At 67.0% G+C, this 55,410-nt stretch carries 51 protein-coding genes (2 of these 51 only partly in view); 22 read left to right on the top strand and 29 right to left on the bottom strand.

The features are described 5' to 3' along the window. From ISP14_RS00495 to ISP14_RS00470, 6 genes are all read right to left on the bottom strand, one after another. A protein-coding gene (locus tag ISP14_RS00495; RefSeq protein WP_404535056.1) for an efflux transporter outer membrane subunit crosses the window boundary here: on the bottom strand, positions 1-1,079 show its 5' portion. It extends 394 nt beyond the left edge of the window; only the first 1,079 of its 1,473 coding nucleotides appear in the window; it begins with the start codon at positions 1,077-1,079; the stop codon falls past the left edge of the window. Beyond that, a complete protein-coding gene (locus ISP14_RS00490; protein WP_404535054.1) occupies positions 1,076-4,360 on the bottom strand; it encodes an efflux RND transporter permease subunit in 3,285 nt (1,094 codons plus the stop codon). Before ISP14_RS00490 ends, ISP14_RS00495 begins: the two co-directional genes overlap by 4 nt. 208 nt (positions 4,361-4,568) lie before the next feature. Further along, on the bottom strand, positions 4,569-7,676 hold the full coding sequence (locus ISP14_RS00485) for an efflux RND transporter permease subunit (protein WP_404535052.1): 3,108 nt from the start codon (positions 7,674-7,676) through the stop codon (positions 4,569-4,571). Positions 7,677-7,963: 287 nt separating this feature from the next. After that, positions 7,964-9,166 carry an efflux RND transporter periplasmic adaptor subunit gene (locus ISP14_RS00480; RefSeq protein WP_404535050.1) on the bottom strand — a complete coding sequence of 401 codons (1,203 nt, stop codon included), beginning with the start codon at positions 9,164-9,166 and terminating at the stop codon, positions 7,964-7,966. 345 nt (positions 9,167-9,511) lie between these two features. Next, a complete protein-coding gene (locus ISP14_RS00475; RefSeq protein WP_404535047.1) occupies positions 9,512-10,378 on the bottom strand; it encodes an aldo/keto reductase in 867 nt (288 codons plus the stop codon). A 100-nt stretch (positions 10,379-10,478) separates the two neighbouring features. Next, positions 10,479-11,354, bottom strand: a complete 876-nt coding sequence (locus ISP14_RS00470; RefSeq protein WP_404535045.1) for a DMT family transporter — start codon at positions 11,352-11,354, stop codon at positions 10,479-10,481. A 133-nt stretch (positions 11,355-11,487) separates the two neighbouring features. Between ISP14_RS00470 and ISP14_RS00465 the strand changes: the two genes are divergently transcribed. The 3 genes from ISP14_RS00465 (at position 11,488) to ISP14_RS00455 (ending at position 15,652) form a co-directional block, all read left to right on the top strand. Beyond that, the gene (locus ISP14_RS00465) at positions 11,488-12,660 is read left to right on the top strand and encodes an acyl-CoA dehydrogenase family protein (RefSeq protein WP_404535043.1); all 1,173 of its coding nucleotides are present in this window, start codon (positions 11,488-11,490) and stop codon (positions 12,658-12,660) included. Between the two features lie 180 nt (positions 12,661-12,840). Then, positions 12,841-13,344, top strand: a complete 504-nt coding sequence (locus tag ISP14_RS00460) for a nucleotidyltransferase family protein (RefSeq protein ID WP_404535041.1) — start codon at positions 12,841-12,843, stop codon at positions 13,342-13,344. Positions 13,345-13,384: 40 nt separating this feature from the next. Then, the gene (locus ISP14_RS00455; RefSeq protein WP_404535039.1) at positions 13,385-15,652 is read left to right on the top strand and encodes a thiamine pyrophosphate-dependent enzyme; all 2,268 of its coding nucleotides are present in this window, start codon (positions 13,385-13,387) and stop codon (positions 15,650-15,652) included. Positions 15,653-15,683: 31 nt separating this feature from the next. Here the strand turns inward: ISP14_RS00455 and ISP14_RS00450 are convergent, their stop codons facing one another. Continuing rightward, the gene (locus ISP14_RS00450; protein WP_404535037.1) at positions 15,684-16,616 is read right to left on the bottom strand and encodes a LysR substrate-binding domain-containing protein; all 933 of its coding nucleotides are present in this window, start codon (positions 16,614-16,616) and stop codon (positions 15,684-15,686) included. A gap of 146 nt (positions 16,617-16,762) precedes the next feature. On the opposite strand from ISP14_RS00450, the gene ISP14_RS00445 reads away from it, so the two are divergent. From ISP14_RS00445 to ISP14_RS00435, 3 genes are read left to right on the top strand one after another with little or no spacing between them, the layout of a single operon-like run. Beyond that, positions 16,763-17,686 (top strand): alpha/beta hydrolase, encoded by a 924-nt coding sequence (locus ISP14_RS00445; protein ID WP_404535035.1) that lies wholly within the window; start codon positions 16,763-16,765, stop codon positions 17,684-17,686. Positions 17,687-17,708: 22 nt separating this feature from the next. After that, the gene (locus ISP14_RS00440) at positions 17,709-18,623 is read left to right on the top strand and encodes an alpha/beta hydrolase (protein ID WP_404535033.1); all 915 of its coding nucleotides are present in this window, start codon (positions 17,709-17,711) and stop codon (positions 18,621-18,623) included. A 28-nt stretch (positions 18,624-18,651) separates the two neighbouring features. Then, entirely contained in the window at positions 18,652-19,296 is a 645-nt protein-coding gene (locus ISP14_RS00435) for an SDR family oxidoreductase (protein WP_404535031.1), read from the top strand. Between the two features lie 28 nt (positions 19,297-19,324). Here the strand turns inward: ISP14_RS00435 and ISP14_RS00430 are convergent, their stop codons facing one another. Next, positions 19,325-19,867, bottom strand: coding sequence for a DUF924 family protein (locus ISP14_RS00430; RefSeq protein ID WP_404535028.1), 543 nt, complete (start codon positions 19,865-19,867; stop codon positions 19,325-19,327). Positions 19,868-19,986: 119 nt separating this feature from the next. Between ISP14_RS00430 and ISP14_RS00425 the strand changes: the two genes are divergently transcribed. After that, complete coding sequence (locus ISP14_RS00425) at positions 19,987-21,927, top strand: M61 family metallopeptidase (protein WP_404535026.1); 1,941 nt, start codon at positions 19,987-19,989, stop codon at positions 21,925-21,927. A 100-nt stretch (positions 21,928-22,027) separates the two neighbouring features. Here ISP14_RS00425 and ISP14_RS00420 read toward each other — a convergent pair whose 3' ends face one another. The 3 genes from ISP14_RS00420 to ISP14_RS00410 all read right to left on the bottom strand — a co-directional run bounded on the left by ISP14_RS00420 (position 22,028) and on the right by ISP14_RS00410 (position 23,100). Further along, positions 22,028-22,354, bottom strand: coding sequence for an EF-hand domain-containing protein (locus tag ISP14_RS00420; RefSeq protein ID WP_404535024.1), 327 nt, complete (start codon positions 22,352-22,354; stop codon positions 22,028-22,030). Positions 22,355-22,442: 88 nt separating this feature from the next. After that, a complete protein-coding gene (locus ISP14_RS00415) occupies positions 22,443-22,682 on the bottom strand; it encodes a helix-turn-helix transcriptional regulator (RefSeq protein WP_404535022.1) in 240 nt (79 codons plus the stop codon). Next, entirely contained in the window at positions 22,672-23,100 is a 429-nt protein-coding gene (locus ISP14_RS00410; RefSeq protein WP_404535021.1) for a DUF2178 domain-containing protein, read from the bottom strand. Before ISP14_RS00410 ends, ISP14_RS00415 begins: the two co-directional genes overlap by 11 nt. A 62-nt stretch (positions 23,101-23,162) precedes the next feature. On the opposite strand from ISP14_RS00410, the gene ISP14_RS00405 reads away from it, so the two are divergent. Together ISP14_RS00405 and ISP14_RS00400 are read left to right on the top strand one after the other, a co-directional pair. Beyond that, positions 23,163-23,567 carry a class I SAM-dependent methyltransferase gene (locus ISP14_RS00405; RefSeq protein ID WP_404535019.1) on the top strand — a complete coding sequence of 135 codons (405 nt, stop codon included), beginning with the start codon at positions 23,163-23,165 and terminating at the stop codon, positions 23,565-23,567. Next, a complete protein-coding gene (locus ISP14_RS00400) occupies positions 23,549-23,911 on the top strand; it encodes a YciI family protein (RefSeq protein WP_404535017.1) in 363 nt (120 codons plus the stop codon). Before ISP14_RS00405 ends, ISP14_RS00400 begins: the two co-directional genes overlap by 19 nt. A 16-nt stretch (positions 23,912-23,927) precedes the next feature. Here ISP14_RS00400 and ISP14_RS00395 read toward each other — a convergent pair whose 3' ends face one another. Both ISP14_RS00395 and ISP14_RS00390 read right to left on the bottom strand, forming a co-directional pair. Continuing rightward, positions 23,928-24,257, bottom strand: a complete 330-nt coding sequence (locus ISP14_RS00395; protein ID WP_404535015.1) for an ArsR/SmtB family transcription factor — start codon at positions 24,255-24,257, stop codon at positions 23,928-23,930. Between the two features lie 7 nt (positions 24,258-24,264). Next, positions 24,265-24,732: an SRPBCC family protein gene (locus ISP14_RS00390; RefSeq protein ID WP_404535013.1), complete on the bottom strand. Its 468-nt coding sequence runs from the start codon at positions 24,730-24,732 to the stop codon at positions 24,265-24,267. 313 nt (positions 24,733-25,045) lie between these two features. On the opposite strand from ISP14_RS00390, the gene ISP14_RS00385 reads away from it, so the two are divergent. From ISP14_RS00385 to ISP14_RS00355, 7 genes are all read left to right on the top strand, one after another. After that, the gene (locus ISP14_RS00385) at positions 25,046-26,263 is read left to right on the top strand and encodes a multidrug effflux MFS transporter (RefSeq protein ID WP_404535011.1); all 1,218 of its coding nucleotides are present in this window, start codon (positions 25,046-25,048) and stop codon (positions 26,261-26,263) included. Between the two features lie 40 nt (positions 26,264-26,303). Then, the gene (locus tag ISP14_RS00380; protein WP_404535008.1) at positions 26,304-27,254 is read left to right on the top strand and encodes an ABC transporter ATP-binding protein; all 951 of its coding nucleotides are present in this window, start codon (positions 26,304-26,306) and stop codon (positions 27,252-27,254) included. Then, positions 27,251-28,012 (top strand): ABC transporter permease, encoded by a 762-nt coding sequence (locus tag ISP14_RS00375; RefSeq protein ID WP_404535005.1) that lies wholly within the window; start codon positions 27,251-27,253, stop codon positions 28,010-28,012. Before ISP14_RS00380 ends, ISP14_RS00375 begins: the two co-directional genes overlap by 4 nt. A 78-nt stretch (positions 28,013-28,090) precedes the next feature. Next, positions 28,091-28,939: a DUF3014 domain-containing protein gene (locus ISP14_RS00370; RefSeq protein ID WP_404535003.1), complete on the top strand. Its 849-nt coding sequence runs from the start codon at positions 28,091-28,093 to the stop codon at positions 28,937-28,939. Between the two features lie 441 nt (positions 28,940-29,380). After that, positions 29,381-29,944, top strand: a complete 564-nt coding sequence (gene thpR, locus ISP14_RS00365; RefSeq protein ID WP_404535001.1) for an RNA 2',3'-cyclic phosphodiesterase — start codon at positions 29,381-29,383, stop codon at positions 29,942-29,944. Positions 29,945-30,029: 85 nt separating this feature from the next. Next, positions 30,030-30,803: a class I SAM-dependent methyltransferase gene (locus ISP14_RS00360; RefSeq protein WP_404534999.1), complete on the top strand. Its 774-nt coding sequence runs from the start codon at positions 30,030-30,032 to the stop codon at positions 30,801-30,803. Between the two features lie 148 nt (positions 30,804-30,951). Beyond that, positions 30,952-32,511: a protein adenylyltransferase SelO gene (locus ISP14_RS00355; RefSeq protein WP_404534997.1), complete on the top strand. Its 1,560-nt coding sequence runs from the start codon at positions 30,952-30,954 to the stop codon at positions 32,509-32,511. 19 nt (positions 32,512-32,530) lie between these two features. On the opposite strand, the gene ISP14_RS00350 is transcribed toward ISP14_RS00355, so the two are convergent. From ISP14_RS00350 to ISP14_RS00325, 6 genes are all read right to left on the bottom strand, one after another. Further along, positions 32,531-33,268, bottom strand: coding sequence for a class I SAM-dependent methyltransferase (locus ISP14_RS00350; RefSeq protein WP_404534995.1), 738 nt, complete (start codon positions 33,266-33,268; stop codon positions 32,531-32,533). A gap of 147 nt (positions 33,269-33,415) precedes the next feature. Continuing rightward, on the bottom strand, positions 33,416-33,820 hold the full coding sequence (locus ISP14_RS00345) for a GFA family protein (protein ID WP_404534993.1): 405 nt from the start codon (positions 33,818-33,820) through the stop codon (positions 33,416-33,418). Positions 33,821-34,029: 209 nt separating this feature from the next. Continuing rightward, positions 34,030-37,494, bottom strand: a complete 3,465-nt coding sequence (gene mfd / locus ISP14_RS00340; RefSeq protein ID WP_404534991.1) for a transcription-repair coupling factor — start codon at positions 37,492-37,494, stop codon at positions 34,030-34,032. 118 nt (positions 37,495-37,612) lie between these two features. Further along, positions 37,613-38,215: a GNAT family N-acetyltransferase gene (locus tag ISP14_RS00335; protein ID WP_404534987.1), complete on the bottom strand. Its 603-nt coding sequence runs from the start codon at positions 38,213-38,215 to the stop codon at positions 37,613-37,615. A gap of 100 nt (positions 38,216-38,315) precedes the next feature. Next, positions 38,316-38,861 (bottom strand): tRNA (N6-threonylcarbamoyladenosine(37)-N6)-methyltransferase TrmO, encoded by a 546-nt coding sequence (tsaA, locus tag ISP14_RS00330; RefSeq protein WP_404534985.1) that lies wholly within the window; start codon positions 38,859-38,861, stop codon positions 38,316-38,318. A 78-nt stretch (positions 38,862-38,939) separates the two neighbouring features. Continuing rightward, positions 38,940-39,353, bottom strand: coding sequence for a winged helix-turn-helix transcriptional regulator (locus ISP14_RS00325; protein WP_404534982.1), 414 nt, complete (start codon positions 39,351-39,353; stop codon positions 38,940-38,942). Positions 39,354-39,457: 104 nt separating this feature from the next. On the opposite strand from ISP14_RS00325, the gene ISP14_RS00320 reads away from it, so the two are divergent. Next, positions 39,458-40,123 carry a hypothetical protein gene (locus tag ISP14_RS00320; protein WP_404534980.1) on the top strand — a complete coding sequence of 222 codons (666 nt, stop codon included), beginning with the start codon at positions 39,458-39,460 and terminating at the stop codon, positions 40,121-40,123. Between the two features lie 57 nt (positions 40,124-40,180). On the opposite strand, the gene ISP14_RS00315 is transcribed toward ISP14_RS00320, so the two are convergent. Both ISP14_RS00315 and ISP14_RS00310 read right to left on the bottom strand, forming a co-directional pair. Continuing rightward, positions 40,181-40,690, bottom strand: coding sequence for a Slp family lipoprotein (locus tag ISP14_RS00315; protein ID WP_404534978.1), 510 nt, complete (start codon positions 40,688-40,690; stop codon positions 40,181-40,183). 109 nt (positions 40,691-40,799) lie between these two features. Then, a complete protein-coding gene (locus tag ISP14_RS00310; RefSeq protein WP_404534975.1) occupies positions 40,800-41,726 on the bottom strand; it encodes a 23S rRNA (adenine(2030)-N(6))-methyltransferase RlmJ in 927 nt (308 codons plus the stop codon). A gap of 109 nt (positions 41,727-41,835) precedes the next feature. Between ISP14_RS00310 and ISP14_RS00305 the strand changes: the two genes are divergently transcribed. The 4 genes from ISP14_RS00305 to ISP14_RS00290 all read left to right on the top strand — a co-directional run bounded on the left by ISP14_RS00305 (position 41,836) and on the right by ISP14_RS00290 (position 45,872). Then, the gene (locus ISP14_RS00305) at positions 41,836-42,183 is read left to right on the top strand and encodes a hypothetical protein (protein ID WP_404534973.1); all 348 of its coding nucleotides are present in this window, start codon (positions 41,836-41,838) and stop codon (positions 42,181-42,183) included. Positions 42,184-42,294: 111 nt separating this feature from the next. Next, the gene (locus tag ISP14_RS00300; protein ID WP_404534970.1) at positions 42,295-44,007 is read left to right on the top strand and encodes a copper resistance system multicopper oxidase; all 1,713 of its coding nucleotides are present in this window, start codon (positions 42,295-42,297) and stop codon (positions 44,005-44,007) included. Next, positions 44,004-45,239 (top strand): copper resistance protein B, encoded by a 1,236-nt coding sequence (locus tag ISP14_RS00295; RefSeq protein WP_404534967.1) that lies wholly within the window; start codon positions 44,004-44,006, stop codon positions 45,237-45,239. Before ISP14_RS00300 ends, ISP14_RS00295 begins: the two co-directional genes overlap by 4 nt. A 12-nt stretch (positions 45,240-45,251) precedes the next feature. Beyond that, a complete protein-coding gene (locus tag ISP14_RS00290; RefSeq protein ID WP_404534963.1) occupies positions 45,252-45,872 on the top strand; it encodes a c-type cytochrome in 621 nt (206 codons plus the stop codon). A 49-nt stretch (positions 45,873-45,921) separates the two neighbouring features. Here ISP14_RS00290 and ISP14_RS00285 read toward each other — a convergent pair whose 3' ends face one another. Beyond that, positions 45,922-46,563, bottom strand: a complete 642-nt coding sequence (locus ISP14_RS00285) for an NAD(P)-dependent oxidoreductase (RefSeq protein WP_404534961.1) — start codon at positions 46,561-46,563, stop codon at positions 45,922-45,924. Positions 46,564-46,676: 113 nt separating this feature from the next. Here ISP14_RS00285 and ISP14_RS00280 point away from each other — a divergent pair, with 113 nt between their 5' ends. Beyond that, complete coding sequence (locus ISP14_RS00280; protein WP_404534959.1) at positions 46,677-47,576, top strand: LysR family transcriptional regulator; 900 nt, start codon at positions 46,677-46,679, stop codon at positions 47,574-47,576. A gap of 589 nt (positions 47,577-48,165) precedes the next feature. Here ISP14_RS00280 and ISP14_RS00275 read toward each other — a convergent pair. The 7 genes from ISP14_RS00275 to ISP14_RS00245 all read right to left on the bottom strand — a co-directional run. Continuing rightward, on the bottom strand, positions 48,166-48,960 hold the full coding sequence (locus ISP14_RS00275) for a hypothetical protein (protein ID WP_404534956.1): 795 nt from the start codon (positions 48,958-48,960) through the stop codon (positions 48,166-48,168). 195 nt (positions 48,961-49,155) lie between these two features. Next, the gene (locus ISP14_RS00270) at positions 49,156-50,085 is read right to left on the bottom strand and encodes a DMT family transporter (protein ID WP_404534954.1); all 930 of its coding nucleotides are present in this window, start codon (positions 50,083-50,085) and stop codon (positions 49,156-49,158) included. A 48-nt stretch (positions 50,086-50,133) separates the two neighbouring features. Continuing rightward, positions 50,134-52,254 carry an AsmA family protein gene (locus ISP14_RS00265; protein WP_404534951.1) on the bottom strand — a complete coding sequence of 707 codons (2,121 nt, stop codon included), beginning with the start codon at positions 52,252-52,254 and terminating at the stop codon, positions 50,134-50,136. A 98-nt stretch (positions 52,255-52,352) separates the two neighbouring features. Then, on the bottom strand, positions 52,353-53,171 hold the full coding sequence (locus tag ISP14_RS00260; protein ID WP_404534949.1) for a siderophore-interacting protein: 819 nt from the start codon (positions 53,169-53,171) through the stop codon (positions 52,353-52,355). A gap of 78 nt (positions 53,172-53,249) precedes the next feature. Then, positions 53,250-53,897: a PadR family transcriptional regulator gene (locus ISP14_RS00255; protein ID WP_404534946.1), complete on the bottom strand. Its 648-nt coding sequence runs from the start codon at positions 53,895-53,897 to the stop codon at positions 53,250-53,252. Positions 53,898-53,993: 96 nt separating this feature from the next. Then, the gene (locus tag ISP14_RS00250) at positions 53,994-54,572 is read right to left on the bottom strand and encodes a class I SAM-dependent methyltransferase (RefSeq protein ID WP_404534944.1); all 579 of its coding nucleotides are present in this window, start codon (positions 54,570-54,572) and stop codon (positions 53,994-53,996) included. Positions 54,573-54,753: 181 nt separating this feature from the next. Next, on the bottom strand, positions 54,754-55,410 hold the 3' portion of the coding sequence (locus ISP14_RS00245; RefSeq protein WP_404534942.1) for a peptidylprolyl isomerase. Its footprint extends 276 nt past the window's final position; 657 of the gene's 933 nt are visible here — the last part of the coding sequence; its start codon lies off the right edge, out of view; the stop codon is at positions 54,754-54,756.

Genomic DNA, 55,410 nt, shown 5'->3' with positions numbered 1-55,410 from the left:
AACAAGGTTTCGCCGACGTCGGCGCCCAGCGACCAGACGTGGTTGGCGACATGCAGCAGGCCAGCCAGCGGCGACTGCGAGAAGCCGTCCGCCGCCGACAGCGTGAGGCTGGGATAGTAAGCCGCCACGGCGACGCCGATCGCGGCGTTCTCGGAGGCCATCTGGCGCTCGGCGACGGCGATGTCGGGACGGCGTTGCAGCAGGGTCGAAGGTACGCCCACTGGCAGCTCGGGCAGGGTCGGCAGCGCGCTGCTGTGTGGAATCTGCAGATCCTCCGGATTCTTGCCGACCAGCACGGCGATGGCGTGGACGTATTGCGCGCGGGCGATACCCAGCGCGAGCAGGCTGGACTGTGCGTTCTCCAGCTGGGTGCGCGCGCTGATCAGGTCCGACGGCGGCACGGTGCCGGCTGCGTCCTGGTTGCTCACCACGCGCAGGGATTCCTTGAGGGCGTCCACGGTCTGCTGCACGAGATCGATGTTGGCGTCGGTCACCCGCAGTTCGATCACCGCGCTGGCCAGCGCGGTCTGTTCGGACAAGGTGGCATTGGCCAGGGTGGCCGCGCCGGCTTGCGCGGTGGCCTTGTTCTCTTCGAGGGTGCGGCGCACCTTGCCCCACAGGTCGGGCGCCCAGCTCACGTTGCCTTCCAGCGAACCGGAGGTGCTTATCGGGTGCAGGTGTTCCACCCCGCTGCCGGCGTTGCCGGCGGCCGAGCGCTGCTTGCTGGCCGAGCCGCTGATGCCGATGGTGGGGAACAGCGCGCTGCGCGCCACCTGCACCTGGGCCAGCGCCGCCTGATAGTTGGCGTAGCTCTGGCGCACGGTCTGGTTGGATACCGACACCTGCGGTTCCAGCTCGTCCAGCAGCGGATCGCCGAACATCGCCCACCAATCGCCCTTGGGCGCCTCGGCAGCCGGCGCGGCCGCAGTCCAGCCGGGCAGGGGCTGGTACTGCGCGGGCATCGCCACTGCCGGACGGTGGTAATCCGGGCCGACCATGCAGCCGCCGAGCAGTAAGGCCAGCGCGATGGCCAGCGGCGCGCGGGAAAAGGTCATGCGGGAAAGCAGCTTGGTGTTCATGCGCTTGCGTCCGATCGGTTCCACGGCAGCGTGGTGGACCACGTGGCGAGCCTGGCGCGCACGCGGTCGAAGTAGAGATAGATCACCGGTGTGGTGTACAGGGTGAAGACCTGGCTGAGGATCAGCCCGCCCGCCACGGTGATGCCCAGCGGCTGGCGCAGCGAGGCGCCCTGGCCGATACCGATGGCCAGCGGGATGGCGCCCAGCACGGCGGCGGCGGTGGTCATCATGATCGGGCGCAGGCGCACCACGGCGGCGTCGTGGATCGCCGTGCGCGGATCGTAGCCTTCGTCGCGCTGCAGGTGGATGGCGACGTCGATCATCATGATCGCGTTCTTCTTGACGATGCCGATCAGCAGGATGATGCCGATCATCGCGATCACCGAGAACGGTGTGCCGAAGATCAGCAGCGCCAGCGTGGCGCCGATGCCGGCGGAGGGCAGGGTGGAGAGGATGGTGACCGGGTGCACGGTGTTTTCGTAGAGCATGCCGAGCACGATGTAGACCGCCGCCAGCGCGGCGAGGATCAGCAGCGGCATGGTGGACATCGACTGCGAATAGACCTGCGCCGCGCCGGCGCTGGCGCCGTGGATGGAGGCCGGCATGTGGATGTCCCGCCCGGCCTGGTCGATCGCCAGCAACGCCTTGCTCAGCGAGCCGCCGGGGGGCAGGTTGAACGAGATGGTCGCGGCGACCAGGCCGCTCTGGTGGCTGACCTGGGTGGGCGTGTGGTCGCTGACGTAGCTGGCCAGCGCCGGGAACGGCACCATGGTCTCGCTGGCCGTGCTATCCGCGCTGCCGCTGGACGCGCCGCCGCGCGAATTGGCGATGGCGTTGGTGAGCAGGTTGGCTTCGGCGTTGGCGTTGTTCGCGTTGGTGTTCGCCGTGGTCGTGGTGGTGGCTGCCGCTTTCACCAGGTTGCCGGACATCTGCGTCTGCTGGGTCCCGCTGGCGACGCCGGCCGCGCCGCTGAAGCGCATGCGGTCGAGCATCTGCGGGTACTGCCAGTACGGCGGCGCCACTTCCATCACCACGTAGTACTGGTTGAGCTCGTTGTACACGGTGGAAACGGTGCGCTGGCCGAAGGCGTCATACAGCACGTTGTCGAGCTGGGTCGGCGTGAAGCCGTAGCGCTTCATCGTGGCGCGGTCGAAGCGGATGTCGATCTGCAGGCCGTGCTGTTGCAGGTCGGAATTCACGCTGGTGAGCTGGCCCTGGTACTTGCCCAGCGCGTCCACCAGCCGGGGCACCCATTGGTAAAGCTGGTCGGCGTCGTCGCCGGTCAGCGTGTACTGGTATTCGGCGGCGGACTGGCGTCCGCCGATGTGCAGGTCTTGGGCGGCCTGCAGGAACAGGCGCGCACCGGTGATGCGGTTGAGCTTGGGGCGCAGGCGTTCGACCACCTGCGCGGCAGAGATCTTGCGCTCGGCCAGCGGCTTCAGTTCCACGAACACGTTGGCGGTATTCAAGGTGCGGCCGCCGGTGAAGCCGGCCACCGAGGCCACCGCGGGATCCTTTTGCACGATGGCTTGCAGCTGCGCCAGTTTCTGCTCCATCGCCTGGAAGGAGATGCTCTGGTCAGCGATGACCTGGCCCATCAGGATGCCGTTGTCTTGTTCGGGGAAGAAGGTCGATGGCACCAGCTTGAACAGCACGACGTTCAGCGCGACCAGGCCGACCAGGGTCAGGCCGACCAGCAGCGCGTGGTCGAGCACGGCGGTGAGCGAGCGCGAGTAGGCCTGCTTGAAGCGCTCGAACTGCCGTTCGTACCACAGCGCCCAGCGTGCCTTGGAATGCAGTGCCTTGCGGTTGAGTACGTAGGCGGCTAGCGTCGGCGTGACGGTCAGCGAGATCACCAGCGAGAGCAGGATGGCGACCGACAGCGTCACCGCGAACTCGTGGAACAGCAGACCGATCACCCCGGGCATCAGCAGGATGGGCAGGAACACCGCGATCAGCGACAAGCTCATCGAGATCACCGTGAAGCTGACCTCGGTGCTGCCGCGCATCGCCGCCTCGCGCACGTCCATACCCGCTTCCACGTGACGCACGATGTTTTCCAGCACCACTACCGCGTCGTCCACCACGAAGCCGGTGCCGATGGTCAGCGCCATCAGCGACAGGTTGTCGATGCTGTAGCCCATCAGATACATCGGCCCGAACGTACCGACGATGGACAGCGGCAGCGCCACCGCCGGAATCAGGATCGCCCGCGGCGACTGCAGGAACACGAACACCACGCCGATCACCAGCAGTACCGCGATGAACAAGGTGCGTTCGGTGTCGCTCACCGCGCCGCGTACCGAGACCGAGCGATCCAGCGCGATGCTGGCGTGGACGCCTGCCGGCAGGGCCGCCTCGATGGATGGCAGCACGTTCTGGATTTCGCCCACCGTCTTGACGATGTTGCCGCCGGGCCGCGGGAACACGATGACGAGCACTGCCGGCTTGCCGTCGTAGAGGCCCATGTTGCGGATGTTCTCCGCCGAGTCCTGCACGTCGGCGACGTCGCGCAGCAAGACCGGCGCGCCGTTGCGGTAGGCCACCACCAGGTCGCGGTAGGGTGCGGCCTTGCTGATCTGGTCGTTGGAGGTGATTTCGTAGCGCAGGCCGTTTTGGTCGATGTGGCCCTTGGCGCTGTTCGCGTTGGCGGCGCTGATCGCCGCGCGTACGTCTTCCAGGCCGATGCCGTAGCTGTTGAGCTTGTCCGGCTCGAGCTCCACGCGCACCGAGGGCAGGGCGCTGCCGCCCAGGGTGATCTGGCCCACGCCGTCGATCTGCGACAGCTGCTGCTGGATCACCGAGTCGGCCGAGTCGTAGAGCTGGGCGCGGGTCAGCGTGTCCGAGGTCAGCGCCAGGATCATGATCGGCGAATCGGCCGGGTTGTACTCGCGATAAGTGGGGTTGCCGCGCAGCGTGGAGGGCAGGTCCGCGCGCGCGGCCTGGATTGCCGCCTGCACGTCGCGCGCGGCGCCGTTGATGTCGCGGTCCAGCCCGAACTGGATGACCACGCTGGCGGTGCCGACCGAACTGGTCGAGGTCATCTCGTTGACGTCGGCGATGGTGCCGAGGCGGCGTTCCAGCGGCGCAGTCACGGTGGAGGCCATGATCTCGGGGCTGGCGCCGGCCATGCTGGCCTGCACGACCACCACTGGGTAAGTCACGTTCGGCAGCGGCGCCACTGGCAGATGAACGTAGGCCAGCAAGCCGGACAACAGGATGGCGACCGCCAGCAAGGTGGTCGCCACCGGGCGCCGGATGAACAGGCCAGGGATGCTCATGTGCGGTCACCCTGGTTACTCCCTCTCCCCTCCGGGGAGAGGGGCGGGGTGAGGGGGCGATCTCGCGCAGATGCATGTTCAGCGCGCGGGCGTATTGGCCGCACGCTTGCGACAAAGCCATGGAGTGCGTGGCCAGTCCGGCCCCTCACCCCAGCCCTCTCCCCGGAGGGGAGAGGGAGCAGGTCGTGGCGAGAGGGCGAGGGCGCGATCACGCTTCACCACCTTCTGCTTCCGGCGTGGGCGCGGGACGCAGGCGTTGCGCCAGCCGGTCGAAGAACAGGTAGATCACCGGCGTGGTGAACAGCGTCAGCAACTGGCTGAGCGCGAGGCCGCCGATGATGGACAGGCCCAGTGGCCGGCGCAGCTCCGAACCGATGCCGGTGCCCAGCAGCATCGGCAGCGCGCCGAGCATCGCCGCCAGCGTGGTCATCAGGATCGGGCGGAAGCGCAGCAGCGAGGCTTCGAAGATGGCTTCAGCCGGCGGCTTGCCGTGGGTGCGCTCGGCTTCGAGCGCGAAGTCCACGATCATGATCGCGTTCTTCTTCACGATGCCGATCAGCAGCACGATGCCGATGATGCCGATCACGTCCAGGTCGGCGCGAGCGACCATCAGCGCCAGCAGCGCGCCGATGCCGGCCGAGGGCAGGGTGGAAAGGATGGTCACCGGATGGATGAAGCTCTCGTATAGCACGCCGAGCACGATGTAGACGGCTACCAGTGCGGCGATCAGCAGGTACACCTCGCTGGACAGCGAATCCTGGAACGCTTGCGCCGCGCCCTGGAACGAGGACTCGATCGAAGACGGCAGGTGCACCGCGGCCTCGGCCTGGGTGATCTCATCCACCGCAGTGCTCAGCGAGGCGCCCTGGGCCAGGTTGAACGAGATGGTGGTGGACGGGAACTGGGCCAGGTGGCTGATCACCAGCGGTGACTTGCTGACCTGGATTTTGGCGATGGCACTCAGCGGCACCTGGCCGCTGCTGCTGGTCTGGCTGGGCAGGTACAGGTTGCCCAGCGATTGCAGCGTGGGCAGGCTTTCCGGCTTGGCGACCAGAATCACGCGGTACTGGCTGGACTGATCGAAGATGGTCGAGACGATGCGCTGGCCCAGCGCGTCGTACAGCGCGTTGTCGATGGTCGCCGCGGTGATGCCGTAGCGCGCCGCCAGCTGGCGGTTCACTTCGACGTTCACGCTGAGGCCGTCGTTGTCGAGATCGCTGGTGACGTCGGCGATGGACTGGATGCCCTTCATGCGCGCGATCAGCGCCGGCACGTACTGCTGCAGCGCCGCCTGGCTCGGCCCGCGTAGCACGAACTGGTACTGGTTCGGCGATACCGTGGTGTCCAGCGTCAGGTTCTGCTCCGGCTGCAGGAACAGCTTGATGCCGGGCACGCCGGCGGTTTCCTGCTGGATGCGGCGGGCGATCTGCCGGGCGGTGCCCGAGCGTTCGCCAAGCGGCTTCAGGTTGATCAGGAAGCGGCCGTTGTTGAGCGTGATGTTGGTACCGTCGATGCCGACATAAGACGTGAGGCTGGCGACGTCTGGGTCCTTCAGGACAGCCTCCGCCAGCGCCTGCTGGCGGTCCACCATGGTGTCGTAGGAGACGGAGTTGTCGGCGGTGCTGATGCCTTGCAGCACGCCCACGTCCTGCACCGGGAACAGGCCCTTGGGGATCACCACGTAGAGCACGATGGTCAACGCCAGCGTGGCGAGGAACACCAGCAGCGTGGCGGTCTGGTGCTTCATCACCACGGCGAGGCCGCGGCGGTAGGCGTCCAGCAGCTTGTCGAACAGCCGCTCGCTGATCTGCTCGAAGCGGCTGGGGTGGCGTTCCTTCTGCGCACGCAGGATGCGCGCGCACATCATCGGCACCAGCGTCAGCGATACCACCGCGGACAACATGATGGTGACGGCGAGGGTGACCGCGAACTCGCTGAACAGGCGGCCGATCACGCCGCCCATGAACAGCAGCGGGATCAGCACCGCGATCAGCGACACGGTCAGCGACACGATGGTGAAGCCGATCTGGCCGGCGCCTTCCAGTGCGGCTTCCAGCGGCGTCCTGCCTTCTTCCAGGTAGCGCACGATGTTCTCGATCATCACGATCGAGTCGTCCACCACGAAGCCGGTGGCGATGATCAGCGCCATCAGCGAGAGGTTGTCGATCGAGTAGCCAAGCTTGTACATCACCGCCAGCGTGCCGATCAGCGACACCGGCACGGAGATGCTGGGGATGATGGTGGCGGGCAGGTTGCGCAGGAACACGAAGATCACCAGCACCACCAGGGCGATCGCCAGCACCAGCTCGAACGTGGCATCGGACACCGAGGAGCGGATCACGCCGGTGCTGTCGTTGACGACGCTGATCTTCATGCCGGCTGGCAAGGTGGCTTCCAGCGCGGGCAGTTCCTGCGTGATGTGGTCCACCGTGGCGATCACGTTGGCGCCCGGCTGGCGCTGCACGTTGAGCACGATGGCCTGTGTCTTGTCGTACCAGGCGCCCAGTTCCTTGTTCTGCGCGGCCTGCGTCACGTGGGCGACGTCGCGCAGGAACACCGGCGCGCCGTTCTGGTAGGCGACCACCGTGTCCAGGTAGCCCTGCGGGTTCTGGATCTGGTCGTTGCCGTTGATCGTGTAATCCAGCTTCGGGCCGTCGAAATTGCCCTTGGGCTGGCTGACGTTGACGTTAGCGATCAGCGAGCGCAGGTCGTCGATGTTGAGGCCGTAGGCGGCGAGCTTGTGCGGGTCTGCTTCCACGCGGACCGCCGGCACGTTGCCGCCGGCGGCGGTGACCAGGCCCACGCCGGGCACTTCGGAGATCTTGGTGGCGAGGCGGTTGTTGGCGGCGTCCTGCAGTTGCGGCAGCGACATCGAGTCCGAGGTCACCGCCAGCGTGAGGATGGGCTGGTCGGCCGGGTTCACCTTGGCGTAGGTCGGCGGGGCCGGCAGGCCGCTGGGCAGCAAGCTGTTGGCGGCGTTGATCGCCTCCTGCACGTTCTGCTCAGCCACGTCGAGGTTGAGCGAGAGATCGAACTGCAAGGTGATGACCGAGGCGCCGGCGGAGCTGCTCGAGGTCATCTGCTGCACGCCGGGGATCTCGCCCAGCTGCACTTCCAGCGGCGCGGTCACCGTGGTCGCCATCACCGTGGGGCTGGCGCCGGGGTAGAAGGTCTGCACCTGGATCGTCGGGTAGTCCACGTCCGGCAGCGAGGACACCGGCAGGAAGCGCACCGCGACCAGGCCCACCAGCACCATGGCGATCATCAGCAGCGCCGTCGCCACCGGACGGAGCACGAACGGTCGTGAAATATTCATCGCTTGCGCGCCCGCCGCCTAGAGCCTGTTCAATGTCTCCACATGGCCCGCGCCGGGATCGGTTTGCGCGCAGGCCAAGGAAGAACGAAGGAGTGGACGTCCGTCCACGACTGAGTGATGACGCAGGGGTGCGGGCAAACAGACCCAGCCCTTCGGGTTGCCTTGCCGTGGCCGCCATGCGGCAGCGCGCGGCTTGACCTGCCAGCCAGGCAGGCACTGCGCCACGCGCCACCACCTGACGGCCACGGCAAGGCAACGCGGGCTATGTGGAGACATTGAACAGGCTCTCACGAGGCCGAACTGTCGGCGGATGCGTGTTTCTTCTTCCAGCCGGAATGCTGCTTGCCCGTCGTCGACGCCGCCGATGCCGGTGCGTTGCCCGTCCCGGCCGCTTGCGCGCCGGCGAGCTTGATCGTCGCGCCATCGCTGAGGCGGTCGGTGCCGTCGGTGACCACGGTCTGGCCGGCGGCGAGGCCGGACAGGATCACGGTGTTCTTGCCGTCGCTGGGGCCGAGGGCGACTTTGTGCACGGAGACGGTGTCATCGGCATTGACCAGGTAGACGTAGTCGCCCGGTGCGCCGTTCTGCACGGCGGGAGTCGGCACCAGCACCGCGTTCTTCTGCGTGTCCACCAGCAGCTGCACGTTGACGAACTCGTTGGGGAACAGCGTCTCGTCGTCGTTGGGCACCGTGGCGCGCAGCGGCACCGTGCCGGTGCCGGTGGCCATCTGGTTGCCGATCGCATACACCGTGCCGCTGGCGAGCTGCCTGCTGTTGTCGCTGTCGTAGATCGCCACCGGCAGTTTGGCGCCGGTGCCGAGGCGCTGCAGCACCCGCGACAGCGCGTTCTGCGGCACCGAGAACTGCACCGTGGTCGGCTTCATCGTGGTGATGGTCACGATGCCGGGCGAGCTGGACGCGGTGACATAGTTGCCGGGATCGACCAGGCGCAGGCCGACGCGGCCAGCGACGGGGGCGGTGATATGGCAATAGGAGATGTTCAGCGCGGCCTGCGCGATGCTGGCCTGGTCGGCCTTCACCGCCGCCTCGTCCTGCTGCACGGTGAACTGCTGGTCGATGAAGGTCTGCTCGGCAATCGATTTCTGCTGGTGCAGCTGCGTGTAGCGGGCCAGATCGGCGCGGGCCAGGTTCAGGCTGGCCTGGTCTTTGGCGAGCTGCGCCTCGGCCTGCTGCTTGTTGATCTCGTACTGGCGCGGGTCGATCTGGGCGAGGAACTGGCCTTTGGCGACATCCTGGCCTTCCTGGTAGCCCACGGCGGTGAGGTAGCCGCTCAGCTGCGGCAACACGTTGACCGTGGCGACCGGGGTGACGGTGCCCAATTCATTCAGGTTTTCCGGCATCTCGCCGAGGGTGGCGGTGGCCGTGCCCACCACCTGCGCGGCAACGCCGCCACGTGTTTTCTTGCCGCCGAGCAGGTGGAACAGGATCAGCGCGACCACCACCACGATGACGGCCGCGACGATCAGCACGCGGGATTTCGGGCGGTGGGGCGGGGCGGAACTCGATACACCGGCATTCATATGCCATCTCCAAGCGATTCATTCCGTCGTTCACACGACGAACCGGCCCCGTCTCATCTTGCGATGTCCGCAGCGATCGGAGCAAAAGTCTGGCCGTCTTGAACGACTCACTTCCGGCGAGGTTGACCTGCCGGCGGATAAGGCCAACGACAGGAAGCGTGCCGTGGGGTTTCGATGCAGCATCTTGCGCCCGTCGTGCGGACGCCATGCTGCAGCCGGATGACACAACCCGTGTCACGGGAGGGTGATGGCAACGGCGGGTTGCGCGTCTTCGGATGCCGGCCCGGCTTCCGGCTACGGCACCGGATGGCCTTTGCTGGCCGTCCAGATCGCGTACCAGTCTTCCGCATCCAGCTGCAGTTCCACCGCGTCGATCGCTTCGCGCAAGCCGGCGATGCGGCCGCTGCCGGTGATCGGATGCGGCCGCGACGGATGGCGCAGGACCCAGGCGAAGGCCAGGGTGGTGAGGCTGGTGCCGAGGCGCGCGGCGATGGTTTCCATTTCCGCGCGCACGCGCACGGCTTGTTCGTCCTGGCCGGTGAACAGCCGGCCACCGCCCAGCGGCGACCAGATCATCGGGCGCAGGCCCAGTTGCTGGGCCTGGTCCAGCGTGCCGTCGTCCAACGCGTCCAGCTGCAGCGGCGACAGCTCGACCTGGTTCGTCGCCAGCGGATGGCAGGCATGCAGCAGCGCGAACTGGCTGGTCGTGTGGTTGGACACGCCCCAGTGCGCCACCTTGCCTTCGCGAGTGAGCGCGTTGAAGGTGTCCGCCAGCGCGGCGGCGTCCATCAAGTAGTCGGGGCGGTGGATCAGCACCAGGTCCAGCTGCTCCGTGTACAGCTTGCGCAGGGATTGCTCCACCTGCGCGCGTACGTAGGCCGGCGCGGTGTCGTAGTGATTCACCCGGTACGGCCGCTGCGCGGAGCGCAGGCGGATGCCGCACTTGGTCACCAGCTGCATGCGTCCGCGCAACGCAGGCGCGGCCTTGAGCGCCTCGCCGAACAGCGCCTCGGCGCGGTAGTCGCCATAGATGTCCGCGTGGTCGAAGCTGCTGATGCCGAGCTCCAGCGCCTGCTCGATCCAGCGCACGCGGCCGGGCACGTCGAGGTTCCAGTCGGCCAGCCGCCACAGGCCAGCGACGATGGGGGAGAGTGCGAGCATGCGATCCGACATGGCAGCAGCGTGGCGGGAGGGACCGGCAGTGTGCCAACCCTCCAGGCTGGCCTCAAGGGAAGTCCTGGTCAGCCTCCGGGGTACGCAGTCATATCAGCTTCGTTCGCCGCCACCAGTGGGTGACCTTCTCCTCGCGCACCAGGGTGAACAGGCCGGCTCCCAGGATCAGCACGATGCCGGCCAGCATCGGCCAGTCCAGATGGTCGCCGAAGAACCAGTAGCCGAAGGCGATCGCCCACAGCATCTGGCTGTATTGGGTGGGGGCCACGCGGTTGGCGTGGGCGATCTGGGTGGCGTACATCAACAGCACGCTGGCCAATCCGGCGAGCAGGCCGTAGCCGGCGAGCAGGCTCCATTGCGCCGGGTCCGGCCATACGAAACGGGGCAGCATCAGCACGCCACCGGCGACCAGCGGGCCGACCATGCCGGCGCCGTACAGGCTGATGCGCTTTTCATCGCCGCCGGCCATGCGCAGCGCCACCACCGACCCGGCAGCTGCAATGCCGCACAGGATCGCCGCCAGATGCCCCAGCCCCAGCGTGCGGAAGCCGGGCCTTAGCACCACCAGCACACCGGCGAAGCCCACGAACACCGCGGTCCAGCGGCGCCAGCCCACGTGCTCCTTGAGCAGCAGCACCGAAAGGAGGGTCACGAAGATCGGCATCAGGAAGATCATCGAGAACACCTCGGCCATCGGCAGCAAGGTGAACGCGGTGACCGAGCAGATGTTGCCGACCGCCCCGGCCAGCGCGCGCACCCACCACAGCGCCGGGCGGCGGGCGACGAACACGTCGCGCCAGCGGTCGCCTTTGTCCATGAGGAAGGGCAGGGCGGCCAGGCCCATGGCGGCGCCGATGCATACCGACTCGTATGGAGGCACGCTGCCGTGCAAGGCTTTCACGAAGGCGTCGCTGATGGCGAAGGCCGCGAAGCTGGCGAAACCCAGCAACACACCCTTGATCATGGGTTTCCCGGGGCGGAAGGGGAGGAATCGCATGATCGCACGACGCGCCCCGGGCGCTGCTGCGCCCCGCCATGACCGGCATGGGCCGCCCCGGGTAGAATACGTGGTTTCCCCGCCCGCCCCTGGAACGCACATGGCTGCTGCCCGCCTGAACCCGCTCGACCTGTACGACGTCCGCTCGCTGCTCTCCGACGAGGAGCGCATGGTGCAGGACACCGTCGGCCGTTTCGTCGATGAGAAGGTGTTGCCGATCATCGGCGATGCGTTCGATCAGGCGCGCTTCCCCACCGAGCTGATTCCGGAAATCGCCAACCTCGGCCTGCTTGGCGCCACCATCCCCGAGAAGTACGGCTGCGCCGGCATGAGCGGCGTCAGCTACGGCCTGATCTGCCAGGAGCTGGAGCGCGGCGACTCGGGCCTGCGCAGCTTCGCTTCGGTGCAGAGCTCGCTGGTGATGTACCCGATCTACGCCTACGGCAGCGAAGCGCAGAAGATGGAATACCTGCCGAAGATGGCGGCGGGCGAGATCATCGGCTGCTTCGGCCTCACCGAGCCGCACGGCGGCTCCGATCCGGCCAACATGAAGACCCACGCGAAGAAGGACGGTGGCGATTGGGTCATCAACGGCGCCAAGATGTGGATCACCAACGGCAACATCGCGCAGATCGCCGTGGTGTGGGCGCAGACCGAGGACGGCATCCAGGGTTTCATCGTGCCGACCGACAGCAAGGGCTTCACCGCCCAGCAGATCCACAAGAAGATGAGCCTGCGCGCCTCGGTCACCAGCGCGCTGTTCCTCGACAACGTGCGCGTGCCCGATGCCAACCGCCTGCCCAACGTGAAGGGGCTGAAGGGCCCGCTGGGCTGCCTCACCCAGGCCCGCTACGGCATCACCTGGGGTCCGATCGGCGCCGCGCAGGCCTGCCTGAAGGAAGTCATCGACTACACGCAGGAGCGCGTGCTGTTCGGTCGCCCGCTGGCGGCGAACCAGGCGATCCAGCTCAAGCTGGCCGACATGGCCCGCCGCATCACCACCGCGCAGCTGCTGTCGCTGCAGCTGGGGCGCCTCAAGGACGCCGGCGCCATGCAGCCCACCCAGGTCTCGCTGGCGAAGTGGAACAACTGCCGCATGGCCATCGATATCGCGCGCCAGTGCCGCGACATCCTCGGCGGCGCAGGCATCACCACTGAGCACGGTGCGATCCGCCATGCGCTGAACCTGGAATCGGTCATCACCTACGAGGGCACCGAGACCGTGCACGAGCTGGTGGTGGGCCGCGAACTGACCGGTATCAACGCGTTCTGATTTTTCCTTCTCCCTCCGGGAGAAGGTGTCGCGAAGCGACGGATGAGGGCCTGCGCGAACCCCGCACCCTCACCCCAACCCCTCTCCCGGCGGGAGAGGGGCTTTCAGGAGCCCAGCCTTGCATGTCGCCTGTACCCGCATCGAAGCCGAACGCCTGATCCTGCGCGCCCATTTCGACGCATGAGCCACATCCCGCCCGCGCTGTTCGTCGCACTTGCCGAGCTGGTGCCCGACTTGCATGTGCATTGCGTCGAGCCGTGGTGCCTGATCGGCAGCGCCGCCGCGCGCCTGCTGGGCGCCGAAGTGACCGTGGCCGACATCGATGTGCTGGCTTCGCCCGCCGATGCCGACGCGCTGGCGATGTTGTGGGCCGATCGCCGCGACGCCGCGCATGCACCGGCCGACGGCGACCGCTTCCGCTCGCACTTCGCCCGCTTCCGTTTCCCCGGCATGCCGGTGGAGGTGATGGGCGGGCTGGAGCTCAATGCGGGCGAGGGCTGGCAAGCTGTGTCGCCGGGGCGGCTGGTGCTGGCCGGGTTGCAAGGCATGGCCGTGCCGGTGCCCTCGCTGGACGACCAGATCCGTATCTTCGAATCCTTCGGCCGCGACAAAGATCTCACCCGCGCCGCTGCCTTGCGCCGATTGCACCAGCCATCCGCGCTTTCCATCACGTCTTCTTCCTGACGGCCATCCAGCCGCTCTCCCGAACCGACACGACATCGCCATGACCACCACGCCAGCTCCCATCGCCGCCCGCCACAAGGGTTTCAACCGCGCCGAGATCGTCGACCAGAACTTCACCGAGTTCGTCGGCGGCTGGCAAGGCGAAGTGCGCGCCGCGCCGCGCGACGACGCGCCGGTGCTGCCGGGCAGCGCGCTGGATGCGCGAGGTTTCCGCGAGCTGCTGGAATCGCAGCTGATCTCGCGCCACCTCGACCTGATGGCGCGCGTGCTGCGCGTGCAGAACAAGGTGTTCTACACCATCGGTTCGTCCGGCCACGAAGGCAATGCGATGGTGGCGCGGCTCACCCGCCATACCGATCCGTCCTTCCTGCACTACCGCTCCGGCGGCTTCATGGCCGAGCGCTTCCGCAAGCTGCCGGGCATGGACCCGGTGATGGATTCGGCGCTGTCCTTCGCGGCCAGCAAGGAAGACCCGGCGTCGGGCGGCCGCCACAAGGTGTGGGGTTCCAGGCCGTTGTGGGTGCTGCCGCAGACCTCGACCATCGCCTCGCACCTGCCCAAGGCGCTGGGCACCGCGGTGGCCATCGACCACGCGCGCCGCATCGGCCACACGCTGCCGGTGCCGGACGATTCCATCGCGATCTGCTCGTTCGGCGATGCCTCCAGCAATCACGCCACCGCGCAGACCGCGTTCAACGCGGCGGCGTGGACGGCCTACCAGAAGCTGCCTGCGCCCGTGCTGTTCGTGTGCGAGGACAACGGCATCGGCATTTCGGTGAAGACGCCCACCGGCTGGGTCGCCAGCAACTTCCAGGCGCGCGCCAACCTCGATTATTTCTACGCCGACGGCCTCGACCTCGCCGAAGGCTACGCCCAGGTGCAGCGCGCGGTGGAGCATTGCCGCAGCACGCGCCGCCCGACCTTCCTGCATCTGCGCACCACCCGCATCATGGGCCACGCGGGCACCGACTTCGAGATCGAGTGGCGCAGCATCGAGGAGCTGGTGGCCGTGGAGGCGACCGACCCGCTGCTGCGTTCGGCGGCGATCGCGCTGGAGTCCGGGTTGTACACCAAGGATGCGCTGCTGGAACTCAACGGGGCCATCCGCAAGCGCTGCTTCGCCGCCGCCGAGGAGGCCGACCGTCGTCCGAAGCTGGAACGCCTCGACGACGTGATGAAGCCGCTGGCGCCGTACACGCCTGCTGCGGTGAAGGCCGAAGCCGAGCGCGCCGATTACGCCGACGCGCGCATCAAGGCCTTCGGCAGCGAGGACAAGCTGCCCGAGAACCAGCCGCCGCGGCACCTGGCCATCCAGATTGGCCAGGCCCTGCACGACGTCATGGCCAAGTACCCCGAATCGTTGCTGTTCGGCGAGGACGTGGCGCAGAAGGGCGGCGTGTACACGGTGACCAAGGGCTTGCACAAGGCGTTCAAGAACACGCGCGTGTTCAACACCTTGCTTGACGAGACCATCATCCTCGGCCTGGCCCAGGGTTACGCCAACATGGGCATGCTGCCGATCCCGGAGATCCAGTATCTCGCCTACTTCCACAACGCGGCCGACCAGATCCGCGGCGAGGCGGCCAGCCTGCAGTTCTTCTCCAACGACCAGTACCGCAACCCGCTGGTGATGCGCGTGGCCTCGCTGGGCTACCAGCGCGGTTTCGGTGGCCACTTCCACAACGACAACTCGATCGCCGCGCTGCGCGATATCCCGGGTCTCGTAGTCGGTTGCCCTTCGCGCGGCGACGACGCGGCGACCATGCTGCGCACGCTCACCGCGCTGGCCAAGGTGGATGGCCGCGTCTGCGCCTTCCTCGAACCGATCGCGCTGTACATGACCAAGGACTTGTACGAGGCCGGCGACGGGCAATGGCAGTTCGCCTATCCCGCGCCGGGCGAGGCGATGACGCTGGGCGAAGGCCGCGTCTACAACGAGAAGGCCGAGGATCTCGTCGTGTTCACCTTCGGCAACGGCGTGACTATGGCGCTGCGCGCCGCGCGCACCATCGAGCAGGAACTGGGCTGGAAGGTGCGCGTGGTCGACTTGCGCTGGCTGGCGCCGCTCAACGACGCCTTCATCGCCGCGCAGGCGAAGGGCGCCAAGCGCATCATCGTGCTGGACGAAGGCCGCAAGAGCGCCGGCGTAGGCGAGGGCGTGATCACCGCCATCGTGGAGGCGGGCCATGGTGCCACGCCGCTGGAACGCGTGGTGGGTGCGGACACCTTCACCCCGCTGGCCGGCGCGGCCTTCCTGGTGCTGCCGGGCGAGGCGGACGTGGTAGCGGCGGCGCGCAAGCTGGCGTGACGCCGGTGCCGCGCGCGGTGCCGGCGAGCGGTCAGCGCCGGCGCGGCCGCGTGCGCAGCAATTCGCGTTTCTCGACCAGGAAATCCATCAGCGCCCGCACTTTCGCGGGCATCTGCTCGCGCGACGGCACGTACAGGTAGAAGCCGGGAAAGGGCTGGCACCAGCGTGCCAGCACGCGCACCAGGCTGCCGTCGTCGAGCTGCGGGCGCACCACGAATTCCATGTGCTGGATCAGTCCCACGCCCTGCAACGCGGCGCGGATCGTGCCCTCGTCGTCGTTGGTGACGTAGCTGCCGGTGGGCTCCACCACGAAGTCGTGGCCGTCGACGTTCGGCGACGTGAATTCCCAACCGTAGATAGCGCCACTGGAAGACTGCCGGTAGCACAGGCAGTTGTGCCGCACGAGGTCGGCAGGCGTGGCGGGCTTGCCGCGGCGCCGGAAGTAATCGGGCGAACCCACCACGGCCATCTCCAGCATGGGCGTGATCGGTACCGCCACCATGTGCGCAGCCAGGCTTTCGCCCAGACGGATCCCCGCATCGCAGCCGTCGGCGATGATGTTGGCGATGCCGTCGTCCATCACCAGTTCCAGCCGGAGCTGCGGGTAACGCTCCAGGAACTCCGCCAGGCGCGGCTCCAGCAGCATCTTCGCCGCCGGGCGCGAGGTATTCACGCGCAGCAGGCCCGCTGGCTCGTCGCGCATCTCGCCGAGGTTGCGCACCGCCCGTTCGATGGAGCCCAGCGATGGGCGGATCGCTTCGAACAAGCGTTGCCCATGCTCGGTGAGCGACATGTCCCGCGTGGTGCGGTAGAGCAGCTTCACGCCCAGCTGTTTTTCCAGGGCCTTGAGGTTCTGCGACAAGGCCGGCCGCGACACGCCCATTTCCGCCGCGGCCTTGGTGAAGCTGCGGTGGTGAGCGATGTGGGCGAACCAGGCTAGCGATGGGAGCAGGGAAGGGTCCATTCGCTATTGGTAATTCATGCTTACCACTGTGGTCAAGTTTGTGTGCTTCTAATCGACCAATGACAGGCCTAGCATCTTTCCCCGGATCCGCTGGTGCTCCGCCACGGAGATGCGAAATGCCCATCCATTGCAACGAGGCGATGCCCATGAAGACCGTGACCATCCGCAACCGCGACATGTACTGGGATATCGCCGCCGATATCCATTTCCCGCCCGGCTTCGACGAGAACAAGCGGTATCCGGCGATCGTCAGCGCGCATCCGATCGGCAGTTGCAAGGAGCAGTCCTCCGGCAACGTCTACGGCGCAGCGTTGGCGCAGGAGGGCTTCGTCGTCATCGCCTTCGATCGCAGCTTCCAGGGCGACAGCGGCGGCGAGCCGCGGCGGATCGAAGATCCGACGCTGACCGTGGAGGATTTCCGCCATGTCGTCGATTACCTGGTGACCTTGTCCTATGTCGACGAGGAGCGCATTGGCGTGCTCGGCATCTGCGGCGGCGGCGGTTATGCGATCAATGCCAGCATGACCGAGCGCCGGTTCAAGGCGGTGGCCAGCATCACGGGCGTCAACTTCGGCCGCCTCAGTCGCGAAGGCTTCACCAACTACGACCCGATTGCCGCGCTGGAAGCGATGGCGAAGCAGCGCACTGCCGAAGCGCGTGGCGCACAGGTGCAGGTCGACGTCTTCGTGCCGGCCTCGGTCGAAGGCGCGAAGCAGGCCGGCATCACCGACATCGACGTGCTGGGGGCGGCGGATTACTACCGCAACCGCTGCGTGAAGCCGCATGGCGAGACAAGCGCGGTTTTCTCGCACCGGGCGGTATCGGTCGGCTGGGACGCCTTCCATCTGGCCGAAGTGCTGCTGACCCAGCCGTTGATGGTGGTTGTCGGCGACAGGCCCGGCGGGTTCGGCGCCTATCGCGACGGCCAGGAGATCTACGGCCGCGCCGCGTCGAAGGACAAGCACATCGTCGTGCTGGAAAACACCTCGCACTACGAGCTGTACGATCAGCCGGGCCCGGTCGGCAAGGCACTGGAAAAAGTGGTGCCGTTCTTCAAGGCGAATCTTTGACAGACATTCCGAGGATCCAACCATGGACAAGATCAGCATCAGAAACAGCAACGGCACCGGCATCGTGCTGTCTGCCGTCATCCATTTCCCGGAGGGTTTCGACGAGGGCGGGAAATACGCTGCCGTCGTCGTGGCCCACCCCGGCGGCGGCGTGAAGGAGCAGACGGCCGGCCTGTATACGCGCAAGCTCGCGGAAGCCGGCCTGGTTACCATCGCCTTCGATGCCTCCTACCAGGGCGAGAGCACCGGCGAGCCGCGCCAGCTGGAAAATCCCTATGTGCGCACCGAGGATGTCAGCGCGGTGGTCGATTACCTGACCACGCTGCCGTACGTCGACGAGGACAGGATCGGCGCCATGGGCATCTGCGCGGGCGGCGGCTATGCGGCCAATGCCGCGATCAACGACCGTCGCGTCAAGGCGGTGGGTACGGTCAGCGCGGTGAACATCGGCGCGATGTTCCGCAACGGCTGGAACAACGACATCAAGGACGCCGACGCGATTCCTGCGCTGCAGGGCGGCTCGCAGGCACGCACCGCCGAGGCCAATGGTGCGGCGATCGTGCAGATCCCGCTGGCGCCGTTGCGCAAGGAAGATGCACCCAACAAGGAGCTGGAGGAGGCCTGGGAGTACTACCACACGCCGCGCTGCGAATACCCGACCGCGCCGGGCTGGGCGACGGCGCGCAGCCTCAACCAGATCATCGCCTACGACGCCTTCAACAAGGCCGAGGCGTTCCTGACCCAGCCGCTGCTGGTCATCGCGGGCAGCGTGGCGGGCAGTAAATGGATGAGCGATGACCTCTACCGGCGCGCGGCGAGCAGGGACAAGCATTTCCACGTCGTCGAGGGGGCGAACCACATGAGCCTGTACGACGTGCCCAGGTACGTGGACGAGGCGGTATCCCAGCTTGCGCCTTTCTTCAGGGCGAAACTGTAAGGCGCGATGCGAGGCGGGAGAAGCGGCGATGAAACAGCGGATCAAGGTACTGGTACTGGGCGCCGGCGGGCAGATCGCCCACTGGGTGATCCGGATGCTGGCGGATGACGCCGACGTGCAACTCACGTTGTTCCTGCGCCATGCGCGCAAGCTGCGCGGACAGGTGCCGGGCAACGCGCACATCGTCGAGGGCGACGTGCTCGACCGGCACAGGCTCGATGCCGCCATGGCGGGGCAAGACCTGGTCTACGTCAATCTTGCCGGTGAACTCGACGGGCAGATGAAGCGCATCGTCGCGGCGATGCAGGCTGCTGGCGTCAAGCGGATCGTCTACGTTGCATCGCTGGGCATTTACGACGAAGTGCCGGGCAGGTTCGGCGAATGGAACCGGCGCGAGATCGGCCCCTACCTGGGGCCGTATCGCCGGGCCGCGGACATGCTCGAAGCCTCGGACCTGGATTACACGATCCTGCGGCCAGCCTGGCTCACCGACGCAGACGAAGTGGACTACGAGACGACGCCGAGGAGCGCGTTGTTCAAGGGCACGGAGGTGTCGCGCAAGAGCGTCGCGGCGCTGGTCGTGGAGATTGTTCGCTCGCCTGGGCGGCGGGTCGGCGAGAATCTCGGTGTGGACAAGCCGGGCACAGAAGGCGACAAGCCGGCGTTTCTCTGAAACTGCAGCAGGATGGCTGGCTGGCGGCTCAGCCGGCAAAGCCGCCAGCATCCAGAAACGCTTGCTCTTCGCCCGTGGTCTCGCGGCCGAGCACGGCGTTGCGGTGCGGGAAGCGGCCGAAGCGGACGATCACATCGCGGTGGATGCGGGCGTATCTGGCGTAGTTGTCCAGGCCCTCGCACAGCGCGACCGAACGATCCTGGTCGGCCAAGGCCTCGCTGTGTTCGAACGGCAGGTAGAAGAACACGCGCAGCGCCGGTTCCACGGCGCGGTCGTGGCCGCGCGCCACGGTTTGCCGCGCGAAGGACAGCGCCAGCGGATCGGTGGCGAACATATGCGCCGTGCCGCGGAAGGCATTGCGCGGCAACTGGTCGAGCAGGATCAGCAGCGCCAGCGCGCCTTCGGCTTCGTCCAGCCAATGGTCGAGTTCGCGACGCGCGGCGGCCATGTGGGTGTCGAGGAAGCGCGTGGTGAAGTCGCGATCGAACGCCTCGTCCTTGTCGAACCACTTGCCGGGGCCGGCTTCGCGCCAGAAGCGGGCGACGTCTTGGGGCTGGTGGCTTGGGATCATGGCGGGTTCCTCGATCAAGGCAATGGCTGATGGTCGCACAGTGCCGTTCGTCACCCTCGCGCAGCGCGCCGCTGGTGCTAAGTTGGAGGAATCCCTCCGAGCCGCCCGCAGGTACCGCCATGTCCCTTGCTTCGCCCGTGCGTCCGCAACGCGCCCATCGCCGCATCGCCCTGGCCGTGATGCTGGCGCTTGCCGCAGGTGCCGCTTCCGCCCAGGTGTCGCGCAGCACGCAGGTGCCGGCGCCGCAGGACGCGCCGTATCCGGGCACCATCGCGATCCACGTCGACGCCAGCGATACGCGGCAGGGCATCTTCCGGGTGCATGAAACGATTCCCGTGCAGCCGGGTCCGCTGACCCTGCTGTATCCGGAATGGATTCCCGGCAACCATTCGCCCAGCGGCCCCGTCGCCATGCTGGCCGGCCTTGCGATCAGCGCGAACGGCAAGCCGATCCGCTGGACGCGCGACAAATACGACGTGTATGCCTTCCACCTCGACGTGCCCGCGGGCGCCACCAGCATCGACGCGGATTTCCAGTACCTGTCGCCGCGCAGCGACGGCTACGAGATGACCGACCGCATGCTGATGCTGGAGTGGGACAAGCTGTCGCTGTATCCGGCCGGCCACTACACCCGCGGCATCACTTTTGCGCCGAGCGTGACGCTGCCGCAGGGCTGGCAGTTCGGCAGCGCACTGGAGAAAACCTCGCAGTCGGGCGGCGACACCATCTTCAAGCCGGTGAGCTACAACAACCTGGTCGATTCGCCGATGTATGCGGGCCGGTACTTCAAGCGCGTGGATCTCAATCCCGGCGGCAAGGCGCCGGTGCACCTCGACATCGTGGCCGACGCGCCGAAGTACCTGGAGATGACGCCGGAGCAGCTGAAACTGCATCGCGCGCTGGTGAGCCAGGCGGTGAAGCTGTTCGGCTCGCACCATTACGACCACTACGACTTCCTGTTCTCGCTGTCCGACCAGCTGGCCGGCAACGGCTTGGAGCACCACCAGTCCAGCGAGGACGGCATGGGCGCGGACTACTTCACCGCCTGGGCCGACGACGCGCCGAACCGCGATCTGCTCGCGCACGAATACGTGCACTCGTGGAACGGCAAGTTCCGCCGTCCGGCCGACCTCGCGACGCCGAACTTCAACGTGCCGATGGGCGATTCGCTGCTGTGGGTGTACGAGGGCCAGACCCAGTACTGGGGATTCGTGCTCACCGCGCGCGCCGGCCTGTGGACGCCCGAACAGTTCCGCGATGCGCTGGCCATGACGGCGGCCAACTACGACCGCAACCGTCCCGGCTTCCAGTGGCGCTCGCTGGAGGACACCACCAGCGACGCCACCGCCGCGCACCGTTCGGCGCTGCCGTACCGCAGCTGGCAGATGAGCGAGGACTACTACTCGGGCGGCCAGATGCTGTGGCTGGCGGTGGACGCCAAGCTGCGTGAACTGACCGGTGGCAAGAAGTCGCTGGACGATTTCGCGCAGGCCTTCTTCGGCGTCGACGACGGCAGCTATGTGACGAAGCCCTATGCCTTCGACGACGTGGTCGCGGCGCTGGGCGGCGTGGCGAAATACGACTGGGCCGGTTTCCTCAAGGCGCGCGCCGACGCGCTGGATCCGCCGCTGCAGGACGGGCTCGCCGCCTCGGGCTGGAAGCTGGTCTACACCGACCAGCCCAGCGCCTACGAGAAGCAGTACGACAGCCGGCCGGAGTCCTCGCGCCACATGTACAACTTCGCCTGGTCGATCGGCCTGACCCTCGCCGAGGACGGCGCGATCAACGACGTGCGCTGGAACGGCCCCGCGTTCAAGGCCGGCGTCAGCACCGGCGCCACCGTCGTGGCGGTGAACGGGCAGGCGTATGCGAGCGAGGCGCTGAAGGAGGCGATCGTTGCCGCCAAGGCCGGCAAGGCGCCGATCCGCCTGTTGCTGAAATACCAGGGCAACCTGCAGACCGTATCGGTGGACTACCACGGCGGCCTGCAATATCCGCATCTGGAACGGATCGCCGGCACGCCCGACTACCTCGACCAGATCATCGCGGCACGGAAGTAAGGCCCGATCCAGCGGTGCGCGCGTATCGGATCGCGCGCATGCCGGGAGTGCCACCGTCTTCGTTCCGGCCAACGCCGGGCGAGTGCGGTCCGGTTGGCGGTTAGTGCGATTCGCCGGCCGACGCAGCCGGCGCCGGCTGCGAGTGCATCAGCATGTGCGCGATGTAGGCGTGCACTTCCGCCTTGGTCACGAAGCCGGTGTGATGGGCGTCGATCGCATCGAAATGCGTGGCGATGAAGGCGACGGAGCCGGCCTGCGCCTCGGCCTTGCTGAGCTTGCCGTCATGGTTCCGGTCGGCGGCGTCGAAACTCTTGTCGAGCGCCGTCACGCCAGCAACGATGCTGTTCATCCCGGACTGGGCGTGCAGGCTCGCCGGCAGGCAGGCGGCGAGGGAAACGAGGCCAAACACGATGGCGTAGCGCGACATGGCGATCTCCTGCTGGGCGTGGCCGGTCGGGGCGTCCGGCGGTTGGTGTACGCCCGGCCGCGCGAGGCTAGCACGACGTGAAATGGTGTTATCGCCCCTGCTCGGGGGCAGTGCCGCCGGGGTTCCAGTGGAACACCTCGTCCAGCCGCTTGCCGAATACGTCGGCGATGCGGAACGCCATTTCCAGCGACGGCGAATAGCGCCCCTGTTCGATCACGGCGATGGTCTGGCGGGTGAGGCCTACGCGCTGGCCCAGTTCGGCCTGGGTCATGTCCTGCGCCAGGAAACGCAGCAGGCGCACCTCGTTGGTCAGCGCTTCAGTGGGCAAGGCGCGGCATCCTGCGATAGCTGACCACGATCAGCACGTAACGCACCGTTTCGGCCAGCACGATGGCGAACAGGGCGGTGTTGGTGATTTTCCAGCCGGTATCGCTGAAGGGCATCACCACGCCGACCACGATCATGCCGGTCAGCATCACGAAGTAGGCGACGCGGGTGGCGCGTGCGTCGATGGCGCGGTCGCGTTCGTCCAGCAGCAGTTCCTCGCCGCGCTCCTTCCGCTTCAGCAGCATCAGCCCGACCAGGTAGGCGATGGCGTGCACGCTGGCGACGGCCGCGAGGCAGGCAATGCGTTCCAGGAAGGTGGTCAGCCACATGGGGCACTCCGCCTGGATCAGGAAATAGACGACATAGGGCGGGCACTGGCTCCACAAGGCCAGCCAGGCGCGTTTCTCGAGCGATGACATGGGTCCCCCTCCTGAGTTCGCTGTAGTGGACGTCATGTTAGATATTATTTACATCATGTCAAGTGAATTTACCTTTTGCCGGGCTGGACGGTTTCGCCCGGCACCGGCCGGGGTTGGCCTCGCACCTGGCATTGTTCGAGATCGACCCGCCCGGCACGCAGGCGTGGAAGCGCAGTTGCCTGGCCGGGTTGGGCATGGCTGAACCCGGCTGGCTTTGCTTCGTGCCGATCGACTTCGAGGCAGGCGAACGCTGGGCGGACCGACTGGCCGCCGCGGGCTTCGACGCGATATGTACGGCCGTGATCGCGTGCATCGATGTCAGCCGGTATCTCGGCTATGACAGGCCTTGCCGCAGGCATGCCTGCGCATTTGTCGATCCGCTGCGACGCCGTTCGTCGCCCGCTTGGGCGCCGCATGACGCGGCGTCGCTACCCACAGGAGAGACAAGATGCGATTCCTTTCGATGATCCGGATCAATGAGCGCGCCGGCCAGAAACCCAGTGCGCAGCTGATGGAAGACATGGGCAAGCTGATGGTCGAGATGACGGCGGCCGGCTCGCTGCTGGATACCGCCGGCCTGCGGCCCACCGCGGAGGGCAAGCTCGTGCGCTTGTCGCGCGGCCGGCAGACGGTGACCGACGGCCCGTTCACCGAAGCCAAGGAGGTCATCGGCGGCTACGCGATGCTGCAGGCGGACTCGATCGACGAGGCGCTGGCGCTGGTTCGCCGTTTTCTGGATGTGCACGGCGACGAGTGGGAGATCGAGTGCGAGCTGCGCCAGGTGATGGGGAATTGCGACAACGCGGCGTGAGCTGTCGCATCCCGTCTCAGTTCTCGACGTGGCGTTTCAGGCGCGCCAGCGCCTGGTCCCACTGCGCCGCGATCGCATCCAGCGCGCGGCGCGCCTCGTCGAGCCGCGACGGCTCCAGCTCCCACAGCCGCTGGCGTCCCTGCCAGCTGTCGCGCACCAGCCCGGCGCCGGCCAGCATCTGCAGGTGCTTGGTGACGGCCTGGCGGGTGATCGCGGTGCCCGCGGTAAGTTGCGCGATCGACAACGCACCGCCGGCACACAGCGTGGCGAGCAGGCGCAAGCGCGTCGGATCGCCGAGCGCGGCGAATACGGGTGCGCTCTTCTGCCAGGCGGCATTTTTCGACATGGCGCGCTCAGCGTTTGGCGAGGTAGTTGCGGATGTTCTGCATCTGTTCGTCCCAGCCGCCGCTGTTCATGCGATACGCCTCGGCGCGGCGCTCCAGCGGGATGCGATCGAAGCCGGATTCGACAAGGCGGAGCAGGATGCCGTCGGCGGCATCCTCGAGTTCGAACTCCACCAGCGTGGTCGGCTCCTGCGTGTAGTCGGCCGCGGGATCGACGGCGTAGGGATGCCAGCGGTACGAGAAGCGGCGCTCGGGCTCGATCCGCTCGATCTGCATCTCGCACACCAGGTGCTCGTAGCCGGGGTAGGTGATGTGGCCGCGCGCGGTTTCGCCCGCGATGAAGCGCTCGCCCTTGAGGTTCACGCCGAACCAGTCGCCGAAACTCTCGGCGTCGACCAGGGCATGCCAGACCTTGTTACGCGGTGCCTGCAAAAGGATCTGCCGCTCGATGCGGTCGGTGCTTGCGTGCGTGTTCATGGAGTCCTCCGCCGATGAGAAAGGCAACCTTGAGGTTGCATGCTAAGCGTGTCCCGGAATATATGCAACTTTATGGTTGCATGATGGATTGCCTGCGACGGAGTGCGGCGAGCGGGGAGTGCCGGGCGGCCGTGGCGGTTCCAGCAGCATGGCCGTTCATTCCTGCGCCCGCGTCAAGAATGTCTTGCATGCGGCGGGTTGATTTCAGAACCCATTGGTTTAATATTGCCAGCCCTCCCAGCCAGGCGCGCGATGGCGCGTCGACCACAGGGCGCTTGCGGCCCCGTCCCTGCATCTTCATCGAGGTTTTGCCATGACGTCCCGTCTGTTCGGAGCGGCGCTGGTGCTCGGCCTGCTCTCGGCCATCGGCCCGTTCGCCATCGACATGTACCTGCCCGCGCTGCCGAGCATCCAGCGCAGCCTGCATACCGGCGTGGACGCGGCGCAGATGAGTCTGATGGCGTTCTTCGCGGCCATCGCGGCGGGGCAGGTGATCTACGGGCCGGTATCGGACATGCTGGGGCGCAAGCCGCCGATCTATTTCGGGCTGTGCCTGTTTGCGGTGGCGAGCATCGGCTGCGCGCTGGCGCCGGACATCCATACCCTGATCGCCGCCCGCTTCGTGCAAGGGCTGGGCGCCTGCGCCGGCATGGTGATACCGCGCGCCATCGTGCGCGACATGCACACCGGTACCGCGGCGGCGAAGCTGATGGCGCTGCTGATGCTGGTGTTCAGCGTGTCGCCGATCCTGGCGCCGTTGACCGGCAGTCTGGTGATCCGGCTGGCGAGCTGGCGCGGCATCTTCTGGGTGGTGTCCGGCGCGGCGGTACTAGGCCTGTTGCTGGCGAACTTCGTGCTGAAAGAGACGCGCACCAAGGCGCAACGGATGGAGAGCAGCCTGCGCTCGGCGCTGTTGTCCTACCGCACCCTGCTGCGCGACCGCCATTTCCTGGGGCTGGTGTTGATCGGCGCGTTCGGGGTGTCCAGCTTCTTCACTTATCTGGCCAACTCCTCCTTCGTGCTGATCGAGCACTACGGACTCACGCCCACCCAGTACAGCCTGGCTTTTTCGGTGAACGCGGTGTCCTTCATCGGCGCGGCGCAGTTCACCGGCTGGCTGGGCGGCCGCTACGGCCTGCGCCGGGTGGTACGCACTGCGGTGGTCGGCTACGCCGCGACCATGCTGGCGCTGCTGGTGTTGACCGCCGCGGGCATGGACCGGCTGGACCTGCTGATGGCGCTGTTGTTCGTGGGCTATGGTTTCCTGGGCCTGGTGATCCCCACCACGGCCGTGCTGGCGTTGGACCGTCACGGCCCGATCGCCGGCACCGCCTCGGCGCTGATGGGTACCATGCAATTCGTCACCGGCGCGGCAGTGATCGCGGTGGTGGGGCGTTTCCTCAACGGTACCGCCTTGCCGATGGTGGGCGGGATCGCTGCCTGCGCGTTGATTGCCTTCGTGCTGGCGCGGGTTACGTTGCGGCGCGACGACGAGCCCGCCATCGGCGGTGCGGTGGCGGAGCAGGCTTGAGGCAGATGCATCGGCAAGCGGCGAATCACGGGAGGCGGGCATGAATGCAGTGGCACAGGTGGTGACCGACGACATCCTCGTCGCGCGCGGAGTGGACAAGGTGTATCCGGGGGGCTTCCAGGCGCTGAAGCGCATCGATCTGGAAATCCGCCGCGGCGAGATCTTCGCGCTGCTCGGCCCCAATGGCGCGGGCAAGACCACGCTGATCAGCATCATCTGCGGCATCGTCAATCTCGGCGCCGGCAGCATCACGGTCGACGGCCACGACATCGTGCACGACTGGCGCGCCACCCGCTCGCTGATCGGCCTGGTGCCGCAGGAGTTGAAGACCGACGCCTTCGAGACGGTGTGGAACACGGTGCGTTTCAGCCGTGGCCTGTTCGGCAAGGCGCCGGATGACGCGTACATCGAGCGGCTGCTGAAAGAGCTGTCGCTGTGGGACAAGCGCGACAACAAGATACTGATGCTTTCCGGCGGCATGAAGCGGCGCGTGATGATCGCCAAGGCGTTGTCGCACGAGCCGCAACTGCTGTTCCTCGACGAGCCCAGTGCGGGCGTGGACGTGGAGCTGCGCCGCGACATGTGGGCGATGGTGCGGCGGCTGCGCGAGAGCGGGGTCACCATCGTGCTCACCACGCACTACATCGAGGAGGCCGAGGAGATGGCCGATCGGGTGGGTGTGATCAACAAGGGCGAACTGATCGTGGTGGAGGAAAAGGCCGCGCTGATGCACAAGCTGGGCCGCAAGCAGCTGCGGCTGCAACTGCACGATCCGCTGGATGCGGTACCCGGCGCATTGGCGTCCCACCATCTGGAGCTGGCCGCCGGCGGCAACGAACTGGTCTACAACTACGACACTCAGGGCGAGCGCACTGGCATCACCGGTTTGCTGGCTGACCTGGCCGCGGCAGGCATACGTTTCCGCGACCTCAGCACGCGACAGGACACACTGGAGCAGATCTTCCTGCAGCTCGTGAAGGAGGGCGCATGAACTGGTACGGCATCCGCGCGATCTACCGTTTCGAAATGGCGCGCACCGGGCGCACGCTGATGCAGAGCGTGGCGTCGCCGGTGGTGTCCACGTCCCTGTACTTCGTGGTGTTCGGCTCGGCGATCGGCTCGCGCATCACCAGCGTGGACGGGGTCAGCTATGCAGCTTTCATCATTCCCGGCCTGGTGATGCTGTCATTGCTGATGCAGAGCGTGTCCAACGCCTCCTTCGGCATCTACTTCCCGAAGTTCGTGGGAACCATCTACGAGGTGCACTCCGCGCCGCTCTCGTTCCTGGAAATCGTGCTGGGCTACGTGGGGGCGGCGGCCACCAAGGCGGTCGTCGTGGGCTTGATCATCATGGCCACGGCGCGCGTCTTCGTGGATTATTCCATCGCGCATCCACTGGTGATGGTGACCTTCCTGCTGCTCACCACGATCACCTTCAGCCTGTTCGGTTTCATCATCGGTATCTGGGCGGACAACTTCGAGAAGCTGCAGGTGATACCGCTGATGGTGATCACCCCGCTGACCTTCCTCGGCGGCAGTTTCTACTCCATCCACATGTTGCCGTCGTTCTGGCAGAAGGTGACGCTGTTCAACCCGGTGGTGTACCTGATCAGCGGTTTCCGCTGGAGTTTCTATGGTCTCGCCGATGTGGGCGTGGGCGTCAGTCTGGCCGCCACCCTGGTCTTCCTCGCGCTGTGCCTGGTCGCGGTATGGTGGATCTTCAAGACCGGCTATCGCTTGAAGGTGTGAGCGCCGCTGCTGCGCACTGAACGATTCGACGGCACGCGAGTCGAACTCTCACTGAAGCGAAAGGCGTGGAGGTGGGTGGTGGCAAACAGGCGCAAATCGGGCAGCGGCGGCTGGGTGCCGGCGATCATCGCCGTGGCGGTCATCGCCGCGGTAGCTGGTTATGTGGGCTGGCGCGCCACGCAGTCGAGCGGAAGCGCCGGACCGGCCCCGGCAGCTACCGTGGCCGCTGCCGCGAGCGCCGCAGTGGTGGCCCCGGCGGCGAGCATCCAGCATCCGATCGCGCAGGCCGCAGTGCCGGCCCCGGCCTCCACTGCGCCACTGCCCGCGCTGGACGACAGCGATACCAGCGTGAGTTCGGCGCTCGACGCGCTGGCCGGAGGTGGGCTGAAGGACTTGCTGCTGCCGCAGCAAGTCGTGGGCCGCATCGTCGCCACTGTCGATGCGCTGCCGCGGCATGCACTGGGCAGCAGTTTCATCCTGCCGCTGCATACGCCGCGCGGCGCGTTCCAGGTCGGCGAGACCCAGGGCATCCTTGCTGCCGACGCGCGCAACGCCGAACGCTATGCGCCCTATATGGCCATCGTGCAACACGCCGATTCACAGGCGCTGGTGGCGTGGTACGTGCACAGCTACCCGCTGTTCCAACAGGCATACCGCGAGCTCGGCTACCCCAAGGGCTATTTCAACGACCGGCTGATCGCGGCGATCGACGACATGCTGGCCGCACCCATGCCGGCGCAGCCACCCGCGCTGCAACGGGTGCAGGGGCGTTACCTCTACGTCGATCCTGCGCTGGAGTCGCTGTCGGTGGGGCAGAAGCTGATGTTGCGCCTGGGTCCGGCCGACGCGGCGCAACTCAAGAGCAGGCTGCGCGCGATCCGCGCACTGCTGACGGCGCAATCCTTGCCGGCGACGCCGGTACGATGACGGTATGTCCGGCTGGTCAGCCGATGTCGCACATCTGAGCGCGTCGCGCATCTTCGTCGGCGCGGCGCGAGTGTGTTTCCGACAGCCAGGACACCAGCGGGGGAATCTCCACCGGCGAAGGCTTCGGTATGGGTGACACGTTGGTCTTTCCAGCGAGCATCCCTGCGACCCTGCGTACTCCACTTTCCACTGTGGAGCGGGTCAGCGGCATATACATGCTTTACCCCTCGGTCGCCCCTGTGCGACCGGCGTGGGTACTTTAGCGGCATTCACACCGCCTGCACAATTACTTGCGACCATGTGTGTGCTGGTTCACGTATTGCGTCGCGCAATTATGGTGCGTCGGGTGGTCGGGAAGTTCGCGCTATGTGCGCTGAAATGGCTTTCTGGCGCGATGATGTGGCTGCGAAAACCTTGAGGTGCATCATCATGCGGTGCAGCATGAGTGATTCGTCCATGGGGCTGAAGGGCATTTGCCGCTTATTTCTTGCGTTGCTGCCTGACGAGGAGACGCGCGAGTCGCTGTCGCGGACTGCGGCCGAGGCCGGGATCCCGCAGGATGCCGGCCTGCGCCCGGTGAATCCGCGGCGCTACCACGCCACTTTGCACTTCCTCGGCGAGTATCCCGCGGCGCGGCCCGATCTGGCCGCGGCGGTGGAGCGGCTGGCCGGCGGCCTGCACGTTGCGGCTTTCGACTGGACGCTGGACCGCGTGCGCAGCTTCCATGGACGCCGTCCGCCGCGCGTGCTCTGCGGTGGCAGCGCGCCCGAGGCGCTGCAGCAACTGTGGCAGCGATGGCATGACCTTCTGCTGCAGGAACTGCCTGGGCTGGCACTGGACGAACGCTTCGTGCCGCACGTCACGCTGGGCTATGGCCGCGCGGTGTTGCCGGCAGCGGCGGTGACCCCGGTGCATTGGCCAGTACGGGAGTTGGCGCTGTTGGAGAGCCATCCTGGGCAGGGCGACTACCGGATGCTGGCGAGCTGGGTGTTGCCCCCAGGTTGAGGACGGCATGCGTCATCCGTCATGGGCGCGGTACGCGGCGATCGGGTGCACAATCGGCGTCCCTTCGCTGAACACGGAGTTCGTCATGCGCCCGACCGTTCTTGCCGCGTTGCTCGTGTTTACCCTTCCCGCTGCTGCGTTGGCCGCGCCCGCTGCCCAGTCCGGCAGTCATTCCGTTCCCGCCTATGTCACCGCTGCGGTCAACGACCCAGCCCGCGCCGCCGATGCGAAGGACGACGCCCGTCGCCAGATCGCCGCGGTGATGAGCTTCGCCGAGGTGAAGCCGGGTGGGAAGGTGCTGGAGCTGGTACCCGCCAGCGGCTACTGGACGCGGGTGTTCAGCGCCATCGTGGGGCCGAAAGGCCATGTCTATACGGTGTGGCCGGACGAGATGGGGAAGTATTCGGTCGAGGACTACGCGAATTGGCAGAAGCTGGTGGCCACGCCGCACTACGCCAACGTCAGCCTGCTCAAGCAGCCGGGTGCCCAGCTCAGCGTGCCGGCCAAGGTCGACGTGGTTTTCACGGCGCAGAACTACCACGACTACCACGACGCGTTCATGGGCCCGGTGGACATGGCGAAGTTCGACAAGGCGGTCTATGACGCGCTCAAGCCCGGCGGCGTGTTCGTGGTGATCGATCACGTGGCGCCGGCCGGTTCGGGCCTGGCCGACACCGACACCTTGCATCGCATCGACCCGGCGGTGGTGAAGAAGGAAGTGGAAGCTGCCGGTTTCGTGTTCGACGGCGAAAGCAATGCGCTGCACAACCCGGCCGACCCGCACACCAACAAAGTGTTCGACAAGTCGATACGCGGCCACACCGACCAGTTCATCTACCGCTTCCGCAAGCCCAAGTAACAGGTTGTCGCGGGCTCCGTGGACCCGCGAGCCAAGGCCGGCCGGTGGCCGGCCTTGGCGAGGCTGGAAACTGCGGGAAGCACGTTCCAGACTTCCATGAACGAGCTCTAGCTTCGAGGCAAGGGGCGCCGCGAGCTACCATCGCCCCATGCCTTCGCTGCATTTCGACAACAGCTTCCTCCGCGAGCTTCCGGGCGACCCTTCCGATGCACCCGGTCCACGCGAGGTGCCTGGCGCCTGCTACTCGCGGGTCATGCCCACGCCGGTAGTCGCGCCGCGCCTGCTCGCGCATTCGGCGGAGATGGCCGCCGCACTGGGTTTCGACGCAGGAGATCTCTCCGGCGATGCCTTTGCGCAGGTGTTTGGCGGCAATGCGCTGCTGCCCGGCATGCAGCCTTGGGCGGCGAACTACGGCGGCCACCAGTTCGGAGTGTGGGCGGGCCAGCTCGGCGATGGCCGCGCGATCTCGCTGGGCGAGGCGATCACGGCGAGTGGCGAGCGCCGGGAACTGCAACTCAAGGGTGCCGGCCCCACGCCGTATTCGCGCGGCGCGGACGGGCGCGCGGTGCTGCGCTCCTCGATCCGCGAATTCCTGTGCAGCGAGGCGATGCATCACCTGGGCATCCCCACCACGCGTGCGTTGTGCCTGGTCGGTACCGGCGAGGCGGTGGTGCGCGACCTGCTCTACGACGGCCACCCGCGCGCGGAACCCGGTGCCATCGTTTGCCGCGTGGCGCCGTCCTTCATCCGCTTCGGCAACTTCGAGCTGCCGGCTGCGCGCGGCGATACCGCGCTGTTGCGGCAACTGGTCGACTTCACCATCCGCCGCGATTTCCCGCAGCTCGCGGGGCAGGGCGAAACCTTGTACGGCGACTGGTTCGGCGACATCTGCGCACGCACCGCGCGGATGGTCGCCGGGTGGATGCGAGTGGGGTTCGTGCACGGGGTGATGAATACCGACAACATGTCCATCCTCGGCCTCACCCTGGACTACGGCCCCTACGGTTGGGTCGACGACTACGATCCGGACTGGACGCCGAACACCACCGATGCGCAACGCCGCCGCTATCGCTACGGCCAGCAGCCGAACGTGGCGTGGTGGAACCTGTCGCGGCTCGCCGCCGCGCTGGCGCCGCTGTTCGGCGATATCGCGCCGCTGCAGGCCGGGCTGGACCGCTACGCGGCCGTCTACGCCGAGTCGGATCGCGTCGATATCGCCGCCAAGCTCGGCCTCGCCACCTGCCGCGACGAGGACGTCGGATTGATGCAGTCCTTGCAGGCCTTGCTGCAGGAAGCCGAGGTGGACATGACGCTGTGGTTTCGCGGCCTGGCCGACTTCGATCCAGCCCGCCCGGCACTGGAACCGTTGTACGAGGCCTTCTACGACGCATCGAAACGCCATGCGCATGAGACCGCCTTCGCCGACTGGCTGGCGCGCTATGCCGCCCGCCTCGCCGACGATCCCTTGCCCGTCGCCGCGCGCCAGGCCCGGATGCGTTGCGCCAACCCGCGTTACGTGCTGCGCAACTACCTCGCCCAGCAGGCGATCGAGCGCGCGGAGCAAGGTGATTGCGCAGGCATCCACGAGCTGCTCGATGTGTTGCGCCATCCATACGACGAACAGCCCGATCGCGAGGCCTATGCGCGGAAGCGTCCCGATTGGGCGCGCCACAAGCCAGGCTGTTCGATGCTTTCGTGCAGTTCCTGATTCAGGGCATGCGTCTGCTTCAGGGTTTGCGTCCGCGCACGATCCACACCCATGGAAACATCCGGAATTCGGGCCACGAGCGACGCACGTCCAATCCGGCTTCGCGCAGCACCTGGGCATAGAGCGCGGTGTGGCGGAAATCGAGCAGGGCGACCCGTCCGCCGGGTTTCAGCACGCGGGCGATTTCGCGCACGGCCTGCTCGCGATCGGTCTCGGTGGGCAGATTGTGGATGGCGAGGCTGGAGACGATGGCGTCGAAGCTGGCGTCGGCGTAAGGCAGGTGGCGCATGTCGCCGGTGTCGATGCGTACGCGATCGGCCACGCCAGCGAGCTCGGCGTTGTGCTGGGTGGCCGCCGCGGCGTTGCCGCTCTGGTCGCGCGTGCTCCACAGGTCGAGGCCGGTGGCGCGGCCGCATGGGAGGCGGCGCGCCGCTTCGAGCAGCAGCAGGCCGCGGCCGCAGCCCACATCCAGCACCTGTTCGCCGCCATGCAACTGCAAGCTGTCGATCATCCGGCGGATCACCCGCTGCTTGCCGTACAGGCTGCTCAGCGTCATCAGGATCGCCTCGGCACACAGCACGGAGCCGGTGTAGCGCATCGTCAGCGACAGCGCGGGCGCGAAACCGTCGAACAAGCTGGCGAGCAGCAACAGCGGGCCGCCGATGGCGAAGCCCAGCACCAGGCCGGGCGCATCGATGCCGAAGCGCGGCCTGCTGTTGGCGTGGTTACCTTCGATCCCCTGCGTGTTGCCCGGCATGGCGCCTGCTCCGTATGCCCAATGTGCCCATCATCCCGGCGTGCCGGCAGGGCGATCCAGTGACAGCTGTCACGCGGATGGGATGCGGCCACGCGATCGACGCGTCGCATCTACGCCGCGGTCGGGCAGTGGATGCGGTGTGCAGCGTCAGTCCGTGTCTTTTGCGTAACGGGTGATCCCGTCGGGCAAGCGGACCCATGCGTGCTTGCGGCATTCGTAGACGGAGTCTTGCGGCGCGGGGAAATCCGGATCGGCAAAGGCGCCGACTGCCACCATCACGTACGTGTCGTTCCCTTCCTCGGTGTGGAAAACCGTACTGCCGCAGATGGGGCAAAACCGGAAGCGGAACGCCGTTCCATGGTCGCCCGTCCGCACGTATTCCGTGGCGGTGCCGGTAACTGCAAAGGGGGCGGAGTAGGCGGCAAGCGTCGCGAAGACACTGCCGGTGCGCCGCTGGCACGCAAAGCAGTGGCAGACGCCTGCACCCAGCGAATCACCTTGTACCTCGATGCGAAGCTGTCCGCAGCAACATGAAGCCGTTCTGTTTGTCATGCAAACCTCGGCGGGAGTTTGTGATGTGCGCGAGCAGGGGCGTGACGGTTTCCCCGGAAGCGAAGACATAACCTATGCGATGACTCCAGGCCAGTGCCTATGCTCGGAGGCGGAAGGATCGAGGCTTGCCCCGGCGTGCATGCGCGGCGGACGTAGAGGTGATGGTCCGCATGGTGCGTGTCGCGGATGAACGCCGGCGATGGGCGCGATCAGCCTGGCCGCCGTGCGCCCAGCAGCACCAGTACCTCCTGCGCGCTGCGGATGCGTTCGCTGGCGCCGGGCAGGTCGAGGGTGATGCGCAGCTTGTCCTGGCCGTCCAGCTTGTATACGCGCGGCAGCTTCTGGATCAGTTTGATGATCGCCATGGGATCGACTTCCGGCTTGTCGCGGAAGGTAATGCGTCCGCCGTTGGCGCCGAAATCCAGCTTGCGGATGCCCAGCGGCGTGGCCATCAGCTTGAGGCCGGATAGCGCGAACAAGGTCTTGGTCGGCTCGGGCAGCAGGCCGAAGCGGTCGATCATCTCCACCTGCAGGTCGCGTAGCGCATCGTCATTGCGTGCGCTGGCGATGCGCTTGTACAGCGTCAGGCGCGTATGCACGTCGGGCAGGTAATCGTCGGGGATCAGCGCGGGCAGGTGCAGCTCGACTTCGGTCTCGTGCTCGGAGGAAAGGTCGAAATCGGGCACCTTGCCGCTCTTCAGCGCGCGCACGGCGCGGTCGAGCAGTTCGGTGTAGAGGCCGAAGCCGATCTCCTGGATCTGGCCGGATTGTTCGTCGCCCAGCAGTTCGCCGGCGCCGCGGATTTCCAGGTCGTGCGTGGCGAGGGTGAAGCCGGCGCCGAGTTCTTCCAGCGAGGCCAGCGCTTCGAGGCGCTTCTCCGCGTCGGCGGTAATCGCCTTGCGGTCGGGCACGATCAGGTAGGCATAAGCGCGGTGGTGCGAACGGCCCACGCGGCCGCGCAGCTGGTGCAGCTGCGCCAGGCCGAAACGGTCGGCGCGATGGATGATGATGGTGTTGGCCGTCGGGATGTCGATGCCGGTTTCGATGATGGTGGTGCACACCAGCACGTTGAAGCGCTGGCGATGGAAGTCCGCCATCACCCGTTCCAGTTCGCGTTCGGCCATCTGGCCGTGAGCGATGCCGATGCGCGCGTCGGGAATCAACTCCTCCAGCTCGCGCGCGGTGCGCTCGATGCTCTCCACCTCGTTGTGCAGGAAATACACCTGGCCGCCGCGTTGCAGCTCGCGCTGGAACGCCTCGCGGATGGTGGCCGGGTCCCACGCCGAGATGAAGGTGCGCACGGCCATGCGGTGCGCGGGCGGCGTGGTGATCAGCGAGAGGTCGCGCAGCCCGCTCATCGCCATGTTCAGCGTGCGCGGGATCGGCGTGGCGGTCATGGTGAGCAGGTCCACCTCGGCGCGCAGCTTCTTCAGCTGCTCCTTCTGGCGCACGCCGAAGCGTTGCTCCTCGTCGACCACGACCAGGCCGAGGTTCTTGAACTTGATATCCGGCTGCAACAGCTTGTGCGTGCCCACGATCACATCGATGTGGCCGTCGGCCAGCCGCTTCAGCGCCTCGTTCACTTCCTTGGCGGACTTGAAGCGAGAGAGCACGTCCACCTTCACCGGCCAGTCGGCAAACCGGTCGGCAAAGTTGCGGTAGTGCTGCTGCGCGAGCAGGGTGGTGGGCACCAGCACGGCGACCTGCTTGCCGGCGGTGGCGGCGGCGAAGGCGGCGCGCAAGGCCACTTCGGTCTTGCCGAAGCCGACGTCGCCGCAGATCACGCGGTCCATCGCGCGCGGCGCGGCGAGGTCGCGCAGCACGGCGTCGATGGCCTGCTCCTGGTCCGGCGTTTCCTCGAACGGGAAGCTGGCGCCGAATTCCTCCACCAACTGGCGGTCGATGGACAGCGATTCGCCGCCGCGCGCTTCGCGTTGCGCGTAGATACCCAGCAGTTCCGCCGCCACGTCGCGTACCTTCTCGGCGGCCTTCTTGCGTGCGCGCTCCCAGGCGTCGCCGCCCAGCGAGTGCAGCGGCGCCAGTTCCGGCGCGGTGCCGGAGTAGCGGCTGACCAGGCCGAGCTGCGCCACCGGCACATAGAGCTTGTCGCCCTTGGCGTATTCGATGACGAGGAACTCGCCCTCCATGCCGCCCAGCTCCATCGACAGCAAGCCCTGGTAGCGGCCCACGCCGTGGTCCACGTGCACGATGGGCGAGCCGACGGAAAGCTCGGTCAGGTCGCGGATGATCGCGTCGGGATCGCGCGCCGCGCCGCGGCGCCTGCGCCGTTCGGTACGCACACGCTCGCCGAACAACTCGCGTTCGGTGAGCACGGTGATGGCGGGCTGCTTGAGTGCGAAGCCCTGCTCCAGCGGCGCGATGGTGATGGCGAAACGCGATGCGTCAGCGGCCGCGGGAACGGCGAGGAAGGCGGGCCAGCCATCGATGTTGCCGGGCTTCAGGCCCGCACCTGCCAGCGTTTCCAACAGTGCCTCGCGACGTCCCGCCGAATCGGCGGCGACCAGCACGCGGCCGGGGTAGTTCTCCAGGAAGTGGCGCAGCGAGGTGCCCGGTTCCTCGCCCTTGCGGTTGAGCGGCAGTTCCGGCGCTGGCTGGGTGCCGGCGTCGACCGCATGCGCGTGGCCGCTTTCGACGACCTCCACGCGCAGGCGCTTGTTCAACTGTTCGCGCAATTGCTCGGGCGACAGATACAGCTCGGCCGGCGGCAGCACCGGACGCTCGATGTCGTGGGCGCGCTGGTCGTAGCGTTCGGCGGTCTGGGCATGGAAGGCCTCGCTGGCCTCGCCCGCGCCTTCGCCCAGCACGAACAGTGCGTCGTCGGCGAGGTAGTCGAACAAGGTCGAGGTCTGCGGGAAAAACAGCGGCAGGTAGTACTCGATGCCGCCCGGCGTCACGCCTTCCTTCATGTCCTGGTACAGCGGGCAGCGGCGCACGTCGATCGGGAAGCGCTCGCGCAGCGCATGGCGGAAATCCTTCGCCGCGTTTTCGGTGAGCGGGAATTCGCGCGCGGGCAGCAGCTCAACCCGCTCCACGGTCTGCGCGGAGCGCTGCGTTTCCGGATCGAAGCTGCGGATGGAGTCGACCTCGTCGTCGAACAGCTCGATGCGGTAGGGCTGGTCCACACCCATCGGATAGATGTCGATCAGCGCGCCGCGCACGGCGAAGTCGCCGGGTTCGGCCACCTGCGGCACGTTGCGGTAGCCGGCGGCTTCCAGCCGGCGCTGCTCGGCGGCAAGGTCGAACTTCTGCCCCTTCGCCACCATCAGCCCGGATCCGGTGATGTGCGAACGCGGTGCTATGCGCTGCATCAGCGTGGCCACCGGCACCACCAGCACGCCGCGCTTCACGCCGGGCAGGCGATACAGCGTGGCGATGCGCTGCGAGACGATCTCCGGGTGCGGGCTGAATACGTCGTAGGGCAGGGTTTCCCAGTCGGGAAAGTGCAGCACCGGCAGGTCGCCCGCGAAAATGCGCAGTTCGTCCTCCAGCGCCGAGGCGCGCTGGGTGTCGCGCGTCACCGCGACCAGCAGGCCTTCATGCGAGCGCGCCGCTTCGGCCAGTAGCAAGGCACGCGACGAGCCGTGCGGCGGCGTCCAGTAACGGCGCTGTTTCGGAGTGGTCGGAAGTGGGGGATGCGGGATCGGAGCGGGCATGGACACGTTGGCGCTGGAGGGCGCGAACGTTTGATCGCACCGGGAAAGCGCCCAAGTGTAGCGTGACCCGTCAAGCCCACCTCTCCCGTGTGCGGAGAGGTGTTGGGGGAGAGGGGCTTTAGAGCCGCAGCGTGATCTGCGCCGTGCCCGGCTCGTCCGGCATCAGGCGCTGGGTGAAGCCCAGTTCCCGGCACAGCTCCAGCATCGGGCGGTTTTCCAGCAGCACATAGCCCCAGATTTCGGCGAGGCCGCGGTGGCGGCAGTCGTCGACCAGGCGTTGCATCAGCAGCGCGCCCAGGCCTATGCGGCTCCAGTCGTGCTCCACGATCACCGAAAACTCGGCGCTGTCAGCGGACTCGTCCACATAGATGCGGCCCACGCCGCGGATCTCGGCGGGGCGGACCGACTCGTCCACCAGCACCAGCGCGGTTTCGCGCGCCGGATTGATTTGGCACAGGCGTTGCGCCATCGGCGCGGGCAACTCGGACATCGCGTGCAGAAAGCGGCGGCGGATGTCCTCCGGCGACAGCCGGGTGAAGCAGCGTTGCAAGGCCGCCACATCGCCGGATTCGATCTCGCGCAGCCACAGCTCGCGGCCGTCGCGGCTGCGCACGCGTTCGCCGTGGGTGGTGTGCACGGCAAGGACGGGGGCATAGCGTTCGCGGCTGCGCGGGGGCAGCGGCGGATTCGGGGTCACAGAGCGCAGACTGGCGGAGATCATTTCAATACTTCGGCGTATTGTGTGCAGTGCAGCATGATCCGATTCCGGCAGTGATACAAGTCTTTGCGCCGGTTTGCCGCAGTCGCGCAAACGCTGCGGTTCAGCCTTGGCCGCTATCCGCCGGCTTTCGCGGCCGCTTCGGGCCGGGCGCGGAATGCCGGCCCTGGGCCGCGTCGATGGCGTCGATCCAGCCCGCCCGCGCAGCAGGGAAGGCATCGGCGTAAGGCACGTAGGGCTTGATGTCGAGGATGGGCGTGCCGTCCAGCAGGTCCACGCCGCGCACGCGCAGCGCTCGCGCTTCCACCGCGACCAGCTCTACCGCGGACAAGCCGATCGCGCTCGGCCGGTGCGGCGAGCGCGTGGCCAGCACGCCGCGTTTGCCGCCGCCACGCGGGGGCCGCACCTGCGGTTTCCAGCCCTCGCTGCGATGGAACACGAAAATCAGCCAGATCCGCTCGAAACCGGCGAGATCGGCAAACGCCTCGGCGGGCAGGCCGTCAACGAATTCGATGCGGGCTTCCGCCTCGTTGCCCGTTTCGGTGCCCGCCACCACGGTGGACTGGTGCGGCGCGTCGATGCGCCGCGCGTAGGGCGAGCGGACATGAGCGATGGGGTGGGCAGTGAAGGGCGCGTGCGACGTCGGCATGGTCGGCATGCGAGCCGTGGTCTGGGGATGGCCATTGTAGTGGCGTGCGTCCATCGCCGCGGTTTTCCGTGCAGAGCCTTATTTTGCGGGTGTCTTGCGCGTACGTGGCATGGCCGCGGCTTTTGTTGCAGCTCCGGCGTTCGCCGGCCCCTGGCCCATCACCATCGTTCCCGGTATGTGCTGTTTGCCCCAGCGTACGAACGCAAGCAGCACGTCGCCCAGCGCCTTGCCCTTCGGGGTAAGCGTGTAGGCATAGCGTACCGGGCGCTGCTGGTAGGGCGTGCCGACGATGATGCCGGCGGCCTCCAGGCGTTTGAGGCGTTCCGCGAGGATGTTGGTCGGGATGTGTTCCGGCGAGTCGGCGAGTTCACCGTAGGTGGTCTTGCCGTGCAGCAGGTCGCGCACCACCAGCAAGGTCCATTTGTCGCCCACGATATCGAGCGAATTGGCAACCGCGCAGGCGGAGCGTGCGAAGGGCTTGGCGCTGCTCATTCAGGCAATTCTCTGGCACTACTATTAGTAGCTTGCATTATGCAAGTAAGTGGGGTAGCGTCGCCACAAACTTGCAAAATGCAAGTTACTAGAGGAGAGCTTCCATGTCAGCCACAGTTCTTCCGCGCCCGGCCGGGTCGCGGTCCGCGAGGACCGGCGGTATTCGCCAGGGAGTCATCCTGGCCCTGGCCGCATGGTTCTCGCTTGTCTTGCTGCTCGGCGCATCCGGCGCCTTCGTCGGGCGTCCGGGGCAGCCGCCGGTCGCGATTGCCATCGGGTTCGGGGCGCCCTTGCTGCTGTTTTTTGCATGGCTGCGGCTCACGCCATCGTTCCGTGCCTTCGTTCTCTCGCTCGACCTGCGTCTGATCACCGGCATGCAGGCCTGGCGATGGGCCGGCCTGGGCTTCCTGTCGCTGTACGCGCACGGCGTGCTGCCGGCGATGTTCGCGTTGCCGGCGGGCCTCGGCGACATGGCGGTCGGTTTTGCCGCTCCGTGGATGATCCTGGCGCTCGTGCGCCGCCCTGAGTTTGCCGCCAGCCGGGCCTTCGTCCGCTGGAACGTGCTTGGCATGCTCGATCTTGCCGTGGCCGTCGCGCTGGGCACGTTGAGTGCCAGCTTGTCCACGGGGGCTCCGGGCGAGATCACGACCGCTCCCATGGCGACACTGCCGCTGCTGGTGGTTCCAGTGTTCCTGGTCCCGCTGTTCCTTATGTTGCACACCGCGGCATTGATGCAAAGCCGGCGCATCGCCCGCGGCCTGGGCGCGTAGGAAGCGTGGAAGCGCGGCGTGCGAGTCGCCGCTGGCGACGGCGCGCCGCGCTGCAACTCAGCGGATGCCGACCCCGACACCCACGCCGAAGCTGACGTTGGGATGGCCGCTGCGCATTTCGTCGGCGGTCCACACGTGCGACTGCGCGACTTTCACCAGCGGAAACACGTAGTCGGCTTCGCCGACCTTGCCGGCACGGCTGCCGGCAAGCTGGCCGTCTACGGTGATCGGTGCGCCATTCGGGTAGTTCATCGGCTCCGCGTAGCCAGGGAGGATGGCGATGAAGCGTCCGCTGCCGTCGGTGCCGAATTTCGGCCGCTGCGAGGCGTCCAGCGGATAGGCGAGGATCTCGATCTCGCTGTGGTCGGGCAGGTTGCTTACGCCCACCACGCGGCCGCCCCAGATCACCTGGCCCCGTGCGTACTGCTCGGGTGACTGCGCCACTTGCATCGGCATGGCGGCGATAGTGCCGGGCGCGACTTTGTAGATCGGGGCTGGTGCGCAGGCGGCGAGGCCCAGCAGCAGGGCAGGCAGCAGGATGCGGGCGGAAACGGCGGCAAAGCGCATGGCGATCTCCGAGGCGAGACGGTGTTCCGAGCTTAGAGCCAGTCCGTGATCGCCGCATAGCCAGCGTTGCCTTGCCTGCTCAGGCCATGCGGTGATCGCGGACAGCTTTTCAGCGTCGGCGCGATGGCGGCGGCAGCCGCACCGGCTTGGCGGGGGCCGCGGCGGATTCGGCCACCAGCCAGTCCAGCGTCCACTCGGCGGGGCGTTCCTGCGTGAGCAGGCGCGCGAGTGCCCGCAGCGGTTCGCGCAGGGTTTCGTCGAGTTGCCAGGGTGCGTTGATGATGGCCATGCCGGAACCGTTGAGGCGCAGCGGCGAATCGTCGCCATGCACCAGCAGCTCCGCACGCAGCACGCGCTTGGCGCCGCAGTGGGAGAGCCAGCGCAGGAAGGGCTGCACCTGGCTGCGCCGCTTGATCGGATACCACACCGCGTAGATGCCGCTGGGCCAACGTCGCAGCGCTTCCTTCAAGGCCTGCTCGATCAGCCGGTACTCGGCCTCCTGCGCCTCGTAGGGTGGGTCGATCAGCACCAGGCCGCGCTTTTCCTCCGGCGGCAGCAGCGCCTTCAATGCCTCGTAGCCATTGCGCTCGTGCACGTGCATGCGTGTGTCGCGGCGGAACAGCTCGCGCAGTCGCGCGGCTTCCTCCGGGTGCAGTTCGCACAGTTGTGCGCTGTCGCTGTCGCGCATGGCCAGCGCGGCCTGCAGCGGCGAGCCGGGGTAGAGCTTCAGTCCGTGCTCGTTGCCGGGCAGGGCGAGGATGCCGTCCAGCCAGCGGCGCAGCAGCGCCGGCAGCGTGGCGGCATGGGCGTCGCCGCCGTGCAGGTCAGGGAACAGCAGGCGGGCGATGCCGTCCTTGTATTCGCCGGTCTTGTCGGCCTCGGCGCCATCCAGCGCATAGCAGCCGCTGCCGGCGTGGGTGTCGATCACGCAGAACGGCGCAGGCTTGAGCTTGAGCGCCTCGACCAGCGCCAGCAGCACGGCGTGCTTCAGGACGTCAGCGAAGTTGCCTGCGTGGTAGGCGTGGCGGTAGTTCATGGCGGCAGCCGCGGGATGGTGCGCAAGTATAGGCTGCGGACACTGTGCAGGCCGCATGAAGCCGACTCCAGAGTTGAGCGGGCACGTAGCGCATCGCTATGCTCGCGGCATGGGTCGTTCGCCTCTCCGCCAACTGCGTCGCTGCCGCCTGCTGTTCGTGCTGGCGTTGTGCGCGTGGCTGGGTCTGGCCGGTTCCGTGTTCGCCCGTGTCGATTGTTGTGCAGGCATGGGAGACACGGCCGGTGCGATGACCATGACACACCTTGCCGGCGCCCCGGCATCGCCGCACGCGGACGGCATGCATGCCGATTGCACCTGCGCGCACGCGACGGCGACGCTGCCGGAACTGTCCGCACCCATGTTGCCGGTATACCCCGTCGCAGCGACGTGGCAGGCATGGCCGGCCGCTGCTCCCGAGCTCCCCCACGCGCCGCCCTTGCGGCCACCGCTGGCCTGAATCCTCCCGCCCATGCCGACCCGTTCGGCTGATCGCCTGCCCATGGCAGGCCCGTTGCCGCGTGTGCGGCGATGCAAGGCGGAGTCCCCGGGATTCCGCGAGGAGTGAAGGATGAACAGGCAGGATCCGCGCGACGTGCAGTTGTCGCGCCGACGTTTCGTGCAAGGCCTGGCGCTGGGCGGCGTGGCCGCCGGGCTGGGTTTGCGCGCCGGCACCACGCTGGCGCAGGAGAGTACGGTGCGCCGCGAATTGCGCGGCACGCATTTCGAGCTGTCCATCGGCGAATTGCCGGTGGACTTCACCGGGCGCAAGCGCCTCGCCACCGTGGTCAACGGCCAGTTGCCCGCACCCTTGCTGCGCTGGCGCGAGGGCGACACGGTGACGCTCAAGGTGACCAACCGCTTGCGCGTGCCCAGCTCAATCCACTGGCACGGCATCCTGCTGCCGTTCCAGATGGACGGCGTGCCCGGCATCAGCTTTCCCGGCATCGCGCCGGGCGAAAGCTACACCTACCGCCTCCCGGTGCGGCAGAGCGGCACCTACTGGTACCACAGCCATTCCGGTTTCCAGGAGCAGGCCGGCCTGTATGGTCCGCTGGTGATCGAGCCCGCCGGCGGCGAGCGTTTCCCCGCCGATCGCGACTACGTCGTGATGCTCAATGACTGGTCCGACGACGATCCCGGGCACATCTTCGCGACGCTGAAGCGGCAGAGCGACTACTACAACTTCGCCAGGCCCACGGTGCCGGATTTCTTCCGCGACGCGCGCGAGCACGGGCTGAGCCAGGCGCTTGCCAGGCGCAGGATGTGGGAACAGATGCGCATGAACCCGACCGATTACAGCGACGTGTCGGGGCATACCTATACGTACCTGATGAACGGCCATGCGCCGGCCGGCAACTGGACCGGACTGTTCCGGCCCGGCGAAAAAGTGCGGTTGCGTTTCATCAACGGCTCGTCGATGACCTTCTTCGACGTGCGCATTCCCGGCCTGAAGATGACCGTGGTCGCCGCCGATGGCCAGGACGTGGAGCCGGTGAGCGTGGATGAGTTCCGCATTGCCGCGGCCGAGACCTACGACGTGATCGTGGAGCCCCGGGAAGACCGTGCCTACACACTGTTCGCGCAGTCCATCGACCGCAGCGGCTACGCCCGCGGCACGCTGGCGCCGCGGCCCGGCATGCAAGCGGAAGTGCCGGCGATGGACCCGCTCGTCTGGCTGGGCATGCAGGACATGATGGGCGCGATGGCGCAGGACGGCGGCGCGCACGCGCACGGCGCCATGCCGGGCATGGCCGCCGTGCCGGCGGTGCGCCATGCCCGTACCGAATACGGTCCGGGTGTCGACATGCACGTGGACAGGCCCCGCGGCAACCTCGACGACCCGGGCGCGGGCATGCGCGGCCATGGCCGCCGCGCGCTCAGCTACGCCGACCTGCATACCCTCGGCGGCGCCATCGATACGCGCGAACCCAGCCGCGAGATCGAGCTGCATCTGACCGGCAACATGGAGCGCTACATGTGGTCCTTCGATGGCGTGAAGTTCGCCGACGCGAAACCCATCCATTTCCGCGCAGGGGAGCGGCTGCGGATCGTGCTGGTCAACGACACGATGATGAACCACCCGATCCACCTGCACGGTATGTGGAGCGAGCTGGAGAATCCGGCCGGCGCATTCCAGGTGCGCAAGCACACCGTCAACGTGCAGCCGGCGCAGCGCGTGGCTTACGGCGTGACGGCCGATGCGCTGGGGCGCTGGGCCTATCACTGCCACATGCTCTACCACATGGAAGCGGGAATGATGCGCGAGGTGGTGGTGTCATGAGTCGCGATCCATTGACCACCGTCATCGCCTTGCGGCGTTCCCTTTGGCTGGCGGCCGGGTTGCTGGTGCTGGCTGCGCCAGGCATGGCCGGCGCCCAGACGACGCCGGCCCCGGCCAGCAGTTCCGCCACGACGGACATGGGCTCGATGCCCGGCATGGACATGCGCCCTATGAGCGGCATGTCCATGCCGGCCAGCGCAGCCCAGCCATCCGTCGGCGCGACGAAGGCCGGCAAACATCATCGAAAGCCGGCAGCGAAACCTGCGCAGCACATGCCTGGTATGAGCCATGGCGCCACGGATGCCATGTCCGGCATGGCCCACGACGCCATGCCGGCGATGGCGTCGCCGGCCCGGCCGGCTTCCAACGCGGGCATGGAAGGCATGGGGCAGCACGCCATGCCGGACATGCATCCGGACACGGCGAAGACAACCGGCCAGGATGCCATGCCCGGCATGGGTGGCATGCCGCACGATGCCGGCACGCCGGCCGCCACGACGATGGGACCCATGCAAGGCGGCAAGCCGTCGGCCGATGCGCGCAGCCCCGACTATTCGGACGGTGTCGACTACGGCTCGATGCGCGACATGGATATGCGCGACAACGCGCCATTGGGCATGCTGCTGTTCGACCAGTTAGAGGCGTTCCACGGCAAGGACAGTCATGGGCAGGCCTGGACGGTGCAGGGCTGGTATGGCAACGACAACGACAAGTTGTGGCTGCGCAGCGAGGGCGAGCGCAGCCGCGGCGGCATAGAGAACGGCGATGTCGAGGCGCTGTGGAGCCATGCCGTCGCAACGTTCTGGGACGTACAGCTCGGCGTGCGCCAGGAACTGGGCGATGGTCCCTCGCGTCATTGGGCCGCGTTCGGCATCCAGGGGCTGGCACCGTACGGGTTCGATCTGGAGGCCACCGGCTACATCGGGCCATCCGGGCGAACCGCCGCCCGCCTGCGCGCGGAGTATGAGCTGCTGTTTACGCAACGGTTGATCCTGCAACCGGAGTTCGAGGTCAACGCCTATGGCCAGTCCGATCCGGCCCGGCGTCTCGGCGGCGGCCTGTCGGACGCCCGGTTCGGCCTGCGCCTGCGCTACGAGATCCGCCGGGAATTTGCACCCTATGTCGGTGTGGTGTGGACGCGCCGCTTCGGCGGCACGGCCGACTTCGCACGCGACGATCGCCAGGCCATCTTCGACCGGCAATGGGTGGCCGGTATCCGCATCTGGTTTTAAGGGAGTCCCAGCATGAAATGGCACATCAAACATCATGGCCTGACCGTCGCCGCGGTGCTCGCGATCCTGGCCGCGGGTACCGGAGTCTTCATCTACTCCGGCATCTACAACATGGGTGCGGATGATCACCACAGCCAACCGGTGTTCGCCGCGCTGCAGACCTTGCGCGACCGCTCGATCCATCTGCGCTCGGAGGACATCAAGGTTCCCGCCCTCGACGATCCGCAGTTGATCCTCAAGGGCGCCGGTCAGTACGCCGCCATGTGTACCGGTTGCCATCTCGCTCCCGGCATGGGCGATTCGGAGTTGCGCGTGGGGATGTACCCGCAACCGCCCGATCTTTCCAAGGTGCGGGTCGATCCGAAGCGAGCCTTCTGGGTGATCAAGCACGGCATCAAGATGAGTGCGATGCCCGCCTGGGGCATGGCCGGGCACGACGATCCCACCATCTGGAGTATGGTGGCTTTTCTCGAGAAGCTGCCGGGTATGACGCCGGCGGAATACAAAGCCATCGTGGCCAAGGCGCCGCCAGACGATGACATGGACATGGGGCACGACCACGCCGATGGCAGCCATCCCGGCATGGACGACATGCCCGGGATGGCCGGTACGGCAGGAAGCCCGCCCGCTTAGCGCCTGTTCGCGATCCTCACATGGCTATGCGGTGATCGTGAACCGGCTCTCAGTAAGCCACGGTGATGCGGCGGCGTGGTGCGTCGCCTTTCTCGACACGGTCGAGCAGGGCGACGGCGTAATCAGCCACGCTGATCCGGCTCACACCGTTGGCATCGGTCAGCAACTGGTCCCCGCCGGTACGGTAGCGGCCGCTGCGCTCGCCGTCTTCGATCAGCGCCGCAGGGCTGATGTAGGTCCAGTCGATGGGCGACGTGCTGGCGCGGAACGCCTCGAGTGCGCGGCCCTGGGCCTCGGCCTCAGGCTTCCATGCCGCCGGGAAGGCCGGGTTGTCGATCACCCGCACGCCAGGCGCGGTTTCCAGGCTGCCGGCGCCGCCTACCCAGACCAGGCGTGGCACGCCGGCGGCGGGCAGCTGGTCGAGCAGGATGCGTGCGTTGGCGGGCAGGCTGTCCGGGTTGCCATCGCGGCGAGCGGACAAGCTGGCCACCGCCGCATCGCTGCCGCGCACGGCATCCAGCCAGGTCTCCGGGCGCGCCACGTCGCCGGCGACGAGCTTCAACTTGTCGTGGCGCGTGTCGAGGCGGGCCGGGTCGCGCACGATGGCGGTCACGGCGTGGCCGCGCGCCAGTGCCTCGTCGAGGATGGCGTGGCCGATGTGGCCAGTGGCGCCGAACAGTGCGATGTGCATGGGGAGTCTCCGTTGGATGAGCAGCGGCGCACAGCATGCGCCGGATCATTGGGGCGATAAATCGCCTGTCATGAAATTCACTGTAAAGTATTGATTGACAGTGGAGAGCGCACATGGGCGAGGTCAACCTCAATCGGCTGGCGGTGTTCGTGACGCTGGTGCGCGCCGGTTCGTTCACCGCGGCGGCGGAACAGCTGGGCCTGACCAAGGCCATGGTCAGCCAGCACCTGGCACGGCTGGAGCGCGAACTGAGCGTGACGCTGATGGTGCGCAGCACGCGGCGGATGGCGTTGACCGAAGCCGGTGCGATGTTTCACGCGGACTGCGTGCGCATCCTCGGCGAGGCCGAAGCGGCGATCGAGCGCGTGGGCGAGAACCGCGAGACGCCGCGCGGCACATTGCGCCTCACCGCGCCGGTGAACTACGGCACGACCGTAGTGGCACCCGCGCTGGCCGAGTTTCTGCGTCGCCACCCGGGGGTGAACGCGGAACTGGTGCTGGACGACGGCATCAGTGATCTGATCGGCGGCCGTTTCGACCTGGCGATCCGTGGCGGTCCGCTACGCGATTCCGGGCTGCGTGCGGTGCGCCTGGCCGGCTTCCGCCAGTTGCTGGTAGCGGCGCCGGCCTACCTCGATGTACGCGGGCGGCCGCGCCGGCCGCAGGACTTGGCGACGCACGACGCGATCCTGCTCTCGGTGCTCAGTTCACCCGCCAGCTGGGTCTTCACCGCGCGCAACGGCAAGCAGGCCCGCGTGCGCCTCGTGCAGCGCGTGCAAAGCGACAGCGCGGCTGCCGTGTATGCGATGACCTTGGCTGGCGCAGGCGTGGCGGTGCTGCCCGACTTCATGGTGCGCGCCGACCTCGTCGCCGGGCGACTGGAACATCTGCTGTCCACCCAACACCTTCCCGAAGGCAGCTTCCACGCGGTGCACGCCAACCTGCATGCGCCCGCCAAGGTGCGTGCCTTCATCGAGTATCTGCGGGAGTACATCGCTGGCAAGACGGAATGAATTCCTGCGCGCGCAGAGCAGCGGCGCTGAAACGGTCGTCATTTACTGCCCGCTATGGTCGTCGGCGGACTGCCCTGGTGTTCTCTAGGACACACCGGAGCAAGTTGATTCGTCGTTGTATGTTCGTTGATTGGGCGGAAGAAAGTGCTCGACTTGAATCCAGCAGAATCGATCAACGATTCCGTCGTGCCTGGTCTTCACAAAAGGTATTGTTCCGCATCCGCGTTGCCATACAGGTTGACTCGATGGGTCCCGACAAGGTGAAACCCCTTGCGGCGGTCAGGGTGACTTAGGGCAGTGCTGACGAAACAAATGGACTGCCCTTTGATGCTGCGCTCTGGTCCAGCATTTGTCTTGTTGGCCGCTTGGCCGAAAGCTCCGGTGCTGAACAACAAAATGTTGCAGCGATTGCTTGGGGACTATGGCTTGCCAAGACGCTAACCGTGATGAAAGCCCCCTGTCGGTTGCTTTGATGCATAAAGAGCGCGTTTGCCAAACCCGGACCAGACTGCACCTCTCTCGCTGCTTCTAACAGAACGTGCGATCTGGCCACGTTTCTTAATAGTCGATACGCAAGCCGTGTAGAACGCTAGAAGCGTTTGAGCGTCTGCGCCTGCTTTTCGGCAAGGGGTGCATCAAGCGATACGTAGGCTGGCATCGACCAGCTGGCGCTCTGTCCCTTGCCGCATGAGCCATAGCCGCATTCGTTCCAGATGTAGAAGCTGGCGATACGGTCGGCGGCGTCGTACAGCGTTGACACTTGGGTCGGCCCGTTGCCGTCCGCGGGCTTGAGCGTGAACTTCCATTCCCACAAGGTGCGTACTGCCGGAACGGAAACCTTCGGCCCGGAGCCGATGAAGACATATTCGCCGGGTGGCAGGGTGACCTGCTTGCCCCGCTCGATGGTGAGCACGTACTCCTTGCCGACCGTCCAGGCATAGGCCGGACTACGCTGCGAATCGGGGCCATTCTGCATCAACAGCAGGTCCGCGGCGGGATCTTCCTCGCGATAGTCTTTCGAACCGCCACCGCGGTTGACCAACCCGCCCCAGTTCATCTGATAGTGGCCATCAACCCGTTGGGGGCCGCCGTGTGCCCAGGTCTTGTTGGGAAAGTTGACCTGGATGGCGAAGAAGTTGAGTCCCTGGGCGACGGCATTTGTCACGCGCAGGCGCGACGACACCTTGATGATGTCGTGCGGCGTCCCGGGGAAGGCAGCGTGGCTGTGAGGGTCATTCGCCGTCGGGCCGATGACGAAAGGCGGCAGTACGGATGCGGCCGCGACGGCGTTACCAGCGGCCAACGCAACACTGCATCCCAAGGCCAGCCCTGCCAGGGCCGCCAGACGCGGATGGGCTCCCGGGATCGATCCTTGGACCTGCATACTGGCTTGCCCCTCGCTGTTTGTGTCGACCTGAGTATCTCTGATCGTGATTGCCGCCGTCGCGCGGCAAGCAACGCGCCATATAGGTGTCGGTCAGGCGGTGACCCCAAACCTTCGTACCGCCCGCCCGGACCTCGAAATCCGCGCCCGTTCCGCATGTCGGCGCAGTTCGTTCGGAGCGACCAGGACCAGCACCTACTCCACGATGTTGTGGCTCTCAGTCGTTCCCAGCAGCTCGGGCTGACCGGCCGGCTGCTGCCGGCGCCCCAGCAGGGGATGCGCGAACACCGCGACGAGGATGACCGCGACGCCCGCATAGAACCATCCGTCGAGCTGCCGCTGCTCGCCCAGCAGCAGCATCGCCAGCACGATGGCGTAGACCGGCTCCAGGTTGGTCACCATCTGCATGCCGAACGCGCTCATGTGGCGCAGCGCCACCAGCGCCAGCGCGAACGGCAGCAAGGTGCAGCCGAAGGACAGCCCGAGCAGCAGCAGCGCGTCATGCGCGCCCGGCAGCACGAAGGCGGCGCCCGTGTGCGGCAGCAGCGGTGCGAGCAGGGTGAGGAAGGCGGTGCCGGTGCCGAGCTCGATGCAAGTGACGGTGAGCGGGTCGCTGTGTTCCACCAGCCGCTTGTTGAGCGAACCGAACAAGGCCACGAACAGCGCTGACAGCACGCCCACCGCGATGCCGAGCCGCATGCCGTGCGGCACGCCGCCCACCACCATCGCCACGCCCGGCACCACGGCTACGCCGATCAGCAGCTCGCGGGGGTCGAACCGGCGCTTGGCGACCCATGGTTCCACAAAGGCCAGGAACACCGGCCCCAGTGCGATGCAGGTGGCGCCTACCGAGGCATTGGCCAGCTTGATCGCGGCATAGAAGGTAAGCCAGTGCAGCGATACCAGCGCGCCAATGCCGGCATAGGCCCAGCGCAGCCGCGGCGGCATCGCGCGCAGGCCACGCCATACCCGCGGCATCAGCAGCAGCGCGGCCGTCACCAGCAACATGCGCCACCACACCAGCGGCAACGCGGGCAAAGTGATTAGCTTGCCGAGGATCGCGGTGAAGCCCCACAACAGCACGCAGAAGTGGATCTGCAGTCGGGCCCGGTGGGTGGCTTGCATGGGGGACACATCGATGGGAGACGCCGCATTCTACGTCGCGCCCGTGATTCAGCGCCGGGCTGGCGTGCTCATCTGCTGCAGGATCGTGGTGCAGGTATTGGCGTCGCCGGTGCCGTGGCTGGGGGCGACCAGCGCCAGCAGCGCGGCCGCGGGTGCGGCGAACACGCCCAGCGCCACCGCGCCGGCACCGCGTGCCAGCAGCGGGCCGGTGTGCACGCCCACGTCGGGCTGCTTGAACGTGCCGCGTACGTACAGTGGCGAGCGCAGCGACAACACGCGGAAACCCTTGGTGTGGGGCGTCACGTCCAGGTCCATCTTCTCGTTGGCGAAGTTCACCGTGCCCTTGACGTCGATAAGGGCGTCCTGGGTATCGAACACGAGCAGCCGGGTGCGGAACAGGCCGTCCTGCGCCACGAGATCGCTGGCGGCGCAGTCGATCTTCACTGTCTTGTCGCCGAACAGCTTGCCGAGCACGATGTTGCCCACATTGAGGCCGGCCATCTCGAGCAGGTTGCGGCTGATCGCGCCGTTGTCCATCAGCAGCTTCAACTGGCCGCTGGCCGTGCCGAGCAAGCTGGCGACGGAGTTGCCGCGTGCATCCAGCGCAGCGTCGCCGTTGATCTCGCCGAGGCTGGTGCGCATCGCCGCGAAGCTCTGCGACAACTGCTCGATGCGCAGTTGGCGTACACCCAGTTTCAGCGTGCCGCGCATCGGTGCGGCCCCGCCGTCCAGGCGCAGCATGCCGTTGACCTGGCCGCCGGCCACGCCGAAGCGCAGCGGGTCCAGTGCGAGCGCGCCGTCGTCCATCACCAGGTGCGTGGACAGCGACTGGATCGGCAGCGACGGGCCGTGCTCGATGCGCCCGGCGGAGAAGGTGACGTCGGCATCCATCGCCTTCCAGCGATCGGTGCGGAAGGATTGCGTAGGCAGCACGCGATCCGATGTGGCGGGCGGGGGCGCGGTGGTGCTGGAACCGCCGCCGCCGACCAGCGGCGCGAGATCGGCGAAGCGCAACAGCGTGGCCTGCACCTTGCCGCTGAGCTTGGGGCGCGCGCCGCCGGTGACGTAGTCGACGTCGCCGGCCAGGTCGCTGCCGCCCACGCGTGCGCGGAAACCGTGATAGCCGAACTGGCTGCCCTTGCGTCCCAGTGTGGCGGTGAGGCGGCCGCGGGTGGCGTAGGGCGGGGTATCGGGAAGGGTCACGCCGAGAATGGGGTAGAGCTTCGCCATGCTGGAGCCGGCGAGCCACAGGCGCAGGTTCAGCGCGCCGAGATGGATGGGGTCGGTGAGCGTGCCGACCAAGGCGATGTGGGTATCGCCGATACGCAGTTTTGCCTGCAGCGGGAACGGCTGGTTGGACTGTTGCAAGGCCAGCACGGCGCCGATCTTGCCGCTGCCGTCCAGCGACGCGCCCTGGTAGCTGCCTTTCGCGGTCCAGGCGAACTGGTAGCTGGACCGCCGCGCGGCTGCGTCTTCGGGCTGGCCTTGCTCGTCTTCCTTGCCCACTGTCTTGTCGGCACCGCGCCCGGCGCTGCTGACCGCCTGCGTGCGTGCTTCCGCCGCCGCTTGCGCCACGATCTGGTCGTAGGGAATCGCCTGCTGCAGCGGTTCGATGTGCGCGGCTATCTTCACGCGGCCGGTGGCATCGTCCAGTGCGATCTGGCCGGCGTCGAAACCGATGGCGCCGAGGTCCACCGTCCATGCGGAAGGTGTGCTGCTCTGCGGAAGGTCGAACGTCCAGTTGGCGCGGCCCTGTGCGTCGCGCTCCAGATCCACGCTGGGGTTCACCAGTTGCAGGGTGGGAATGCGCACGCGGTGTTGCAACAGGTCCAGCGGCGAGAGGCTGAAGCGCAACGCGTCGAGATGTGCGAACTGTGGCTGCTTCGTCCACGTCGGGTTCGCCACGGAGATGTCCTGCGCCACGATGTGCGGCCACGGCACCCAGGCGCGCCAGCCCTGCGATTGCGCGTCGCGCATCCACTGCACGCCGAGGTTGCCGTTGATCGCGAATGGGCGGCCGATGGCCGTGCTGGCCTGCGCGTTGATGGTCGGCTTGAGCTTGTTCCAGTTGAACAGGGAAAGCGCTATCACCAGCGCCGAAACCAGCACGATCAGCAAGGTCGCGGGCACACCGATGATCCATGCCAGCAGTTTGCGGCTGCGCTTCATGATCGTTTCCCTGTAGCCGCGATGCGGCACCCGATAGCAATGGTGGTGCGCCAAGGCTTAACCGATGGCATGGCAAGGTTTTGTAGTGAACGCCCGGTTCAACTCATCTCGCGTTCATGCGGCGATCCATCCTCGTCGTCGTCCGCATGGGCTTTCCAATAGCCGGTGGCCTTGATCCAGTCTTTCGGCACGCCGCGCTGATCCAGCCATTGACGCATGGCGCGGGCGCGGCGCGATTCGGCGGCGATCCAGTAGAAACTGTCGCCTTCGATGGTGGGCAGTTCGCGCAAGGCCTGTTCCAGGCGGTGGCTGTCCGCGGCGGGTTCGCCGTTGCGTTCCAGCCAGCGGATGTCGGCATCGGCGCGCGTGTGCAGCGACTGACGATCGGCGGTTTCGGGAAGCTCGATCAACGCGGTGGCGCGTGCATCGGCAGGCATCTCTTCCAACCAACGGCCGATTGCCGGCAGGGCAGTCTCGTCGCCCACCAGCACGTAGCGGTCGAAGTCGCCGGCCACCACGAACGAACCGCGCGGGCCGCCGGCGCCGAGGCGCTGGCCTGGCGCAGCCTGTGCCGCCCACTCGGAGGCGGGGCCGTCGCCGTGCAGCACGAAGTCGACGACCAGTTCGCCGCGTGCCGCATCGTGGCGGCGCGGCGTGTAGTCGCGCATGGGCGATGGTTCGAGGCCGGCGGGAAATTCCAGGCCGTTCGCTCCTGGCGTAGGCAATACCAGCGCGCCGGCGCGGTCGGGGAAGAACAGCTTCACATGGTCGTCGGGCGCTGCGCTGTGGAAGCCGCGCAACGCGGCGCCGCCGAGTGTCACCCGCTGCATGTGCGGAGAGAGACGCTCGACGCGCAGCACGTCGAGCCTGCGCAGCACGACGTCGTGGCGCAGGCGCTGGTGGGCATGAAGGGCCATCGTGGTTACCTCGTGGGGAGCGGGCGCTGGCGATGGCTGGCGCGTGGGAAAGTCGCCGCAGGATGGCGGCTGGTGTCGTCAATCGTGCGGCCGGCCCGAGGCGATTTCGCTGGCCGCACGCTGCAGGACTGCAGCCACGCGTTCCGCCTCGGCCTTGTCCCAGCTCATGCGCATCAGCAACGCATGCTTCAGCGCATGCATGGCCTTGCGTACTGTCATGGGGGCGGCCATCTTCGCTGCGACGCGCGCGCTGTGTTCGGTACGCGCGGTCATCGCATCCACGGCGGCGCGGTTCTCGTCGAGGAAGGCACGCCCTTCGGCGGTGATGGCGTACAGCTTGCGATTGCCTGCTTCGCTTTCCACGCGCACGTAGCCCATGTCCTCCAGCATGGCGAGGGTGGGGTAGATCGCACCGGGGCTGGGCGTGTACTGGCCGTGGAACATCTCTTCGATGGTACGGATCAGTTCGTAGCCGTGACGCGGCTGCTGCTCGATCAGCGCCAGCAGCAGCAGCTTGAGATCGCCGTGGCCGAACATGCGGCCGCTGCCGCGACGCCCGCCGCCGCGCAGTCCGTCCCGGCTGCCGAAGGCGTCGTCGCCGCGATGCTCGCCGAACGGGCCATGGCGGCCGGCGTGGTAGCCATGTCCATCCTCGTCCATGCAAAAGAACCGCGGGTCGTGATGGTGGTGGTGTGCAAAGCGATGGAACAGGTGGTGCATGCGCATGACATACTCCGATATATCGAATTGAGAAATTCAAGATATATCGTAGATATGTCGTTTGCAAGTGCGGATGAAGGATTGCCCTGGCAAGGCAGAAGTTCAGCGGTTGCGGCGGCGGATGCGCCAGACCCAGGCCGGCGGCAGGTTGAGCCAGGCGCCGCCGATGCGCTCGGCCTCCAGGCCCAGACGCTGTCGCAGCGCGCGCGGCACCGGGCAACGCAGGCCGTAGGTGAACTGGTAGAGCGCGCCGTCGTGCTGCAACTGGCGCTCGAACACACCCTCGATGATGGCTTCGACCTTGTCGTCCGGGATCGACAGCAGGGGCAGGCCGCTGATCACGGCGCTGGCACGCTCGTCGCCGAACAGCGACGACGAGTGACCCAGCCGGGCCGCATCCATGCGCAGCACGCGCGCATGCGGATAGCGCTGCGCCAGCGTGCTGGCCAACACCGGATCGGTTTCCACCAGCACCAGCCGGTGTCCGGGCAGGCCGCGCTCCAGCAAGGCCCGCGTAAACACGCCGGTGCCAGGGCCTAGTTCGATCACCGGGCCGTGCGCATGGTCGACGTGGGCGGTCATCAGCCGCGCCAGCGCGGGACCGGACGGCGCCAGGGCGCCCACGCTGCGCGGGTCGCGCAACCAGGCGCGCAACAGGTGCATCGTGTCGTTCAGGGACATGGGTGACGGGCCGGTTGGCGCATGGAAGCCACCATAACCGGAACGGTCAGGCCGGTTGTTCGGATACGGTTATGCCGCCGTGTCCATCGTCACGCGCAAGGCGCCGCCGGTTTGCCGCCCCGCGCAGCCGCTACCGCCCGGGGAAGGGCGGGACGGCAACCGTGCTTGCGATGGGGCATGGTTACAGTGGCTTCCCGTCCACCCGCACCGGCGCATGGATGTCGCAGATGCCTAGCTTGCCCACCGGCGTGGGATAGAACGCGCTGTGGCCATGGCGTGCGGCGTCGATCAGCGCGGCGAAGGTGGCGCTGCCGGTGCGCAGCACCTGGATGTTTTCGCGCTGTGCGGGCGGCAGGTCGGCAGCCAGCTTCACCGACCCGATCGGCGTCCGTTCGCCGGCCTTCTCGTAGAAACCCATCGGCCCGGTGCCGCGCGGCAGCGACGAGAGGTACGGCATGCCCTGCAGCACGCGGCCGATTACCGCCAGGTTGTGGTCCAGCCGGCGCGGCGCCTGGCCGATGACGGCGTACAGCGCGCTGCCATTGCCGCTGTCGGCGGGCACGTCGCGCCCCACGCCGACCATGCCGTAGCACTGCACCAGCCATTCCTTGCCATCGGCAGGGTCGCGCGCTACCGGAAAGCCCTCGGAGAAGCCGACCTGCGGCGCGTAGATGTCGCCGTCCGGCAGCGGCGTCCACGGCTGCTTGGCATCGATCGGACGGGTGAACTCCGGCGGCAGGGTGGCCTTGGCCTTGCCCAGCGGATGCATCTTCGCCTTGTCGCCGCCGTCGTCGCCGTTCGGGTCGTCCCACTGGGTGACGAAGTTGTCCTGCACGCG

Origin of the sequence: Dyella agri (assembly GCF_044904705.1) — a bacterium.
Lineage (GTDB): Bacteria > Pseudomonadota > Gammaproteobacteria > Xanthomonadales > Rhodanobacteraceae > Rhodanobacter_A > Rhodanobacter_A agri.
This window is presented reverse-complemented; position numbering and strand designations above follow the sequence as displayed.

Excerpts from the sequence above, each read along its gene's own strand:
- ISP14_RS00490 (WP_404535054.1), bottom strand. The coding sequence starts at position 4,360 with ATGAGCATCCCTGGCCTGTTCATCCGGCGCCCGGTGGCGACCACCTTG.
- ISP14_RS00485 (WP_404535052.1), bottom strand. The coding sequence starts at position 7,676 with ATGAATATTTCACGACCGTTCGTGCTCCGTCCGGTGGCGACGGCGCTG.
- ISP14_RS00475 (WP_404535047.1), bottom strand. The coding sequence starts at position 10,378 with ATGCTCGCACTCTCCCCCATCGTCGCTGGCCTGTGGCGGCTGGCCGAC.
- ISP14_RS00470 (WP_404535045.1), bottom strand. The coding sequence starts at position 11,354 with ATGATCAAGGGTGTGTTGCTGGGTTTCGCCAGCTTCGCGGCCTTCGCC.
- ISP14_RS00465 (WP_404535043.1), top strand. The coding sequence starts at position 11,488 with ATGGCTGCTGCCCGCCTGAACCCGCTCGACCTGTACGACGTCCGCTCG.
- ISP14_RS00460 (WP_404535041.1), top strand. The coding sequence starts at position 12,841 with ATGAGCCACATCCCGCCCGCGCTGTTCGTCGCACTTGCCGAGCTGGTG.
- ISP14_RS00455 (WP_404535039.1), top strand. The coding sequence starts at position 13,385 with ATGACCACCACGCCAGCTCCCATCGCCGCCCGCCACAAGGGTTTCAAC.
- ISP14_RS00450 (WP_404535037.1), bottom strand. The coding sequence starts at position 16,616 with ATGGACCCTTCCCTGCTCCCATCGCTAGCCTGGTTCGCCCACATCGCT.
- ISP14_RS00445 (WP_404535035.1), top strand. The coding sequence starts at position 16,763 with ATGAAGACCGTGACCATCCGCAACCGCGACATGTACTGGGATATCGCC.
- ISP14_RS00440 (WP_404535033.1), top strand. The coding sequence starts at position 17,709 with ATGGACAAGATCAGCATCAGAAACAGCAACGGCACCGGCATCGTGCTG.
- ISP14_RS00435 (WP_404535031.1), top strand. The coding sequence starts at position 18,652 with ATGAAACAGCGGATCAAGGTACTGGTACTGGGCGCCGGCGGGCAGATC.
- ISP14_RS00430 (WP_404535028.1), bottom strand. The coding sequence starts at position 19,867 with ATGATCCCAAGCCACCAGCCCCAAGACGTCGCCCGCTTCTGGCGCGAA.
- ISP14_RS00425 (WP_404535026.1), top strand. The coding sequence starts at position 19,987 with ATGTCCCTTGCTTCGCCCGTGCGTCCGCAACGCGCCCATCGCCGCATC.
- ISP14_RS00420 (WP_404535024.1), bottom strand. The coding sequence starts at position 22,354 with ATGTCGCGCTACGCCATCGTGTTTGGCCTCGTTTCCCTCGCCGCCTGC.
- ISP14_RS00410 (WP_404535021.1), bottom strand. The coding sequence starts at position 23,100 with ATGTCATCGCTCGAGAAACGCGCCTGGCTGGCCTTGTGGAGCCAGTGC.
- ISP14_RS00400 (WP_404535017.1), top strand. The coding sequence starts at position 23,549 with ATGCGATTCCTTTCGATGATCCGGATCAATGAGCGCGCCGGCCAGAAA.
- ISP14_RS00395 (WP_404535015.1), bottom strand. The coding sequence starts at position 24,257 with ATGTCGAAAAATGCCGCCTGGCAGAAGAGCGCACCCGTATTCGCCGCG.
- ISP14_RS00390 (WP_404535013.1), bottom strand. The coding sequence starts at position 24,732 with ATGAACACGCACGCAAGCACCGACCGCATCGAGCGGCAGATCCTTTTG.
- ISP14_RS00385 (WP_404535011.1), top strand. The coding sequence starts at position 25,046 with ATGACGTCCCGTCTGTTCGGAGCGGCGCTGGTGCTCGGCCTGCTCTCG.
- ISP14_RS00380 (WP_404535008.1), top strand. The coding sequence starts at position 26,304 with ATGAATGCAGTGGCACAGGTGGTGACCGACGACATCCTCGTCGCGCGC.
- ISP14_RS00375 (WP_404535005.1), top strand. The coding sequence starts at position 27,251 with ATGAACTGGTACGGCATCCGCGCGATCTACCGTTTCGAAATGGCGCGC.
- thpR (WP_404535001.1), top strand. The coding sequence starts at position 29,381 with ATGAGTGATTCGTCCATGGGGCTGAAGGGCATTTGCCGCTTATTTCTT.
- ISP14_RS00360 (WP_404534999.1), top strand. The coding sequence starts at position 30,030 with ATGCGCCCGACCGTTCTTGCCGCGTTGCTCGTGTTTACCCTTCCCGCT.
- ISP14_RS00355 (WP_404534997.1), top strand. The coding sequence starts at position 30,952 with ATGCCTTCGCTGCATTTCGACAACAGCTTCCTCCGCGAGCTTCCGGGC.
- ISP14_RS00350 (WP_404534995.1), bottom strand. The coding sequence starts at position 33,268 with ATGCCGGGCAACACGCAGGGGATCGAAGGTAACCACGCCAACAGCAGG.
- ISP14_RS00345 (WP_404534993.1), bottom strand. The coding sequence starts at position 33,820 with ATGACAAACAGAACGGCTTCATGTTGCTGCGGACAGCTTCGCATCGAG.
- mfd (WP_404534991.1), bottom strand. The coding sequence starts at position 37,494 with ATGCCCGCTCCGATCCCGCATCCCCCACTTCCGACCACTCCGAAACAG.
- ISP14_RS00335 (WP_404534987.1), bottom strand. The coding sequence starts at position 38,215 with ATGATCTCCGCCAGTCTGCGCTCTGTGACCCCGAATCCGCCGCTGCCC.
- tsaA (WP_404534985.1), bottom strand. The coding sequence starts at position 38,861 with ATGCCGACGTCGCACGCGCCCTTCACTGCCCACCCCATCGCTCATGTC.
- ISP14_RS00325 (WP_404534982.1), bottom strand. The coding sequence starts at position 39,353 with ATGAGCAGCGCCAAGCCCTTCGCACGCTCCGCCTGCGCGGTTGCCAAT.
- ISP14_RS00320 (WP_404534980.1), top strand. The coding sequence starts at position 39,458 with ATGTCAGCCACAGTTCTTCCGCGCCCGGCCGGGTCGCGGTCCGCGAGG.
- ISP14_RS00315 (WP_404534978.1), bottom strand. The coding sequence starts at position 40,690 with ATGCGCTTTGCCGCCGTTTCCGCCCGCATCCTGCTGCCTGCCCTGCTG.
- ISP14_RS00310 (WP_404534975.1), bottom strand. The coding sequence starts at position 41,726 with ATGAACTACCGCCACGCCTACCACGCAGGCAACTTCGCTGACGTCCTG.
- ISP14_RS00305 (WP_404534973.1), top strand. The coding sequence starts at position 41,836 with ATGGGTCGTTCGCCTCTCCGCCAACTGCGTCGCTGCCGCCTGCTGTTC.
- ISP14_RS00300 (WP_404534970.1), top strand. The coding sequence starts at position 42,295 with ATGAACAGGCAGGATCCGCGCGACGTGCAGTTGTCGCGCCGACGTTTC.
- ISP14_RS00295 (WP_404534967.1), top strand. The coding sequence starts at position 44,004 with ATGAGTCGCGATCCATTGACCACCGTCATCGCCTTGCGGCGTTCCCTT.
- ISP14_RS00290 (WP_404534963.1), top strand. The coding sequence starts at position 45,252 with ATGAAATGGCACATCAAACATCATGGCCTGACCGTCGCCGCGGTGCTC.
- ISP14_RS00285 (WP_404534961.1), bottom strand. The coding sequence starts at position 46,563 with ATGCACATCGCACTGTTCGGCGCCACTGGCCACATCGGCCACGCCATC.
- ISP14_RS00280 (WP_404534959.1), top strand. The coding sequence starts at position 46,677 with ATGGGCGAGGTCAACCTCAATCGGCTGGCGGTGTTCGTGACGCTGGTG.
- ISP14_RS00275 (WP_404534956.1), bottom strand. The coding sequence starts at position 48,960 with ATGCAGGTCCAAGGATCGATCCCGGGAGCCCATCCGCGTCTGGCGGCC.
- ISP14_RS00270 (WP_404534954.1), bottom strand. The coding sequence starts at position 50,085 with ATGCAAGCCACCCACCGGGCCCGACTGCAGATCCACTTCTGCGTGCTG.
- ISP14_RS00265 (WP_404534951.1), bottom strand. The coding sequence starts at position 52,254 with ATGAAGCGCAGCCGCAAACTGCTGGCATGGATCATCGGTGTGCCCGCG.
- ISP14_RS00260 (WP_404534949.1), bottom strand. The coding sequence starts at position 53,171 with ATGGCCCTTCATGCCCACCAGCGCCTGCGCCACGACGTCGTGCTGCGC.
- ISP14_RS00255 (WP_404534946.1), bottom strand. The coding sequence starts at position 53,897 with ATGCGCATGCACCACCTGTTCCATCGCTTTGCACACCACCACCATCAC.
- ISP14_RS00250 (WP_404534944.1), bottom strand. The coding sequence starts at position 54,572 with ATGTCCCTGAACGACACGATGCACCTGTTGCGCGCCTGGTTGCGCGAC.